Consider the following 56,968-nt stretch of genomic DNA (forward strand, 5'->3'; position numbering starts at 1 on the left):
CTACCGGCTGATCCAGTCGGTGAAGACCCTGGGGCTGCGCCTGGACCGCCAGCAGGAGAACGCCCGGCGGATCGTGGAGTTCCTGCGCGGCCGCGAGGAGGTCGCGCGTGTCCTCGTGCCCGGTTCGTACGACGACGCCGAGGCCCGGATCCAGGAGGGGCAGGCCGACGGCCCCGGGGGCCTCTTCTCCTTCGAGCTCGTCCCCGGCAAGGACGTCCGGGCCTTCCTGGGCCGGTTGCAGATCTTCGGGTTCGCGGTGAGCCTGGGCGGCATCGAGTCGCTGATCTGCCTGCCCACCACCATGACCCACGGGGCATACTCCCCCGAGGACCGGGAGACCGCGCACCTGACCGAGAACCTGCTGCGCGTGGCCGTGGGCATCGAGGACGTCGAGGACCTGCTCGCGGACCTCGCCCAGGCCCTCGACGCCGCCTGAGCACCGGGGACCCGCCGTGGAACTGCAACGACCGAGCCGCCGGGCCGTCCTGGGCGCCACCGGGCTGGCGGGACTGACCGCGCTGCTGGCCGCCTGCACTCCCGACGGCGGGACGCCCGGGACCGGAGCCACGGGCGGCTCCGGGGCCGGCCCCGCGGCGGACCGGCTGCGGACGATCCAGGAGGCCGGTGAGGTGCGCATCGGCATGGAGGGGACGTTCCGGCCCTACGGCTACCACGACGACTCCGGTGCCCTGGTGGGCTTCGAGAAGGAAATCGGGGACCTCATCGCGCGCGACCTGGGGGTCCGCGCCACCTACGTGGAAACCCAGTGGGACTCCCTGATCGCCGGTGTGGACGCGGGGCGCTACGACCTGGTCCTGAACAACATCGCCCCCACCGCGGAGCGCAAGCAGAACTTCGACTTCTCCATCCCCTACGCCGTCTCCCAGGGACGGGTGGGGGTGGCGAAGGACTCCCCCCTGACCTCGGTGAAGCAGGTCTCCGGACACTCCGCCGCCCAGACCGAGACGTCGAACTTCGGTCAGACCATGGCCCAGCAGGGCGCCCAGCTGGTTCCGGTCACCGGCTTCGACGAGGCGGTGATGCTCGTGGCCTTCGGGCGCGTAGACATGACCGGCAACGACTTCGTGACGTTCCAGGCCTTCTTCGACCAGCGCCCCGACGCCGGGATCCGGCTCCTGGAGGGCCCGCTCGGCGATCCCTCGGAGTCGGCGGTCCTCATGGCGCGCAACCAGCCCCGGCTCCGTGCGGCCGTGGACAAGTCCCTGACCACCCACATGGACAACGGAGATCTGAAGAAGATCTACGAGAAGTACGTGTCCACCGACCTCACCCCGGAGCCATGACCGACTTTCTGAGCCTGTGGGCCGATTCCCTTCCCCAGCTGCTGGCGGCCACCGTGAAGGTGACCATTCCGCTGAGCATCATCGCCTTCGTCCTGGCCCTGGTGGTCGCGGTGCTCGCCACCGTCATGCGGCTCAGCCGGATCCGCCCGCTGCAGTGGGTGTCCCGCTTCTACGTGTGGCTGTTCCGCGGCACGCCGATCCTGGTGCAGCTGTTCATCATCTTCTACGGTCTGCCCGCCGCGGGCATCACGCTCTCGGCGTGGACGTCCGCGATCATCGCGTTCACCCTGAACACCGGCGCGTACGCTGCCGAGACCCTGCGGGCCTCCGTGCAGTCCATCCCGCGGGGCCAGCTCGAGGCCGCCCGGACCCTGAACTTCACGGGGTGGCAGACCGTCCGCCACGTGATCGCACCGCAGGCGCTGCGCATCGCGCTCCCCCCGCTGGGCAACGACCTGATCGACCTGGTCAAGGGCACCTCCCTGGTCATGGTGATCACCCTGGCGGACGTGTTCCAGGTGGGCCGCCAGATCGCCGCGACCAACTTCCAGCCCCTGGCCCTCTACGCGGAGGTGGCCGTGGTCTACCTGGCCATCTTCACCGTCCTGTCCTTCCTGCAGTCCCGCCTGGAGCGGGCCTCCAACCGCTACATCAGGAGCCCCCGTGCTTGAGCTGAACGACGTGTCCAAGAGCTTCGGCGGGACCGCGGTCCTGACGCGGGTGTCCCTGGCGCTGAACGACGGGGAGACCACCGTGGTCCTGGGCCCCTCCGGATCCGGCAAGTCCACCCTGCTGCGCACCATGAACCTGCTCGAGATCCCCGAGTCCGGGTGCCTCAGCATCAACGGGGACTCGGTGACCTTCGGCGGCTCGCTCACCCGCAAGCAGGTCTCGGCCATCCGCCGCCGCTCCGCCATGGTCTTCCAGGGGTACAACCTGTTCCCCCACCAGAGCGTGCTGGACAACGTGGCGATGCCCCCGGTGCTCAACGGCAAGGCGGACCGCGCCGCGTCCAGGGCCCGCGCGGTGGAGCTGCTGGGGAAGGTGGGCATGAGTCACCGGCTGGAGGAGTACCCGGACAACCTCTCCGGTGGTCAGCAGCAGCGCGTGGCGATCGCCCGCGCCCTGGCCGTGGAGCCCGACTACCTGCTCTTCGACGAGCCCACCTCCGCCCTGGACCCCGAGCTGGAGGCCGAGGTCATCAGGGTCATGGTGGACCTCGCCCGGGAGCGCCGCTCCCTGGTGGTGGTGACCCACAACATCGGCTTCGCCCGCCGGGTCGCGGACCGCATCGTGTTCCTCGCGGACGGCGGGATCGGTTTCGACGGCACCCCGGAGGACTTCTTCGCGTCCGAGAGCGAGCGGATCCGGCGCTACCTCAACGTCTTCGACGCCGTCTGAACCCGCGCCCGGGACGTCAGCCGGGGTGTCGAACAGGGCCCAGCTGTGGCGCCGGCCGTGGCACGAGCAGCACGCACCGCGGAAGCGTCGTCGATGAGCTGGCGGGTCGCAGGGTGCCTCAGAAGCTCCCGGACGCCCCGCCGCCGCTGAAGCCGCCGCCCCCGCCGAACGAGCTGGACGCGCCCCCGCCGTAGCTGGAGCCGGACGAGCTCGAGGCGTGTGACGCCCCGCTGTAGAGGGACGGGTACATCACGTACAGCGGCAACCAGGACTGGAACGTGGGCGCGTACTGGATCTCGCGCTCCACGCCGTCCTTGTCCTTCGCTTTCCCGGGGGTCGCATTGAGCCCCGGGGCCTCGGGGTTCTGCTGCCGGTAGCGGTGGTAGGCGCGGCGCATGCCCTCGGTGATGCTCTCCTCCGGGTGCTCGCGCTGGAACTGCTCGATCTCCCGGTCCGCCTGCTCGCGGATCTTCTTCGTCCGGCGGCTGCGGCGCCACGCGAGAAAGCCGCCCACCACGGCGCCCAGTCCCACGAGGCCGAAGATCACCCCCATGATCGTGGTGCTCCGGGCCTCCCGCTCCGCCGCGGCCTGGGGGTTGGCCTGGTCGTAGACCTCGGTGAGGGTGTCCGTGAAGGCCTCCGCGTAGTGCTCGTTCTTGAAACCGGGCTGGAGCTCGTCCTTCATGATGGACTCGGCATCGCCGTCGGAGAGCACCTCCCGGGCACCGTCCGCCACTTCGATGCGCAGCTCGCGCTCGCCCATGTCCGCCACCACCAGCACGCCGTTGTTCCGGCCGTCGTCCCCCACGCCCCAGTCCGTGGCGACCTTGCGGGAGTAGTCCTCGATGCTCTCGCCCTGGGTGTCGTTCACGGTGAGCACGGCGGCGCGGATGTACTCGTTGTCCTTGTTCTTCTGCCCGATCAGGCGGTTGAGGTCCGCCTCCTCCTGCGTGCTCAACAGGTCCGCCTGGTCCTGCACCGCTCCCTCGCTGGGCCGGGGTGGAACGTCCAGCGCCTGGGCGGGCAGTGCCGAGCCCGCCACGAGCACGGCACTCAGGGCCCCGGTCAGCAGCAGCCGCGGCAGCAGCGGGCGTGCGGTCTTCTGGTCAGTCACGGGAGCCTCCCGGTCTCGACGTCGGCGCGGCGCGCCGCTTCCTGCCATCCAGGCTACGTGCGTGCGGTGGCATGCAGCACACCCCCGCGTCCCTCGGCGCGGCGTCCGCGCACACGCCGCGGGCCGGTTCCCCGGGAAGGGGGAACCGGCCCGCGGGACGGTGCCGTGCGGCGTCGTCGGCGTCAGCTGCGCCCGGTGGGGACCACCATCACGGGGGACTCCGTGTCCGCGAGCACGGCCTGGGACACCGAGCCCATCAGCAGACCGCGGAAGCCGCCGTAGCCGCGCGTGCCCATGACCATGAGCTCCGCGGTGCGGGAGGCGTCCACCAGTGCGTCGGCGGGGCGGCCGTCCAGCACTCGGGTGATGATCTCCAGCTGCGGGAAGTCACCGCGCAGCTCCTGGGCCACGGTCTCCGTGAGCTCCTTGGCCGGAGCCTTCAGCTGCTCCTGGACCGCGCGCTCCAGCTCGTAGGAGTTCATGGGCAGGTAGCTGGTGGTGGGGACCACGCTCACCACGGCGAGCCGGAGCCCGTGCTCGGTGGCGTAGCGGGCGGCCAGCGGGACCGCCGCGTTCCTGGTGCCGAGCTTGTCCACACCCACGACCACGCACCCGGCGAAGCTCTCGCTCTCCGGCCGGGACTCGCGCTCCTGCGGATTCCAGCCCTCGGGGAGGATCACCACCGGAACGTGCGAGTGGGAGGCCACGGCCGCGGAGACGGAGCCCACCCGGCCCCGCACCCCGTGGTGGCCGCGCTTGCCCATGACCACCAGGGCGGCGTCCTTGGACTCGAACACGACCACACCGGCGGCGTCACCGCGCTCGATGATCCCCTGTGCCTTCACACCGGCGGTCCTCGCCTTCTCCACGGCGTGCTTCGCGAGCCGCTCGGACTCCTCCTGCAACGCCTCCGCGAACGCGCCGTAGAAAGACTGGTCCAGACCGGTCTGACGCCCCGTGGAGAGCACGATCTTCAGCGGGGCCTGCCGTTCCAGCGACTCGGTGATCGCCCAGTCCAGGGCGCGCTCGCTGTGCTCGGAGCCGTCGTACGCCACCACGATGTTCTGTGTCATGTCTGTGCACCTGTTTCGTCTCGGTTGGGAAGGTGTGCTCGGGGAGCGGTCAGCGGCCGCTGGGGACCACCATCACGGGCCCGGCGGCCCCGGCCAGCACGGCCTGGGACACGGAGCCCAGCAGCAGCCCGGTGAAGCCCCCGATGCCGCGGGAACCCACCACCACGAGGTCCGCGGTCCGGGTGGCCTGCACGAGCACCCGCCCGGGGCGGCCCAGGAACGCGTGGTCCGCCACCCGCACCTCGGGCGCCCGCTGCGCGATGCTGCGCGCGAGCTCCGAGAGCTTCTTGAGGGACTCCTCGAAGTAGTAGGTCTGGTTGTACTGGTCCTGGAACCACTCCGGGGTCCCGGACAGCGCACCGTTCACGGACACCAGGCTCAGCCCGAGGCCGTGAGCGGTGGCGTACTCGATGGCCTGGGCCACCGCGGGGTTCTCGTCCCCGGCGGCGTCCACGCCCACCACCACGGTTCCGGAGAAGTCCGTCTCGGAGGCGAGGGCCCGGCGCTCGCCGCTGCCCTGACCGTCCGTGAGCTGGACGTCCTGCGCCTGACGGGCCTCGGTGCGGGCCTGCTCCTGGTCCGCGCCGTCCTGGTGCTCACCGGGCGGGACCACGACCACGGGCACCGGGCTGTGGGCGGCCACGGCGGCGGACACCGAGCCGAGCCGGCCGCGCAGCGCACCGCCCCTGCCGCGCTTGCCCATGACCACCAGGCAGGCATCCCTGGCGGCGCGCAGGACGGCGCGGGCGGCGTCGCCCTCCGCGGTGATCGTGTCGAGCTCCACGTCCGAGGCCGTTTCCCGGGCGTGCTCCACGGCGGCCATGAGGTTGCTCTCGCACTCCTGCGTGACGGCTTCGCGGAAGCGCGCCTCCAGGCCGGGGTCCCCCACGATGGCCACGGGGTAGGCGCTGACCAGGCGCACGGGAACGTTGCGGGCGCGGGCTTCCGCGAGGGCTCGGTCGAGGGCACGGAGGGCGATCTCCGAACCGTCGATGCCGACCAGGACGGGAGCGGTGGACGAGGGGTTCAGAACGTCTTTGTTCATGCCCTAAGAATAGTCCCGCGGACCGGGAACGGCCCGGTTCACCACACGTGTGACCGCACGTTCCGGGCGCCCGGCGGGCATCCGTCACCCGGCGACACCGCCCGGGTCCGGCACGGTCCCCGAACCGGCTGCGGCACGGCGCGGGGCGGTCGGCGCGCGCCCGCGTGCCCCCGGGACCGGCTGGGCATCACGCCATCGCGAACATCCACCGCTGCCCCCGGATGCGCCACCCCAGCGTGGCGGCGCGTGCCCCCGTGTAGCCCGCGGCGTAGGCGAGCCACAGCCACACGGCTCCGGCCGCTCCGGAGCCGCCCCACTGCGCGACCGCCCACAGCAGCGGGAGGTACACCACCAGGTTGACCACCCCGGCCACGGCCAGGTAGCGCGCGTCCCCGGCGCCGATCAGCACGCCGTCCAGCACGAAGACGAACGCGGCAACCGGCTGTCCCACGGCCACCACCAGCAGGGAGATCCCGAACAGCCCCTGGACGTCCTGGGAACCGGTGAAGAGGAAACCCAGCCGCGGTCCCAGCATGCCCACCAGCAGGCCGGTGACCACCCCGAAGCCCAGTCCCCAGCGCAGCAGCCGCCGCATGAGCAGCCGCACCGCGTCCCGGTCCTCCTGCCGGCTCAGGTCCCGGGCGCCCAGCTCCTTGCCGAGCAGTGCCTGCGCGGCAATGGCGAGGGCGTCCAGCGCGAAGGCCAGGAAGTTGAAGATGGTCATGGTCAGCTGGTACGCCGCGAGGTTCTCCGCGCCCTGCGCGGTGGCCACCACCACGGTGAGCAGGATCGCCACGCGCAGGGACAGGGTGCGCAGCATGAGCCACGAGCCCACGGTGAGGTGGGTGCGGATGCCGCCCCACGACGTCGCCGGCCCCACGCCCTGCGCGCGGAACCGGCGCCCCAGCAGCAGCAGATAGGTCAGGGCCATGGCCCACTGCGTGATGCTGGTGCCGATCGCCGCGCCCGCCACTCCCAGGTGCGCGCCGTAGACGAGCGCCACGTTCAGTCCGGCGTTCACCGCGGCGCCCACACCCGCCACCACCAGCGGCGTGGTGGTGTCCTGCAGACCGCGCAGCACGCCCACGGCGGCGAGCACCACCAGCATGGCCACGAGTCCGGGCAGGGACCACAGCGCGTACGACGTCGCGTGGTCCAGGACCTCGCCGTGGGCGCCCATCGCACGCAGCAGGGGGCGCATCACGACCGCCCCCACCGCGGCGAGGACCACGCCCAGGCCCGCGGCGGTCCAGAGCCCGTCCCGGCCCACGCGCAGGGCCTCCGCGAGCCGCCCGGCGCCGAGGTGACGGGCCACCGCCGGGGTGGTGCTGTAGGCCAGGAAGACCATGAGTCCCACCACGGTCTGCACCACGGTGGAGGCGATCCCCACCCCCGCGAGCTGCGCGGTGCCCAGGTGCCCGATGATCGCGGAGTCCGCGAGCAGGAACAGCGGCTCCGCGATCAGCGCCCCGAACGCGGGGACGGCGAGCACCAGGATCTGCCGGTTCAGGCTCGGGCCCCGTGATGGGGGCGGACCGGCGGGGACCGCCGGGCCGTCATCACCGCGGGGGGCGGCTGAGGCATGGGCACCCGATGGGTCGTGGCCGGCGGCGTCGGCCGGATCGGAGCGGTTCGCGTGGGAGGGGGACACGGCTCCAGGGTAGGGGCTGCCATCGGGATGTACGCGTCCGCGGGGCGAGCGGGCGGCGTCGTCCGGGGACGGTTCAGGGCTGCGGGTCGCGGGCGTCGTAGCGCAGGAAGCCCGGGAAGGCGCGCACGAGGACCAGCGTGAGCACCAGGCAGAGGGCCGCCCCGCCCAGGGCCGCCCACCCGGGGCCGAGCAGCTGGCCACCGGTGCCCAGGACGGCGTCGCCCAGGCGGGGTCCGCCGGCGACCACCACGATGAAGATGCCCTGCAGCCGGCTGCGCAGTGCGTCCGGGGTGGCGGCCTGCAGGATGGTGGTGCGGAAGAGCATCGAGACCGAGTCCATGACCCCGGCCGCCACGAGCACGGCGCAGGACACCGTCAGCGGCCACGCGGTACTGGCGGCCCAGCCGTGGGAGGCGAGCAGCACCACCACGCCGAACGCCATGATGCACACGGCCCACCCCGCCACCGCGGCGGCGCAGGCCCGGCCGTGGTGATTGATGCGTATGAATGTTCCTGAGAAGATCCCCGCGAGCACGGAACCGGCGGCCAGCGCCGCCGTGAGCAACCCCACCGTGAGCTGGTCGCCGCCCAGGACCACGGCGCCCAGCACGGGGAACAGCACGCGCGGCATCGCGAAGACCATGGCGGCGAGGTCCAGCAGGAAGGTCATGCGCAGGTTGGGGCGGGTGGCCAGGAAGCGGAAGCCCTCGACCACGGAGCGCAGACCCGCCCTGCTGGTGGTGCCGCCCTCCCCCGGTTGCGGAGGCAGGGGCGGCAGCTTGTACATGGCCCACAGGCTCACGGCGAAGCTCAGCGCATCCAGCGTGTAGGCCCACCGGAAGCCCAGACCCGCCACGGTGAACGCGCCGAGCAGCGGACCCACCATCAGGCACGAGCCCATGGTGAGCTGGAACAGCGCGTTGGCCGCGGGCAGTTGACGGGTGGGCACCACCCGAGGGACGATCGCCCCGCGCACGGGCTGGTTGAGCCCCTGCGCGAACGAGTGCAGGGCCACGATGGCGTACAGCACGCCGATGCTGCGAATGTCCAGCCACGCGTGCGCCGCGAGCGCCACGGTCATGGCGAACAGCCCCACGGTGGTCCACAGCCCGGCCAGTCGGCGGTCGTGGGCGTCCCCGATGGACCCGCCGTAGAGCCCCGCGACGATCAGTGGCACGAGCGCGAAGACCCCCACCAGACCCACCGCGAACGTGGAGTGCGTGAGCTCGAAGACCTCCAGGCTGATGGCGATCACCGTGAACTGGCTGCCCAGCATGGACAGGGTGGAACCCAACCACAGCCGCCGGAAGGCGGGGATCTCGCGCGCGGGGGCGATGTCGAGGAGGAAACGGGCCACGGGTTGATCCTAGGGTGCGCGGTGGGGACGAGAACCCCGGCAACCGACGGCCACTTCCGGGGCCCGTCCGCCCCGGGCACGAACCACCGGCAACGGGGCGGGGGCGGTCACTCCCGGGAGACCCGCTGCACCAGGGAGTCCACCAGGTCCTCCATCCAGGGCCACCGGCCGCGGCCGTCGTCCGTGGCCAGGTGCCCTCCCCGTGACACCACGGTGTGCCGGTCCACGGCCCAGTCGCCCGCCAGCTCCTCGGCCCGGGAGGGACTGAGGAACGGGTCGTCGTCACTGGTGACCAGGTGGGTGGGGTAGGGAAGGGGGCCGTGGGGCAGGGGGCGCTGCTCGGCGATCTCCGGGCGGCGGTCCGGGCGGTCCACGTCCGCGGGGGTGACCAGGACGAAGGCGGCCACCCGCTCGTCCCGCGGGTGCTCGTGCGCCCACTGCGCCAGGGCCACGGAGCCGCAGCTGTGGCCCACCATGATGATGCGCTCGTCCGCGGGAATCGTGTCCAGGGCCCGCTGGACCCCCGCGATCCACTCCTGCCGGTCCACGTGCTCCCAGGACCGCTGCTGGACCCTGACCACGTCCGGCCGGGACGCCTCCAGGACGGACTGCCAGTGCCCCGGCTCGGATCCCGTGTATCCCGGGGACATCACGATGGTGGTCATGGGGCTGCTCTCCCATCGGGTCGGGACCGGCGGCGCCCGGTGCCGGTGGGCCGCGCCGTGGACAGTCAGACTACGCCGCCCCGGGCCAGCAGCCACCGGGACCCCCGCGTGCGTTCCCGCCCGCTCGGGTGCACCGCGGGAACATCCCGGTAGCGGATCCCCACCGCGTCCCCTCCACCGCCTACCCTGAGACCACCCCCACTTCCCCGGGATCCCAGGAGCAGCCATGCGCACACGCGAACAACGCCGGGCCGCGCGGTCCGCCCGCGGCTGGCCGCGGTTGCGCGTGCACGCCGTGCGCAACGGCGCAGGTGCATTGCTGGCGGGCGCGGCTCTGCTGTGGTTCACGCACGGACCCCTGCAGTTCCGCAACTTCCCGGCCGGCGACGTCGCATGGTTCTGGCGCGCGGTCACCCTGGTGATCGCGGTGCTGGTGCCCTTCGTGCTGATCACCATGGGGGCGTACCTCCTCTTCGCCGGGTTCGGCGCCACCCACCGCACCGCACTGGCCGCCGGACGGGCCCGCACCGTTCTCCTCGACCCCGAGCTGCCGGACGAACCCCCCGTGACCGTCCAGAAGATCTCCGAGCACACGCCGCCGGGGGTGAGGATCCGCGCCCACACGCTGCACGGACGCCGCCACGACAGCCGCTACACCCGTGACCTGCTGGGCCTGCTGCCCGTGCAGTCCGCGGTGGCCCTGGCCCCGCCGGCCGTGGGCATCCTGGCGCTGCTCGTGGCCACGGTGTACTACTCCACCGGGTACGCCGAACCCGCCATGGTCCTGCTGCTGGGCGTCGGCTACCTCGCGTGGAAGCTGTTCCGCGGCTGGCGCAGCCACCGGGCGTTCACCACCACCTGGTGGGAAGCCCCCGCGGAGACCGTGGTGGACACCGGTCCCGTCCCCCGGGTCACCCCGCTGTGGAAGGACCGCTTCGAACGCGATGCCGAGCCCCGGGTCTCCCACATCACGGACGACGACGCCGCGGCGCCGGTCCCGCGCGGACGGGAGCGGGCGGCGTCGTCGTACCGGGCGGACTGGGACGAGCCGGAGGACCACTACGAGACCACGGACGAGCTGCCCGTGATCGAGCAGATCCGCGACCGCTACGCGGACCCGCGCGGGCAGAGCAGGGCCCAGCGTCGGCTGGCCGAACGGGCGGAGCGCGAGGCCGTCCGCCGCCGCCTGCCGCGCGTGGTGGCCGCAGAACGCGTGGACACGGACGCCACCGCGCCGATCTCCCTGGTGGAGGCCGCCGAGCAGCGGGACGCCTTCGACGCCGACCCGCAGGCCGAGGCCGCGGAGCAGCACCAGCAGCGGCTCAACCAGAAGCGCTACGAGGACCATCTGCAGCGCCACCGCGACAAGCGCGCGGACCGGCTGCGCAACGCCGAGGCCCGTGAACCGGAGGAAGCCCCCTCCCTGCTGGGGTATGCGATGGACCGGTTGCGGCGCCGCGGGGACGGTTCGTAGCCCGCTCACCGGCCGCGCCGGAGACTCGGCCGCGACGCTGCCGAGAACGGAGAACCCGTGCACCACCGGTGGAGGAGCACCCTCACGTTCGTGCTGGACGGGCCCGCGGGGGCGGCGTTCGTGCCGGTGGCCCTGGACTGGTCTGACGCCCTCGATCGGCACGCGGGCGGCGGGCGGGCTCACACGCTCTCGGTGGGGGCCACCCGCTTGCCCTCACGCTCCGCGGCCTGCAGCGTGCGGATCCGCCGCTCCTCGCCGAATGCGACGACGGCCAGAAGGGTGATGCCGCAGGCCAGGGCCAGGTAGAAGACCGTGAACACGGCGGGCCACCCGTGGAGGGTCATCCCGAACAGGTTCAGCCCCGAGCTCTCCGGGTCCGCGATGGCCGCCAGACCCACCTTGGCCATGGAGTCGCCGAAGAGGTAGGCGAAGGTGCCGGTCATGCCGTTGGCCACGGAGATCGCCCGCTTGGGGACAAAGCCCACCAGGGACACACCGATCAGCAGCTGCGGGCCGAAGATCAGCGCGCCCAGCAGGAAGAGTGCGATGTTGACCATGGGCACGCTCGTGGCGTTCTTGTACATTCCCACCGCAAAGATGATGAGCACCATGCAGCCCAGGGCCACCACCGCGCGGCGCCCCTTGAGCAGGTCGGAAATGTAGCCCCACAGCAGGCTGGCGATCAGCGCGCCGATCTCGAAGTAGAAGATGGTGTTGACGGCGTCCCCGGCGTCGAAGTGCAGCTGCTCGGTCACGTAGAGCGGGGCCCAGTTGTCGATGCCGATCCGCACGATGTAGACGAACACATTGGCCACGCACAGGATCCAGATCCACGGGTTGCGCAGGATGTAGGAGCGGAAGATCTCCCACTGGGTCATGGACTCGGCCTTCGTGTTCTCCTCCTCGATGGCCTCCCCGAAGATCTCCTCGCTGCGGTTCCAGCCGAGCTCCTCGGGGTCGTCCTTGCCGATGAACAGGCCGATGAGCCCGATGGCCAGACCGATCACGGCCGGGAAGAGGAACATGCCCACCACGTTCCCGCCGAAGAACGTGTTGGCGCCCCACAGGGCCACCCCGCCCGCCAGCGCGCCGCCGATGTTGTGGGACGCGTTCCAGAACCCGAGGTAGCGGCCCCGCTTGGCGCGCGGCGCCCACCGGGAGATCGTGGAATAGGAGGCCGGGCCGCCCACCGACTGGAACACGCCGTTGAGCCCCCACAGGACGATGAACACGCCGATCACGGAGCCGAAGGCGCTCAGGAAGATTCCCATGAGCAGCACGGAGAGGGATGCGCACACCATCAGGAAGCTGATGATGCGCTTCGTGTTCTTCCCGTCGATGAAGTACCCCAGAAGGGTCTTGCCCAGGCCGTACGTGATGCTGAACGCCAGGCCGATGTAGCCCAGTTCAAGGGTGCTCAGACCCATCTGCTCCTTGAGCATGGGCTGCGCGGCCTTGAAGTTGTTCCGGATGAGGTACATGGCCATGTACGTCAAGAACACAACAAAGAACGCCTTGAGGAACTGTTTCAGCCAGAGTTTCCGCTGCACGCTCAGCGGAATACCCACATTGGGCTTCCTGTCGAGTGCGAAGAAATTGGCCATGGCGTTCTCACATCCCCCTTGATGCGCAGTTGCTGCGATGACTCGGAATATACTCCGCAATCTCCCAGGAAAGGGCCAATGGGCTCAGGCCACGCCGGGGTATGGCGCGGCGGAGGGCGGGTATGAGCGGGGGTACACCCCGCCAGGTCAGGAGACGGTGGTCCGCCCCAGGTCTGCGGCGTCCACGGCGGCCCGGCTGCCCAGGCGCCAGATCCGGCGCACGGTCCACACCAGCAGCGCCGCCAGCAGCAGGTTCCGGGCGGTCAGCACCGCCGCCATGACCGGGTTGGCGTGGATCAGCGGCGTGTAGAACAGCGGGTAGATCACGAACGTGGTGGCAGCGATCCCCAGGAGCAGCAGCGCGGGGGTGCGCCAGCGGACGCGGTCGTGCAGCAGCCCCACCATGATCACGGGGGCCAGCCAGACCATGAACTGCGGGGAGCCCACCTTGTTGAAGACGATCAGCACGCCGGTCAGCAGCAGGGACCCCGCGTACACCAGCCGCCCGCGGTCGGCACCGCGGCGCAGGGCGCGGACCAGCAGGGCGGCCGAGACCAGCACCGCCACGAGCAGCAGCGGCTGCATGAGGGAGGCCATGACCTCCACTCCGGGCCCGTAGACCTCGGTGGAGTTGATCGCGGTGTTGTCCGCGATCCTCGAGTCGGCGATCCCCAGCACGGCCGCCCACACCCACGGCGTGGAGAACGTGGCCTCCAGCTGCATCCCGCGGGAGCCCTGGTTCAGGGCGAAGTCCGCGATCCTCCCGATTCCGCCCAGCACGAGCACACCGGCGACCACGGCGGCACTCACCACCAGGCCCGTCACCACGATGCGCACCCGCTGCCGCAGGGCGATCACCATGGCCAGGACCGCGGCCGCGGGCCACACCTTGATCCAGGTGGCGGCGCTCAGCAGCGCCGCGCCCACCACGGGGTGGCGCACCGCGTACAGCAGTCCGATGAACACGATGGGCGCGGCCACGCCCTCCACCCGGGCGAAGCTCAGGTACCCCATGAACACGGTGAAGACCACCCACCACCAGCCGGCCACCACGGCGGAGCGCCGGCGGCTCTGCACGGCCGAGCTGCCGTGGGGGTCCGGGGCCCCGGAGGCCCACGCCGCGGCGTCGTCCCGGGGGGCCTCCCCGACCAGCCCCGGCAGCTCGCCCCGCGCGGGACGGTGGGCGCGGTGCAGCAGGAACCACATGGCCACCGCGTCCAGTGCGGTGATCATCAGGGTCCAGGCCAGGAGGTAGAGGTCGTGGCCCGCGATCCGCGGCAGGAAGATGAACACCTGGGCCAGCACGGGGTACACCCACGGGCTCACGGAGCCCTCGGCGGGGGCGTTGTACCCGGCCATGGCCCACTCGCGGTACTGCTCGGTGTCGCTGAACGCCCACCCGTGCAGGAAGAACGAGGCCATCCAGCACAGGAAGTAGACGTGCACCACGGCGAAGCCGCACCACACGGCGGCCGGTCGCATCAGCCGCTCGCGCGCGGGACGGCGCGCGGCGTCGTGACCCCGGGGAGCCGCCGCGCGGGGGCCGGGCGTCGCAGCGGGGCCCGCCGCGGCGTCGTCGTCATGCCTGCGGGGACGCAACCGGCACCTCCTTCGGGGCGGTGCCGAGCCGGTACAGCCCGCGCGCGGACCACCACATCAGCACCACGAGCAGCGCGTTGCGGGCCGTCAGCACCAGCGCCATGACGGGATTGTTGTGGCTCAGCGCGGTGTAGAAGAGCGGGTAGATCAGGAAGGTGGCGATCCCGATCAGCACCGCGAGCGCCGCGGGGGTGCGCCACGCGCGCCGGTCGTGCACCAGGCCCACCGCGATCACGGGGCCGAGCCACACCATGAACTGCGGCGAACCCACCTTGTTGAACACGATGAACGCGGTGACCATGGTGAGCGAACCCGCCAGGAACAGGGCCGTGCGGTCCATCCGGCCGGAGCGCACCCCGCGCCGCAGGCCGCGCACGATGAGCGCCACGACCACCACCGCCGCGACCACGAACAGCGGCTGCATGAGCTTGGACATCACGTCCGAACCGGGGCCGTCCACCTGCATGGAGTTGATGTCCGTGTTCATGTACATGCGGGAGTCGCCGATGTGCAGCACGGACAGCCACAGCCACGGGGTGGTGAAGGTGGCCTCGAGCTGCATCCCACGGTCCCCCTGCTGCGTGAGGAAGTCCGCGATCTTCGCCACGGGGCCCGACGCCGCCGCCACACCCACCGCGCCCAGCGTCACCAGCACACCGGCGAGCAGCACGGCGCCACGGCGCTTCGCGGCGCTGACCAGGGCGATCACCACCGCGGCGGGCCACACCTTCATCCAGGTGGCCACGCTCAGGACCAGGGACGCGATGAACGGGTGGGCCACTCCGTGGACCAGGGCGATCAGCACCAGCGGGGCCGTGAGACCGTCCACGCGCGCGAAGCCCAGCCAGCCCATGAGCAGGATGAACACGAGCCACCACCACCCGGCGGGAACGGCGTCACGGTTGCGGCCCCGGTCCGTGAGCTTGAGCATTGCGAGTGCGTTCAGCACGGAGATCAGCAGCACCCACAGGAAGAAGAACGGGCCGGGACCTGCGATGTACGCGAGCGCCATGGGAATCTGGGCGAGCACCGGGTAGACCCACGGGCTGGGCCCGGAGGAGATATTGGCGTCGTCGAACCCGGCGTCCGCCCACCCGCGGTAGATGTTGGTGTCGCTGAACGCGTTGCCCTGCGCGGACACGATCAGCGCGAAGACCAGGAAGCCCAGGTGCACCACCAGGAACCCCACGAGCAGGCCGCGGGGTGTCATCAGCCGGTCCTGCCACCGCCGGGGGAGCACGGCGTCACGGAACCGTGCGAGGGCCGCGAAGTATCTGTCAGTGGGCACGAAAGGTCCTTGTCCGAATGCGCGCGGGATTCTGTTCTGGCTCGGTGGCCGTGGTTGGTGGTCGGCGGTTCCGGTTCCGGTTTCGGGATCACCGTGACCGGGTGGACGCCGGGGGGGCTGGAACGCGGGCGCGGCGCGCCTGCCGCGTCCCACGGGCGCCGTTGCACCCGTCCGATTCTATGGGGCGGGCCCGCGGCCCGGTGGTCGCGCCCCGCGGGAGCCCCTGGGGATTGCCCGGCCGGGCGGGGGCCGTTCTCGCGAGTCTCACGGCGAGGGACCGTGCGCGGCGACCTGCCCGGCCGGGCGGGGGCCGTTCTCGCGAGTCTCAGGGTGAGGGACCGTGCGCGGCGACCTGCCCGGCCGGGCGGGGGCCGTCCTGTAAGGTCGAGGGGCGGAGCCGCTGAACACCTCGGCTCGCCCACCACTGGTTGGCCGAGGGGGTTGGAGTCCATGACCGCGGCAGATTCCCCCGCCACCGGCCCGCACACCGGGTCCACCGCCACCATCCGGCTGCGGGCGCACGTGGCCGTGATCCAGGGCGTGATCGGCTCGCTCATGATGCTCGCGGGCTCCGTGGGGACCGGGTGGATCGCCAACGGCTCCCCCATGGTGCGGCACCCCCTGGTGATCGAGCTGCGGGTGAACGTGTGGGGCGTCTACACGTGCACCGTGCTGCTGACCCTGGGCGCCATGCTCCTCATCCGCTCCTGGCTCAGGCTGGGGCAGCGGTTGCGTGGCTGGCCGCCGGGATCCCTGCGCACCGTGACGACCGCGGTGGTCGCGTGGTCGCTGCCCCTGCTGTTCGCGGTCCCCATCTACTCGCGGGACGTGTACGCGTACATCGGGCAGGGCCGGCTCATGCTCGCCGGCAAGGACCCGTACGTGGAGGGCATCTCCGCCCTGGACAACTGGTTCATGCTGGGGGCGGACCCGGAGTGGGCGGAGGCCCGCACACCGTACGGTCCCTACTTCCTGTGGCTGGCCGCCGCGGTGGTGCGGCTGACCAATGCGCAGCCGGACATGTCCGTGATGCTGTTCCGTCTGCTGGCGTACGTGGGTGTGGTGCTGTGCCTGGTCTACGTGCCCAGACTCGCGCGGCTGCACAACGTGAACGGCGCCCGTGCCCTGTGGATCGCCGTGGCCAACCCGCTGTTCCTCATCAGCTTCGTGGCCAGCGCCCACAACGACGCCCTCATGGTGGGACTGGCCGTGGCCGGCGTGTACTTCGCGGCCACGAAACATCCTCTGCTGGGGATACTTTTGGTGACCGGGTCCATCGGCATCAAGCCCATCACCATCCTGCTGCTGCCGTTCATCGGTCTGCTGTGGGCCGGCAAGGGGGCCTCGTGGCCGCGGCGGTTCGTCACCTGGGCGGCCACGGCCCTCATCAGCTTCGGTCTGCTGGCCCTGAGCGGTCAGGTGGACGGCCTCGGGCTCGGCTGGGCCTGGGCGCTGCTGGACCCCACCCCCGGGTACACCGGCTACTCCCCCTCCGGGTTCCTGGGACAGCAGGTGGAACGCGCGGGCAACCACTTCCACCTCCACGGGGACCACATGGCCGCGCGGTTCCGGCGCGCCCTGCAGGGCGGGGCCATCCTGCTGGTGATCGCCCTGATGTTCGTGGGTGGGGACCGGAAGGTCGTCCGACGCATGGCCGTGGCCTTCACCGCCGTGGTGCTGCTGTCCCCCATCATCCAGCCCTGGTACATCCTGTGGCTGCTGCCGCTGCTCGCCGCCACCGGCATCAAGGACAACTGGCAGATCCGCAGCATCTACATCGTGATCACGTTCTTCGTGGTCTTCGGCGCCCAGGACCAGCTGTCCGTGTGGCCGTTCATCGACCTCAGTGTGAGCGTGTCCGAGGTGGCCTTCGTGATCGCGGTGGCGTTCACCCTCTACCTCGCACTGCTGGACCCGCGCACCCGCACCCTGCTGACCCACGGCGGATTGAAGGGCTGGTTCGGCCGCGGGCCCGTGCGGGGGCCCACGGACCTCGTGGCCCCGCAGCGCTGACGACGCCGCACGGCGGGCTGGGAGCGACGTCGTCCTCCCTGCCCCTGCCGGCGCACGGTGCGCGCGGGCTGGAGCATCGCTGGATCCGCTCGGGGGCGGTGCGCCGCAGAGCCCTTGCCGAGCCCGGACCGCAGGCTACCGCTCGCCCCACAGCCGTTCCAACTCGCGGCGGTCCCTCTTGGTGGGCCGCCCGGCGCCGCGATCGCGGCGGGCCACGGGCACACTGAGTTCCGCGGGCCGGGGCGGCGAGTGGTCGATGTAGCACTTCACGGCCACCGGGGCTCCCACCCGTTTCACGATCAGGCGCGTGACCTCGAACTCCTGCAACCATCCGGGGCGCTTGACGCTCACCCGGTCACCCACGCGCACCGGCTGTGCGGCCTTCACGGGGGCGCCGTTCAACCGGACGTGGCCGGCGCGGCACCCCTGAGTGGCGGACGAGCGGGTCTTGAACAGCCGGACGGACCACAGCCACACGTCCAGCCGGGCACTGGCGGGATCATGGGAGTCGGTGGGCATGACACCACCGTACTCCCGCCCACATTTCACATTGCCGCGACAATCGGCCGCGCTCCGCTCCGATATCCTGAGTGAGGCACCTCATAATGACGTGAGTCCCGCGTGCGGCATCCGCAGGCGCAGGTGAGAACGGAGGGAAAGCTTCCATGCTCAAGAACTTCATCAACAACTCCTACGTGGCATCCACCTCGAACGACTCTTTCGACCTCGTGAACCCGGCCACCGGGGAGGTCACGGGTCAATCACCCAATTCCACTGCCGACGACGTGACGGCGGCGTACGAGGCGGCGAAAGCGGCGTCGAAGACCTGGGGTCGGATGACACCGAGCGCCCGGCAGATGGCCCTGCTCCGCCTCGCGGACGCCGTCGAGGCCCGCGGGTCGGAGCTCGTGGAAGCCCAGTCCCGCAATACCGGCCAGCCCAAGTACCTCATCCAGAGCGAGGAGGTGGAGGTGGGTGCGGACCAGATTCGATTCTTCGCCGGCGCCGCTCGTCTCATGGAGGGCCTGGCCAGCGGTGAGTACATGGAGGGGCTAAATTCGGTAATCCGCCGAGAGCCCATCGGCGTGGTAGGTCAGGTGACCCCGTGGAACTACCCGCTGATGATGGCCATCTGGAAGGTGGGTCCCGCCCTCGCGGCCGGCAACACCACCGTGCTCAAGCCCTCGGACACCACCCCAGAGTCCACTTTGCTGTTCGCGGAGATCGCCGCCGAGTTCCTTCCCGAGGGGACGTTCAACGTGGTGCTGGGGGATGCGAAGACCGGTGAGCTGGTGGTGTCCGACCCCGCGGCGGGTCTGGTGTCCATCACGGGTTCGGTGCGCGCAGGCCTCGCGGTGGCCGCCTCGGCCGCCAAGAACCTCACCCGAGCCCATCTGGAGCTGGGCGGCAAGGCTCCCTGCGTGGTCTTCGAGGACGCCGATCTCGACGCCGCCGCCAGCACCCTCGCCGAGAGCGGCCTCTTCAACGCGGGCCAGGACTGCACGGCGTCCACCCGCATCCTGGTGGCGGAATCCGTCAAAGAAGAGTTCCTCACGAAGCTCACCGAGGCGGCCAGGAACACGAGCTTCGGCACCCCCGAGAAGGAGGACATCCTCTACGGCCCGCTCAACAACCAGCGGCAGCTGGAGCAGGTGAGCGGCTTCATCGAGCGCCTGCCCGAGCACGCGAGGGTGACCACCGGTGGCAGGAAAGCGGACGGCCCCGGTTTCTTCTTCGAGCCCACGGTCATCGCCGATCTCCACCAGGAGGACGAGGTCATCCAGAACGAGATCTTCGGCCCCGTGCTCACCGTGCAGTCTTTCACCGATGAGGAGCAGGCGGTGGAGATGGCCAACGGTGTGGAATACGGCCTGGCCTCCTCCGTGTGGACCAAGGACCATGGCCGCGCTCTGCGCATGTCCCGGGACCTGGACTACGGCTGCGTGTGGATCAACACCCACATCGCGCTGGTGGCCGAGATGCCGCACGGCGGCTTCAAGCACTCCGGCTACGGCAAGGACCTCTCCAAGTACGCGGTGGAGGAGTACACCCGGGTGAAGCACGTGATGAGTTCGCTGGACTGAAGGCCGCAGCACCCATGGACATCACCGAGCACCGACATGAACGGAGCACATCATGAGTGACATCCGAGATCTCGTTCTCACCGCTGACCGTCAGCTGTTCACCGATCACGACCTCAGCAGTCTGGACCGCCACTTCTCCGCGGACTACGTGGAGCACTCCCCCCTGGTGGAGAACGGCAAGGACGGGTTGCGCCACCTCGTCTCCGGCGCCGGGGAGGGGTTGCGCCACGACGTCGTCCGCGTCCTGGTGGACGAGGCCGCCGGGTTGGTGGCCCTGCACGGTTCCTATCCGGGTCTGGACCCGGAGGAGCTGTACGTGGGGTTCGACATCTACCGCGTGGCGGACGGGAAGATCGTGGAGCACTGGGACGGGCTGGTCACGGAAACAGCCCCGAATGCCTCCGGTCACACGCAGCTGGACGGCCCCACGGAGGTGGACGCCTCCGCGGACACGGAGCAGAACCGCGCCTTCGTCACAAAGGCCTGGGCCACGTTCCTGCAGGGCCAGAACTACGATGCCGCCGGGCAGTTCACCCGTGCGGACGGCCATTTCACCCAGCACTCCGCAGACATCCCCGATGGCGTGGCGAACATGGTGGACTTCCTGAAGCGGCTGAAGCAGGACGGCTCGCCGCTCACGTACGACACCCTGCACCGCACGGTGGCGGACGGGAACTTCGTTCTCACGTTCTCCGAGGGCTCCATCGCGGGCGAACGCCAGTTCTTCTGCGAGCTGTGGCGGATCAAGGACGGCCGGTGGGTGGAGCTGTGGGATGCGATCGGTCAGGTCCCGCAGGACGACCAGCTGGCTCACCCGCACGGGGCGTTCTGCTCCACGCAGGACTGATCCACCGACAGACGCAGACACGGCGACGGCACCCGGGAACCTCCCCGAGCGCCGTCGCCGTGTGCGCGGCGGGACGCGGCCACCACCTCCGGAAAGGCGGCGCCGGACTCAGTGCCCCGCCCCGCCCGGCTTTCCCGTGGTCACGGCGAGGTCCACCACGTGCAGCTTCCTGTTCTCCGTGTCCGTCACGTAGACCTTGTCCCCGGCCACCTCCACGGCCCGGCCGGGCCGGGCTGCTGCCAGTCCGCCTTCTCCTGCCGCGGCTGAACCACGTCGATCTTCGCGGTGACCGCGCCGGTGTCCTGGTCGATGACGTTGAGCGTGCCGTCGTAGGTCAGCACCAGGCCCTCGCCCCGGGGCCCGCGCGCCAGGGAGCGGAACCAGTAGTGGGAGCCCAGCGCAACACCGTGGTGCGGCGCCTGCGCCTTCCGCTTCGCCACCTCCGGTTCGCCCCGTTCTTCAGGGCGTCCGACGCAAACGTCCGAATGGATCCGTCGCCGTCCTCGAACAGGGTGGTCCTCCCCTCGGGCACCACCACGTGACCCGCGTGCGGAGCCCTGAGCGAACGCCCGATCGGCGCGGGGTGGGCTTCGAGACCCCCGCTGCGCGCCAACGGGCGCCCCGCGGGCCACAATGGGCACAGCCGCCAGTCCTCGACACCCCAGGAGCGATCATGTCCACCACCCCTCGAACCGTGGGAGTCATCGGACTCGGCACCATGGGTGCGCCCGTCGCCGGGCACCTCGTCGCCGCCGGCCACGACGTGGTCGTGCTGCAGCACAGCCTGCACAGGGCGGAGGGCGCACGCGCGGTGGACGACCCGCGGCACATGGCGGGCCAGGCGGACGTCGTGGTCCTGCTGGTCCCCGGCGCCCCCGAGATCGACCGGCTGCTGCCCCACCTCGCGGAGGGTGCGGCGCAGCGCGACGGCGAGCGCGGCGACGCCGTGGTCGCGATCAGCTCCACGGTCTCCCCGGACGACGTCGCCCGCTGGCACCGTGAGTACCCGCACCTCGTGCTCGTGGACGCCCCGGTGTCCGGCGGGCAGGCCGGGGCGCAGCGGGGGGACCTGTCGATCATGGTGGGCGGTGCGGATCACGCGGTGGCACCGGTGCTGGACGTGCTCGCCGCGTGCGGGCGGCCGGTCCACCTGGGCCCGCTGGGCGCCGGACAGGTGGCCAAGGCGTGCAACCAGCTGATCTGCGCCGCCCAGATCGTGGCGCTCTCGGAGGCCTCCGTGGTGGCGGAACGGGCCGGGCTGGACCTCGCCGAGCTGCTGGATCTCATGCAGGACGGTTACGCCGGGTCGGTGGTCATGGCGGACAAGACACCCAAGCTCGTGGCCCACGACTACACGGTCTCCGCGCGGGCGGGTTTCCTCCACAAGGACGTCTCCGCCTACCTCGACGCCGCTCGCGCCACCGGCACGGCCTCCGTCCTGGGGGCGCCACTGCGCGACGCCGCACAGCAGCTCGTCGAGGCGGGTCTGGGCGAGCAGGACTCCGCGGTGTTCCAGCAGTGGATCGCGGAACGTGCCCTCGACCGGTAGCCGCGAAGGTCCACAGGGCGCCGAAATCAAGGGCTTCCCAGAAGTCCTGCCAACGGGCTCCGGGCGGACCACCCATGAACGGTTCGTGCACCAAGAATGGCAGTGTCATCCTGCCATGCAGCCACTTGGAAGGGCATAGGGTGAACTCACCCCCCCGGCAACCCCAGCGTGCTGATGGTTGCTCCCTCCCCCATGGAACCGTCCCCCACCCAGATCGAGGTCACGCGTCATGCGCTCCCTTCCCCCCGCCATCCTCTCCGTCCTGTGCGCCTCCGTCCTGCTGGTGGGATGCGGAACCGGGGGCGAGTCCGGGGACGAGGGGGCCTGGAAGGATGCGGGAGCGGCGGCGTCGCAGTCCGAGGGGACGAGCGCGAGCCCTTCGCCCACGCAGCCTGTTGACCTGGTCGGCGGGGGCAGGACCCTGTTCCCCGACCGCCGGTTCGTGGCGCTGTACGGCCACCCGGGCACCCCGGGGCTGGGTGCGCTGGGCGAGCAGGGACCGCAGGAGTCCGTGACCCGGGTCAAGGAGCTGGCCAAGAGCTACGAGCCGTACAGCGAGGAGAAGGTGGTCCCGGCGTTCGAGATCATTGCCACCACCGCCTCCTCCGAACCGGGTCCGGACGGCAACTACTCCACCGAGTCCACGCTCGAGCAGCTGAAGCCGTACGTGGAGGCCGCCGAGAAGAACGACGTGTACGTGGTGCTGGACCTGCAGCCCGGCCAGGCGGACTTCCTCACGCAGGCCAAGCAGTACGAGGAGCTGCTCAAGCACCCGAACGTGGGGCTCGCGCTGGACCCCGAGTGGCGCCTGGCACCGGGGCAGCTGCCCCTGCAGCAGATCGGCTCGGTGGACGCCGCGGAGATCAACAAGACCACCGAGTGGCTGGCCGCGCTCACCCGGGACAGCCAGCTGCCCCAGAAGACGCTGCTGCTGCACCAGTTCTCCATGGCCATGATCCAGAACCGCGAGGCGATCAACACCGAGCACCCCGAGCTGGGATTCGTCCTGCACGCGGACGGCCACGGCACACCGGACCTGAAGACGGGCACGTGGAACCGGCTGCAGGAGGGGCTGCCCAAGGGGATCCGCATGGCGTGGAAGAACTTCTACGACGAGGACACCCCCATGTACACGCCCCAGCAGACCTTCGGGATCACCCCCAAGCCGTGGTTCGTCTCCTACCAGTGAGCGCCACCGGCTCGGCAGCGGGTTCCCGGGAACACGTCAGGTCCATGTCTTCCCATCCGGTCCGGTCTGCGACTACATTGTGAGCATCTGTTCGACCCACGGAAGGAATGCTTATGGGACTCGGTGACAAGATCAGCAATGCTGCGGAGAAGGCTTCCGGTTCCGCCAAGGAGAAGCTCGGCGACGCCACTGACAACAAGGACCTGCAGGCTGAGGGCACCGCGGACAAGATGTCCGGCGGCGCCAAGCAGTCCGTGGAGAACGTCAAGGACGCCGGCAAGAACCTGAAGGACGGGCTGGGCTGAACTCCGCACCCGCAACCTTTCGACCGGAGGGCCCCCGTGGTGAGAACCGCGGGGGCCTTTCGCATGCCCGGGGCCGGAGAGCCGGTCGGCGCCGGGGGCGGGTCGGGAGCCGCGGGAGCTCAGCGCACCGCGTACCGGCGCCGCGCAACCAGCAGGCACACCAGGGACAGCAGCGCCACCGCGGCGTAGTAGATGCTCGGTGCGGTGAGGGAACCCGTGGCGGACACGAGCCACGCGAGGGCCAGCGGTGCGAACCCTCCGAACACCGTGACTCCCAGGTTGTACGCCACGGACATGCCGGTGGTGCGGATCTCCGTGGGGAACATCTCGGTCAGCAGCGCGGGCATGGGTCCGAAGTACAGGGCCATGATCGCGCCCAGCACCGCCTGCATGGCCGTCAGGGTGGCCACGGTGGGGGCGCTCACAAGCCAGAGGAACAGTGGGTAGACGGCCAGCACGCCCACCCCGGCCGCGACCAGCATGACCTTGCCGGGACCCACGCGGTCCGCCAGGTGTCCCACGAGCGGTGAGCCCACCAGGGTCACGAGCCCGGCAACCACACCGCCCAGGTAGGCGGCCCACGAGGGCAGGTCCAGGTTCTGGATGGAGAACGTGGGCATGAACAGGATCGTGTACACGGACATCGAGGCCAGCCCCACCACGCCGGAGGCCGTGAGCCACCGCCCCGCGGAGTGCACGAGAGTCTGGGCGAGGGGGCTGCGCCACAGGGCGGGGCGCGGCGTCGTCGTTCCCGCGGCTGCATCCCCGCCCCGGGCACCGGGAGACGACGCCGCCCGCTCGCGTTCGCCCTGCAGCGCCTCGAAGTCCGGGGTCTCGTCCATGCGCAGGCGGATGAACAGGCCCACGGGGCCGATGAGCAGCCCGAAGAGGTAGGGGATGCGCCAGCCCCACGAGTAGAGGGCGTCGTGGCTGAGCAGGGTGTTCAGGGCGAAGCCGAACCCCGAGGCCAGGAAGATGGCGATGCCCTGCGTGGCCACCTGCCAGGAGCCGTAGTAGGCGCGCTTGTCCGGGGCGTTCTCGATGAGGAACGCGGTGGCCGTGCCGAACTCGCCACCCGCGGAGAAGCCCTGAACCAGACGCGCGAGCAGGATCACCAGCGCCGCCGAGGGGCCGATGAGCGCGGAGGTGGGGGCCACGAGCATGATGAGTGTGCCCAGCATCATCAGCGCGATGGTGATGGTGAGCGCGGGGCGGCGGCCGTGGCGGTCCGCGTAGGAACCCAGGACCAGCGCACCCACCGGGCGGATCAGGTAGGACACCGCGAAGGTGCCGAACGTCAGCAGCGTGCCGGTGACCTGCCCCACGCCCTCGGACTCGAAGAACAGGTGGGAGATCACCACGGCCAGGGACGAGTAGACGATGATGTCGAACCACTCGAGCGCGTTGCCGATCGAGGACGCCACCACGGCGCGACGCGCGGTGCGGCGCTGCTCGGGGGTCACGGGATCCTGGATCGCTGGGCTGCTCATGTCTGCACGCTAGCCCACGGTCCGCACGCGCCCGGCGACCCGTGACGCCGCATGACACCGGGGGCGGTCCTATGCTGGACCGGGACAACGCACCCTTCGAGACACGCAGCACCAGGAGCAGAGAATGATCTTCATCGTGGTCAAGTTCGAGGCCAAGGACGAGTACGCGCAGCGCTGGCCGGAGCTCGTCGCGGAGTTCACCGAGGCCACCCGCCGGGAGCCCGGGAACAAGTGGTTCGAGTGGTCCCGCAGCCTGGAGACCCCCAACGAGTTCGTGCTGGTGGAGGCCTTCGAGGAGGACGCCGCGGAGGCCCACGTGAACTCCGCCCACTTCACCAAGATGACCGAGGAGTTCCCCCGGTATTTGGTGCGGACCCCGCGCATCATCTCCCGCCAGATCGAGGGTGACGGCTGGGAGGAGATGGGCGAGGTCCAGGTCTCGGAGTAGTCACCGCGTGGGCACGGAACTGGTGGGCCTGGACATCGGCGGCTCGCACACGCGAGGGGTGCTCTTCCGCGGTGGCGAACCCGTCCGTGAGGCCCGCTCGGGCAGCGCGAACGTCCAGAACGTGAGCGCGTCCGAGGCCACCCGCTCGTTGCGCTCCGTGCTCTCGGAGCTCGCCGCGCCGCCCGGCACCCCGGTGCTCGCGGGAGCCGGGGGCGTGGACACCCCGCACGACGCCGCCGCGCTGGCGGATCTCATCCGTTCCGCCGGGCACCTGGACGCGTCCACGCCCGTGCGCGCCGTGCACGACACCCGCCTGATCCTCGCGGCGGGCGGTCACACCGCGGGCATCGCGCTGATCGCCGGCACGGGCTCCGTGGCGTGGGGTGTGGACGCCTCCGGCCGTGAGGCCCGCGCCGGTGGGTGGGGATACCTGCTGGGGGACGAGGGCAGCGGGTACTGGATCGGCCGGGAAGCCGTGCGGCGGGTGCTGCGGCTGTCCCAGCAGTTGCCCACCGCCCGCGAGGGGGAAGCACTCACCCGGGCCGTGCTGGAGCACGCCGGGGTGGCCGAGCCCACTGATTTGATCGGCGCCTTCCACGACCGGCCGGACCGGACCCACTGGGCCGGGTTGGCGCGGGCCGTGTGCGAGTTCGCGTCCTCCGGGGACGCCGCGGCGTCCGAACTGGTCGCGGCGGCCGCGGAACACCTCGCGGAGCTCGTGCTCACCGTGGCACGCGCCCTGGACGAGCCCCTGCCCGTGGTCGTGGGAGGAGGGCTCACCGGGTCCGTGGTGGGGGCGGAACTCGCAGCCCTGCTGCGGCAGCGCGGTCTGACCGTGTCACTCCTGGACCGCGAACCGGTGCTCGGGGCGCCGCTGCTGGCGCGCTCCCCCCGGACTGACCCGGCCCGGGAGGCGCCAGGCCCGGCGCCGGGAACGGGCGGCCCGGCGTCGTCGTCCCGAAAAAATCATGCGTACGCATGAAAAACCGGGTGCCCCCACCGTGCGGGGAGCACCCGGTTCAGCACGCGCTGACTCAGCGGAACGCGGAGGTGCCCGTGAGCTGCTGACCCAGGATCAGGGAGTGGACCTCGTCCGTGCCCTCGTAGGTGCGCACGGACTCAAGGTTGTTGGCGTGGCGCAGCGGCGAGTAGTCCAGAGTGACGCCGTTGCCGCCCAGGACCGTGCGGGCCTCGCGGGCAATCTTGATGGCCTCGCGGCAGTTGTTGAGCTTGCCCACCGAGATCTGGTGGTTCTGCAGCTTGCCGGCGTCCTTGAGCCGCCCGAGCTGCAGGGCCAGCAGGAAGCCCTTGTCGATCTCCAGGGCCATGTTCACGAGCTTCTGCTGCGTGAGCTGGTACCCGGACAGGGGACGGTCGAACTGCATGCGCTGCTGGGAGTACGCGAGCGCGGCCTCGAAGGAGTCACGGGCGGCACCCATGACACCCCACACGATGCCGTAGCGGGCCTCGTTCAGGCAGGAGAACGGACCGCGCAGGCCCTTGGCCTCGGGCAGCATGGCGGAGCCCGGCAGGCGGACATCCGTGAGCTCGATGTCGCACTGGATGGACGCGCGCATGGAGAGCTTGGCCGTGATGGGCGTGGCCTGGAAGCCCGGGGTGTCCGTGGGGACCACGAAACCGCGGATCCCCTCGTCCGTCTGCGCCCAGATCACGGCCACCTTGGCCACGCTGGCCAGACCGATCCAGCGCTTGGCACCGTTGAGGACCCAGTCGTCCCCGTCCTTGCGGGCGAAGGTCTTCATGGAGGAGGGGTCGGAACCGGCGGTGGGCTCGGTCAGACCGAAGCAGCCGATGGCCTCACCGGCGGCCATCTGCGGCAGCCACTCCTGCTTCTGCTCCTCGGAACCCCACTTGTAGATGGCGCTCATGGCCAGCGAGCCCTGCACGGACACGAACGTGCGCAGACCCGAGTCACCGGCCTCCAGCTCCGCGCCTGCCAGACCGTACTCCACGGCGGAGCGGCCCGCGCAGCCGTAGCCCTTCAGGTGCATGCCCAGCAGGCCCAGCTTGGCCATCTCCGGGACGATCTCGAGGGGGAAGACGGCCTTGTCGTACCACTCGGCAATGTTCGGCTTGATCGCGGTGTCCACGAACTCCCGCACGGAGGATCGCAGCTCGACCTCTTCATCGGTGAGCATGGAGTCGAAGCTCACCAGGTCCAGAACGTCTACGGTTTCTTTTTCAGTCATGGGACCACTCTATGACTGCGGGCACATCCGGTGCAGTGGGCGCGAGCGACAACCTTGTCACATCCGCTCACTCACGGGGTCCCCGCAGCCACGCGGTCACGGCTTCCGTGTCCTCCCCCAGCTGCGGCGGGGCCACCGTGGGGGACGGCAGCGGCGGGGTCCACTGCGCCGGGTGGCGGAACTGGCGTCCCACCGTCTCGCCCGAACGATCCTGGACGTCCACGGTGGGCTCCAGGCCCAGGTCCTCGGCCAGGGCCACCCCCTCGTCGATTCCGGCGACCTTGCCCGCCGGGACTCCCGCCTCGGTCAGGGCCTGCTGCCACTCGGCCGCGGACTTCGCGGCCAGGGCCTCTTCCAGCAGCGCGGTCAGGGCCTCGCGGTGCGCCACGCGCGCGGAATTGGTGGCGTAGTCCTCGTCCTCCGCGACCTCCGGGATGCCGAGGGCGGCGGTGAACTTCCGGAACTGGGCGTCGTTGCCCACCGTCACCGCCAGGGGCGCGTCGGCGCACTGCAGCAGCTGGTAGGGCACGATCGAGGGGTGGTCGTTGCCCATCCGCTGCGGCACCTTCCCGGCGCCCAGGTACGCCTGGCCCTGGTTCACCAGCGCGCCCTGCAGGCTGGAGAGCAGACTGACGTCGATGTGCGCGCCGCGGCCCGTGCGGCGTCGTCGTTCGAGGGCGGCGAGTGCGCCGATCGTGGCGTCCTTGGCGGTCAGGACGTCCACGAGTGCGACCCCCGCCTTGGTGGGCTCGCCGTCCGCGGAGCCCGTGATGCTCATGAGCCCGCCCACCGCCTGGACCAGGAAGTCGTAGCCGGGCATGTGCGCGCCGCCGGCGGTGCCGAAGCCCGAGATGGACACGAACACCACCCCCGGGTTCTCCGCCGAGATTTCCTCGTAGCCGAGCCCCAGCTTGGCCATGCCGCCGGGCTTGAAGTTCTCCACCACCACGTCCGCGCGCAGGGCCAGTTCACGCGCGAGCTCGCGGCCCTCGTCCTCGCGCAGGTCCAGGCACACGGACTCCTTGTTGCGGTTCACGGACTCGTAGTAGGTGGGCCCGGTCTCGGAGAACGGCGGACCCCAGTGCCGGGTGTCGTCCCCGCTGCCGGGGCGCTCCACCTTGATCACGCGCGCGCCCAGGTCCGCGAGCGTCATGGTGCACAGCGGCCCGGCGAGCACGCGCGAGAAATCGGCGACGAGCACGCCGTCCAGGGGCAGGGTGTCGGTCACGGGGTCCTCCTCGGGTCGGGGTCCCTCCCCACTCTATGACCGGGGACACACTCAGCGGGCACCCGCCCGGAATTGCGGGGACGACGACGCCGCACGCACCCGCTTCGCCCCGGCCATGTCGTCCTGCACTGAGGTTCAGCCCAGCTCCCCCTGTGCCACCCGGCGCAGCGTGGCGGTGAGCATGTCCAGGCCCGCGAGCATGTCCTCGTCCGAAGTGAACTCGAACTCGTTGTGCGTGATGCCCTTGTGCGAGGGCACGAACAGCATCACGGTGGGCAGCACGTCCTTCACGTTGGTGGAGTCGTGGCCCGCGAGCGTCATGATCCGGGTGTGCGGCAGGTCCAGCTCCGTCACGACCTCCTGAGCGAGCGCCAAACCCTCCGGGGCGTACTCCAGCACGTCCCACGCGTGGCGGTTCACGGTCTGGATCTCCACGTTCGCGGCACGGGCGGCCTCCTCGACCTCCCGGGCGAAGTGCTCGTCCGCGGCGGTCAGTCGCTCGGCGTCCAGGCTGCGGAGGTCGATCACCAGGCGCGCCTCACGGGCGACCGCCACCGGTGAGTTGGGCTCGATCAGCAGCTCTCCACACGAGGTGATGACGTCGTGCTCCAACGCGATCCGCCGGGCCGCCGTGATCAGCAGCGACGCCCCGAGCAGCGCGTCCCTGCGGTCCTCGATGAGCGTGGATCCGGTGTGCGCCTGCTCCCCGAGCACCTGGAACTCGTACTTGCGCACACCCCACGTGGCCTCCACCAGCCCGATGGTGTAGCCGTCCTCCTCCATGGACTTGCCCTGCTGGATGTGCAGCTCCACGTACGCGGTGGCCTCGGGGATGACGTCCCCACCGCGCTGGCCCAGGGCGTCGAGGGCCTCGCGCACGCTCACGCCAGCGGTGTCCCGGATGGCGAGGGTCTCCTGCAAGTCCCGCTTGCCGGTGTACACCGAGCTGCCCATCATGGAGGGCTTGAACCGGCAGCCCTCCTCGTTGAACCAGTTCACCACGCACAGGTTCCGGCTCAGCTCCACCTCCCCCGATGACGCCGCACGGAACAGCTCCGCGCACGCGTGCGCCCCGGCGAGGACGCCGTACGCGCCGTCGAACCGCCCGGCCCGCGGCTGCGAGTCCATGTGCGAGCCCACCAGCACGTAGGGCGCGCCGGGGGTGTGCTCGAACAGGCCGAACTGGTTGCCAATGGCGTCGTAGTGCACCGTGGCGCCCCGCGCCGTGAGCCAGCCCGCGAACCACTGCCGGTTCAGCCCGTCCGCCTCCGTGGCGGCCTGCCGCTCCACGCCGCCGGACTCCAGCCCGCCGTTGCGGGACATCTGCGCGAACGCGTCCAGGAAGTCGGAGCCGTGCTGCTGGGTCATGAGGGTGCCTCCCGGGGCGCGTCGGAGCAGGGCGGGGCCCGCCGGTGATCGTGAGGCCATGCTACGTGCCGGGTGTGACGCGCATCTCGGCAACCATGCACCGCAGACGACGCCGCCCTATTCCTTGCGCGGACCCCGCACCGCTTTCTCCACGCCGCTGGCCACGAGCAGCGCGCACGTGAGCCAGATGGCACCACCCGGACCGAACGGGGCGGCCACCGCACCGGCGGCCACGGGGAGGATCACCTGACCCACCCGGTTGCCCATGAGCCGCACGGCCAGGGCCGAGCCGCGCCACGTCCCGGGCACCGAGGTGGAGATGAGGGTCATGGTCAGCGGCTGCCCGAGCCCCAGGAAGAATCCGCCCACCGCCAGGAACAGTGCGGCCCACCAGAAGCTGTCCAGGAACAGCGGCGGGACGATCAGCGCCGCCCCGGACGCCAGCAGGCTCGCGATCAGCAGCGCCCGGCGTGAGAACCTCCCAGAGAGCAGCGGCAGCAGCAGGCGCGAGGCGATCGACGCCAGGCCGCGGGCCCCGAGCAGCATGCCCACCACGGACGGCGCCACCCCCGCCTCCTCCCCCACCAGGGGCAGGAACGCGGTGAGGATGTCGATCATGGCCAGCAGGGACAGCGAGGCCACCATGTTGGACATCACCCCGGGGACCCGGAGGATCCGCAGCACGTTCGGGCGCTCGTCCGCGCGGGGAGCGCCGTCGGCGGCGTCGTCCGCGGGACGCTGTGCCGCGGGGGTGGGCGCGGCGGCGCGGCGCGAGGCCGGACCGAGGCGGAAGGCCAGCAGCGGGGCGGCGGCCACCGTGATGAGCACACCGATCCACAGGCTCTCGTTCACGGCGGCGAGCCGTTCGGGGGAGGCCATGTCCGAGCCGTGGCCCACGATCCACCCGCCGAGCGCCGGGCCGATCATCTGACCTGCGGAGAACGCGGCGGTGAACCACCCGAAGCCTTTGTCCAGGTCCTGGTCCGCCGCGTAGCGGGCGATCGCGGTCTGCCCGCCGATCGTGAAGCACAGGTGACCCATACCCAGGACCGCGCTGGCGGTGAAGATCAGCCACACGGAGTCCGCGAGCGCCAGGCCCACACCGGCGAGGCCCAGCAGCCCCACGCCGGCGAGGATCAGCAGCCGCAGCTGGGGGATCCGGTCCGACATGCGCCCCAGCCACACGGCGCTGACCAGGGGTAGGAGGGCGTAGGCGGCGGTGGTGAGACCGATGACCACGGGGTCCGCGCCGAGGCCCAGCAGCTTGTACGAGGTGATGGGACGGAACAGGTTCAGCCCGGACTGGGTGAGCACCGCACACCCCACCAGGATCCACAGCCACGTGCTGCTGCGGGGTGATCGGGTGGGTGCGGCCATGTGCTCCACACTAGATGGACTGACCGGAAGCGTTGATCGACCTCCCCGGTCAGGACACCTGGAGGAGGTCGTCCGTAGTGGTAGCTGTCTCCAACGCGTGAAGAGAGACGTATCGCTGACGCTGGGTGAAAGCCGAGCCTCTGCCGCTCGTGCGATGGGGCAGAGCCCGGGCGAGCTCTCGATGATCGCGGTCTCCGGGGCGGGTCAGGAGGAAGACCTGGTAGACACCTTCCGTCCACTGCCGGCTCCGCGAAGCACGGATCACCGCGGCGATCTTACGGTCCTCCCTGTCGCCAGCAGCCAGCTCCGCCGCATGCTCCTCAGTCCACGCGACATTGTCCCGGCGGTGGCGGATCAAAGGCACATCCGCTTTGATCTCCTGGTCCGTGTAGAAAGCGAGACGAGTCACCGGCCGGAACCACCGCCCCGCCTGGCACACATAGGCCCGTTCCTGCTCGTACAGGGGCCATGCGTGCCTGGCGGCAACCACCACCGTGTCGATCGTCGCCACCGGGCGCTCTCGATACACGTCGGCTGTGCGGTCCACTGATCGCAGCCATGCGGCCGGTTCGGCCCCCAAGAGCTCCGCCAGTGCGTGGACGCGCTGCACCTCGAAGGGAATGTCCAGCCCGAGAACCGAGTCGTGGTGGGCCAGGCGGTTGCGAAACTTGCGGATGCCCTCGGCGAGGATTGCTGCTTCCTTGCGTGTCCCGTTGCCGCCGGGGAAAGCGTGGCGAAGCGACAGCCGCCACTCCTCATTCGTACCTGGGGCCAAGCATGCCGGCCCAGAAGCCGAACGACAGGCCGGCAACGATCTGGTGCCGTGACTCCCGGTGCTGGTCGCGCAGGCGATCGCGAACGTCTGTCACGCGTCGCATTGCCTCTACTTTGAGAGGCGGCTCACGCAAGAGCCAGGGGATGCCACACGTCTCGTCCCGGTATCCCTGCGAGAGGGCACGGTCGATGGCGTTGCGCATGAACACCTCGACATGAGCAATCAGTTCGTACGCAGCGGATGTCATGCGGGTGCTCCACTTGTACAGCTCAAGGGCCGCTGTCTCGTCGCCTTTCGCCTCACGCAGATACGGCGCGAACCTGGGCTCGGAGATGGCCTGCCGCATTGCGGGGAGGGTGTAGCCGTGGGTCACGCCGCAATGCTAACCTGACTACGAACGCCCCGGTGCCGCCTCTGCCCTACATGCGCCCGGGGCTTTTTACGTGCCCACGCTCCGCGCACCCCCCAAATAGGCGCGTACCGGCTCTGCAGTGAACATGTCCGGTCAGTACCACTGGGGGTACTGCGGGGCGCCCCGGTCAGGCGCCCGTGAGCACGTACCGGCCCATGTCGGTGTGCAACGCCCCTCCGGAACGCCCCCGCCCCAGCTCGGAGGCCACCAGGCGGATCTCACTCACGGTCCACTCGGGGCCGTCGTACACGGACAGCGCGTGCACCACGTGGGCAAGCTCCGGGCCGGTGTGCGCGCGGACTCGGGAGCCGCGACGTCGTTCCTTCGCCTGGCGCGTGCGCTCGGTGCGCGAGGTGCGGGCCACGGTGAGGTGGGCGCGCTGCCGTGCTCGCTCGTCGGGGTCCAGGGAGCAGGCGCGCATGAGCTCCGCGAGGTCGGCGGTCTCTCCGCCCACCCCCATCCAGAGGGTGGTGCCGGAGAACGATCCGGCGCCGTGCAGACTCACCCGCAGCGGCGGGAACCCGCGGGCGACCTCCCCCAGGTGCTCGGAGAGGTCGGGGACGGCGCCCTCCGGCTGGTCCCCGTAGAAGGCGAGGGTCACGTGCCACTGCTCGGGGTCACCCCAGCGCAGGGCGGTACCGGTCAGGGCGCGGACCTCGGTCATCGCGCGGACCAGGTGCTCGCGGGCGGCCCGCGGCGGGTGGGCGGCGGCGAAGAGCCTCATGGCACCACTGTAGGCGGCGATCCGGCAGCCCCCCACGGCGCTCACGCGATCGGCACACGGTGCCGGCGGAGCACCGCACTGGCTAGGGTGGACCCACCGCACACGAGAGGACGCCACCATGACATCGGAGATGAAGTTCTCGGTCACCCTCACCGCCGTGGGCCTGCTGGGCTTCCTGGCCAGCTACGGCTGGCTGCTGTGGGACGCGCGCGATCCGGTGGGCGGGGCGAACATCGGCGCGGCCATGATGTGCATGCTCACGGCGGGTCTCGCCGTGGCCGGACTGCTGTGCATGCTGGCCGTGTACCTGTCCCGGTTCATCGTGGGCAGGGACGACTGAGACTCGAACGCCCAGGCCCTCACCGCCGCGGCAGCTCCACCAGTTCCACCCCCGTGAGCGCACCCGCGTCCGCCGTGACCCGCATGTAGCTGCAGTGCGGTTGCCGCCTGCGGTCCGTGGGGGAGCCGGGGTTCAGCAGCCGCATCCCGGACGGCGCCACGGTGTCCCACGGGATGTGGCTGTGGCCGAACACCAGCACGTCCGTGTCCGGGAACGCGGCATCCATGCGCTTCTCGCGGCCCTGCTTGGCGCCGGTCTCGTGCGTCATGGCCCAGCGCAGCCCTTCCAGCTCCCAGCGCGCGGTCTCGGGCATCTCGGCGCGCAGCTCGGGGCCGTCGTTGTTGCCCCACACGCAGATCAGCCGGCGGGAGCGCTCGCGCAGCGCCTCGAACGTGGCCAGGTCCACCCAGTCACCGGCGTGCACGACGACGTCCGCGACGCTCACCTCGTCCCACACCTGCGCGGGCAGGTCCTTGGCGCGCTTGGGCAGGTGGGTGTCCGCGAGCAGCAGCAGCGATGTGGTCATGGGGTCGTCCTCCTCAGCGGGTGGGAACGGTGGGGTCGCCCCGGAACAGCCGGGGGCCCAGCCACACCGAGACGTAGACCAGCGCCACGAGCACCGGAACCTCGATCAGCGGACCCACCACGCCCGCGAGCGCCTGGCCCGAGGTGACCCCGAACGTGCCGATGGCCACCGCGATGGCCAGCTCGAAGTTGTTGCCCGCCGCAGTGAACGCCACGGTGGTGGACCGGGCGTAGTCCAGCCCTGCGGCCCGGGAGCCGAGCATCCCCAGGGCGAACATGACGGCGAAGTAGCACAGCAGGGGCAGCGCGATCCGGGCGACGTCCCACGGCTGGGAGGTGATGGCGTCCCCCTGCAGGGCGAAGAGCACCACGATGGTGAACAGCAGCCCGTACAGCGCCCACGGGCCGATCTTGGGCAGGAAACGCTCCTCGTACCACTGCCGCCCCTTGGCCCGCTCCCCCAGAACGCGGGTGAGGAACCCGGCAAGCAGTGGGATGCCCAGGAACACGAGCACGGAGACCACGATGGCCCCCACGGAGAACTCCGCGGACGTGGTGGGCAGGCCCAGCCACGCGGGCAGCACCTGCAGGTAGAACCAGCCCAGCAGGCCGAACGCGAGCACCTGGAACACGGAGTTGACGGCCACCAGCACGGCGGCGGCCTCGCGGTCACCGCACGCGAGGTCGTTCCAGATCAGCACCATGGCGATGCAGCGGGCCAGGCCCACGATGATCAGCCCTGTGCGGTACTCGGGCAGGTCCGGCAGCAGCAGCCACCCCAGGGTGAACATCACCGCGGGGCCCACCACCCAGTTCAGCAGCAGGGAGAGGGCCATCAGCCGCCGGTCCCCGGTCACGCGAGCCGTCTCGTCATAGCGGACCTTCGCGAGCACCGGGTACATCATCACCAGCAGGCCCACCGCGATGGGCAGGGACACCTGGCCGATCGTCACGGACTCCAGTGCCGCCCCCAGGGCGGGGACGAAGCGCCCGAGCAGCAGCCCGGCGGCCATCGCCACCAGGATCCACACGGGCAGCCAGCGGTCGAGGAAGGACATCTCCCGCAGCACCGGTCTCGTCTCGGCAGGTCGGGTGGAGGGGGCTGCGGTCATGGCTGAGGGGTCTTTCTGGTGATGGGGTGTGCGGGGGCTCAGCACTCGATGACGTTCACGGCCAGGCCGCCGCGAGAGGTCTCCTTGTACTTGATCTTCATGTCCGCACCGGTCTCCCGCATGGTCTTGACCACCTGGTCCAGGGAGACCTTGTGGATGCCGTCCCCCTGCATGGACAGCCGCGCGGAGTTGATGGCCTTGACGCTGGCGATCGCGTTGCGCTCGATGCACGGGATCTGCACGAGCCCGCCCACGGGGTCGCACGTGAGCCCCAGGTTGTGCTCGATGCCCATCTCCGCGGCGCACTCCACCTGGCGGGCGCTGCCGCCCAGCACGGCGCACAGTCCGGCCGCGGCCATGGAGCACGCGGAGCCCACCTCACCCTGGCAGCCCACCTCGGCGCCGGAGATGGACGCGTTCTCCTTGATCACGATGCCGATGGCCGCCGCAGTAAGTAAGAAGTCCACGATCTTGTCGTCGCACGCGTCCTCCATGAAGCGCGTGTAGAAGTGCAGCACCGCGGGGATGATCCCGGCCGCACCGTTGGTGGGGGCGGTGACGATCCGACCGCCGGACGCGTTCTCCTCGTTCACGGCGAGCGCGTAGAGGTTCACCCAGTCCATGCCGTACAGGGGGTCGTTGCCGGGCTCCTTGGCCAGCAGCCGCTTGCGCATCTCGGGCGCACGACGCCGCACCTTCAGTCCCCCGGGCAGGGTCTTCTCCTTGCGGGCGCAGCCGTTCTCCACGCACTCCTGCATCACGGACCAGATGTGCAGCAGCTGGTCCCGGGTTTCCTGCGCGGGGCGCCACGAGAGCTCGTTGGCGGCCATCACCTGCGCGGTGGTCAGGTTCTCGGACTCGCAGATGGCCAGCAGCTCGTCACCCGTGCTGAACGGGTACTTGACGGGGGTGGTGTCCTCCACGATCTTGTCCGCGCTGCTCTTGGAGTCATCCACCACGAACCCGCCGCCCACGGAGTAGTAGATGCTGTCGCGGACCACCTCGCCGGCGGCGTCGTAGGCCGTGAAGCTCATGCCGTTGGGGTGGGTGGGCAGGGACTTGCGGCGGTGCATGATCACGTCACGCGCGCGGTCGAAGGCGATGGCGTGGGTCCCGTTCAGCTTCAGCTGCCCGGCCTCACCGGCGAGCGCCACCATCTCGTCCGCGAGGTCCGTGTCCACGGTCTCCGGGTCCTCGCCCATGAGTCCCAGGATCACGGCCTTGTCCGAGCCGTGGCCCCAGCCGGTGGCCCCGAGGGAGCCGAAGAGCTGGGAGTGGACACGGGTGACGGAGTCCAGCAGGGCGTCGTCGGCGAGACCCGCCACGAATAGCCGGGCGGCTCGCATGGGACCCACGGTGTGGGAGGACGACGGTCCGATTCCCACGGAGAACAAATCCAGAGCACTGAGTGCCACGTTCACATCTCCCCACTGTCGGACATCATCGGCGGCGCGGATGGGCCGCCGGAAGTCGAGCGACCGCGCGACACGGAGGAGCCGCGCGGAACGAATCCACGGTACGTGGGTCCCATGGGGCGGGCAACCTCCGCAGGGGTGAGCCGACGGCGGGTGGGGCACCTCTTGGCTCGGCGGTCCACAGTGCGGGTTCCAGCGCAGCTCGACACGGACACCCGCGGTTCATCTCGCGGCGCCACGAAAACCACACAACCACGGCCCTGCTGCTTCCGCGACCCTTACATTGGGTGAACCCGGTGTCGTCGAAGGAGCCCCCGCCATGTCCGAACCGTTCGATGCTCAGAGCGTGGGCTCCCGCCTTCTGCAAGGCCACCGAGTGCGGTTTCGTGAACTGCGGGATGAAGACCTCCCCGTCCTCGTGCGCTGGTGGCAGAACCCGGACACAGTGCTGTTCCAGAACCTCACCGTGGCACCCCGGCCTGAAGAGACCATCGCTGAAATGTTCCGCAGCTGGTCCACCAACGCCTCGTCCGGCAACGTGGGATTCAGCGTGGTGGACCGGCACACCGATGAGCTGCTGGGCCACGTGGTGCTCTACGGCGCGGCACTTCCAGTTCGCGCGGGAACATTCGCCGTGATGATTGGTGCTGACCACGTGAATCGCGGGTACGGCACCGACGCCGTGCGCCTGATGACGGACTTCGGCTTCCGGGAACTGGGTCTGAACCGGATAGAACTGCGGGTCTTCGCCTACAACGAGCGGGCGCATGCCGTCTACCGCAAGATCGGGTACCGGGAGGAAGGTGTCCGGCGCGAAGTCGCCTTCCATGCTGGTGTGTTCCACGACGAGGTCGTCATGTCCCTCCTGGCCCGCGAATGGTTCACGGCCGAGCACTGAAGACACGGCCCCCACACGCCCTCCCGCATGAAATTGCTTTTGTAAAACAATAGGGGAATGTGACACATGATACATGTGCGGGGCGTTCAAAAGTCTGGCCATTTGGCCATTGTTTCCCGGATAACGATTACATTACGGTTGGCATCACATTGGCCGACTAGCCTCTGACCTGCGTAAACGTGGGGCGGTGGTGCGCGGTCACCACCATGATTCTGCCGGTTCCGTTCACCCCCTTCGGGCCCGGCACATGATTGCCGTTCCGACAGCCCTCGGGGACTTCCCGCGGGTTCTCAGCTGATCACTGATCGAAGGATCCCCTCATGAGCAAGAAGAACACGATTCTCGCCACCGCCGCAGCGGCGGCAGTCGTCCTGGGCACGGTGTCCCCCTCCGTGGCCGCCCCGGCGCAGGCGCCGGCGCCGTCGAACAATACCACCAACCAGCAGGCCAAGGTCCTGGACGTCTCCGGCGGTGACTACGTGGTCATGCTGGAGCTGCCCGCCACGGCCTCGAACGCCCCCAAGAGCGCGGCCGCCAAGTCTGCCGTGGCCAGCACCACCCAGAGGCAGGCGGACAAGTGGCAGGCCAAGGGTGTGAAGGTCAAGCAGAAGTTCAAGACCATCGGCGGTTTCACCGCGGACCTGACCCCCGCGCAGGTGAAGGCCCTGAGCGCGGACCCGGGCGTCGCGGTCGTGGAGAAGAACAAGACCGTCAAGGCCACCGCCACCCAGAACAACGCCACGTGGGGCCTGGACCGCGCCGACCAGCAGGACCTGCCCCTGAACGGCTCCTACAACTACAACGCCACGGGCGCGGGCGTCACGGCATACATCATCGACACCGGTGTGCGTGCCACCCACTCGCAGTTCCGCGGTCGCGTGGCCCCGGGTGTGACCGCGATCGACGACGACTGGGGCAGCAACGACTGCGCCGGTCACGGAACGCACGTGGCGGGCACGGTGGCCGGGTCCACCTACGGCGTGGCCAAGGCCGCGACCATCATGCCCGTGCGCGTCCTGGGCTGCGACGGCACGGGTTCCACCGCGGGCATCGTGGCGGGCATGGACTGGGTCTCCTCCAACGCGAACGGGCCGTCCGTGGCCAACATGAGCCTGGGTGGCGGGATCTCCTCCGCGATGGACAGCGCCATCAGCCGGATGACCCGCGCCGGCGTGATCTCCCTGGTGGCCGCGGGCAACGACTACGACAACGCCTGCAACTACTCCCCGGCCCGCGCGTCCTCCGCCATCACGGTGGGTTCCACGGACCGCCGGGACCAGCTCTCGGAGTTCTCGAACTGGGGTTCCTGCGTGGACATCCTGGCCCCGGGCACGGACATCACCTCGTCCTGGCCCTCGAGTGACAACGCCACCAACACGATCTCCGGCACGTCCATGGCCACCCCGCACGTGGCGGGCGCCGCCGCCCTGTACCTGCAGCAGCACCCCAGCGCATCGGTGACCGAGGTGGAGCGCGCCCTCAAGAACTCCGCCACCCGCAACACCATCGACTACGTGAACGGTTCCCCGAACCTGATGCTGAACACCACGACCCTCACCGGGGGTCGCTGACCCTCACACCGGGCACGTGAACCGCACCGGTTCCACGTACCGCCCCATGCACCACCCTCACGGCCGCCCGGTCTCAGAATGCCGGGCGGCCGTGAGTGCGTCCACGGCACGGATGAGCCCCAGGTGACTGAATGCCTGGGGGAAGTTGCCCGCGAGCCGCCCTCGTGCGACGTCGTACTGCTCGGAGAACAGCCCGAGGTCCGAGGCGAAGCCCGCGGTGGTGCGCAGCAGCTCGGCGGCGTCGTCCAGCCGACCCGAGCGCGCGTACTGCTCCACGAGCCAGAAGGTGCAGATCACGAACGGGTACTCGTCCCCGGAGAGCCCGTCCATGGACTGCTCGCCCCCTGCGGTGCGGTACCGGCGCAACTGGCCGTGCTCCTCCTGCAGGTCCCGTTCGATGCGCTCCACCGTGCGCAGCATCGCGGGGTGGTCCGGGGCGATGAACCCGGTCTGGGGCAGCTGCAGCAGGGAGGCGTCCACCTCGCGGTTGTCGTAGGTCTGGGTGAAGATCCCCAGTTCCTCGTCGTAGCCCTTCTCCCAGATCTCCCGGTGGAGCTCGTCCCGCAGCCGGGTCCAGCGCTCCACGTCCCCCGCCAGTCCGTGCTCCCGCACGGCACGCAGGCCCTCGTTGAACGCCGTCCACATCATCACGCGCCCGTGGGTGAAGAAGTGCGGCTCCCCGCGCATCTCCCAGATCCCGTTGTCCGGGGTGTCCATGTGCAGCTCGCAGAAGGACATGAGGTTGCACTGCAGCCCCCAGGAGTAGTCGTTCTCCTCCTGGCCCGCGTCCCGCAGGGTGGCCAGGGCCATCATCACCTCACCTGCCACGTCCGCCTGGTACTGGTCCTCCGCGCCGTTGCCGATCCGCACCGGACGCGAGTCCTCGTAGCCGCTCAGGTGGTCCAGCTCGGACTCGATGATGTTGCGGCGCCCGTCCACCCCGTAGAGGATCTTCAGCTGGTCCGGGTTGCCGGCGACGGCGCGCAGCAGCCAGTCCCGCCACAGCAGCGCGCCGTGCTCGTGGCCGCGCTGCACGAGCGTGGTGATGGTCAGGGCCGCGTCACGCAGCCACGTGTAGCGGTAGTCCCAGTTGCGGGCGCCACCGAAGTCCTCGGGCAGGCTCGCCGTGGGTGCGGCCACGATCCCCCCGGTCTCCGAGTGGGTCAGCGCGCGCAGCACCAGCAGTGAGCGCTTGACGACCTCGTGGTACTCGCCGTCGCAGTCCACCGCCGAGGCCCAGTCCGTCCAGAAGGCGTGCGTTGCCCGCTGCGCCCGCTCCGGGTCCGCGGGCACCAGCAGCTCGCGGTAGGACTCGCTCCACGTGAGCACCCAGTCGAGCTGCTCCCCGGCGTCCAGGCGGAAGGTGCCGCGGTGGCCGCGACGCAGCCCCTCCAGAACGCGGATGTCCGCGCCGGGGCCGTGCGCCTCGCCGTGCTCCACCTCCACGTCCTCGCCGTCACGGCCCAGCTGGTAGGGCTCCAGCTGCGGGCCCGTCAGCAGCAGGGCGTCGGGGCCGGCCACCGCGAGCAGACCCTTCCCGTCGGTCTCCCCTGAGCGGGCCTCGTGCGCGGCGTGGCGCACGCGCTGGCGGAAGTTGCGGTACCAGTGCGACGTGCGGCCCTCCGCCGCCGTCCCACCGTCCTGGGTGCCGTCCCCAGCTTCCCCGCCGGACGACGTCGTCTCCCCCGCGCCGTCCCCGTCGTGCGGAACGTGCCGGGTTCCCACCGGGTGCGGTTCGGACGGGGAATCCCCCATGTGGGCGCAGTCGTCCCCGTTGGAGTGGCTGCCCAGGTCCACGCGACGCACCCACGGGGTGATGCGCCCGTAGTCGAAGCGGATCCGCAGGTCGTGCTCGATCTCCACGGTGCCCTCGAGGCACTCCACGCGGCGCACAAGATCCGCGTGGTCGTCACTGGGCGGCAGGAAGTCCGTGACGAGCACCCGGCCCGTGGGGGTCTTCCACTCCGTCTCCAGGATGAACGTGTCCGGGACGTACCTGCGGGAGACCACCTCGCCGTCCACGGCGCTGAGCTTCCAGCGGCCGTTGTCCTCGTCCCCCAGCAGGGCGCAGAACACCGCCGGGGAGTCGAAGCGCGGGAAGCACAGCCAGTCGATGCTGCCCTCCCGGGATACCAGCGGTCCCGTGTGCAGATCGGCCAGCAGGGCGTAGTCCTCCAAGGGGGTGCTCACGGGGGTTATTCAAGCACTGCGGCCCGACGGCGCGGCCCTCGGAGCTTGGCGCAGGGCGCGTCCGGTCTCGCGGACACGGCGTGCCGGCAACCTCGTACCCCACAACACCTGGAAATTTCTCCCAAGAGCCAAAAGCATGAACTGAGTCACGGACATTTTTGCGTTGCCCTCGACGGGCCACGAGATGGCGCACAACTCATCAATGTCGGGTAGTGGTGCACAGCGTGGTTGTGCACCAGGTTTCGCTACATACTGGACGGTCAGAACCGGCCCCAGGGTGGGGCGCGGGGAGTGGCGCAAAAATGACCGTTTTCACTCACCCTGTAGTATTGTTGTGTACTCGTGTTCTGTAGTACACTTAAAGCATGAGCAACGTTTAGTTCACCGCCTCGGCCGCCCGCCACGAAATCACCCGCGAGGACGCGATGCACGCGATCCGTGCTTCCGTGGTCCAGGTTTCCGTCCCGGGTCGCGACGGACACGGGGACGCCATGTTGTTCATCGGCCACCCGCATCCGCAGGCGGACCGCTGGTTGGAGGTCATCGCGGAGATTCGTCCCCCGCGCGGGGTGCTGATCTTTCACGCAATGGAGCTGACCGACAAGTTCCGCCACTACCTCCAGGAGAACTGAACATGGACTACTACGAGAAACTTTCCCGCGACATCGAGGCCGGCACCGTCGTCCCCGACGCCAGTCGCCTGACCCGCAACCTAAAGGCCGGTGAGCGCATCCTGCTCGACGCCGCCGGGGTGGAGGCCTGGGAGGAGTTCGAACGTGTGGAGATGGGCCGCCCGCGCGTGGGCCAGAATCGCGGACCCTCCCCGGTGATCCAGACCCGCATCCCCCACGCACTGAAAGAACAGCTGGACACCTACGCCACCGACCACGGCCAGAAGGCCAGCGAAGTCGTGCGCGAGGCCCTGACCCGCTTCCTGCGCGCCGCCTGAGCACACGGCGGCACGCTCCCAGGGTTGCCGTCACGGACCTCTCCCCGCACCCTCTGCGGCGACACAGGGCTTGCCCATGGGCTAAGGCGTCGTTGAGGCGCACGGAGGTAGCGAAGATGGGAGGCATAATTGTTACCAAAACGTGACAGTATGATTCGCCCCCACTGATCGACTTCATAGTATAGCGTGAGAAAAATCACATAAGTGATGTGAATAAGATTTTTCGAGGAGTAGCTAAACAGGAAGCTCGGAGGAAGTTATGCGTATCAAACGAAATCTCATCACCGCTGGCGTTGCCGTGTCGTTACTGTTTGGAGGTTCGTCTGCGGCTTTCGCAGCAACCCAGTACCCCGCGGAGGGCGGGACCTGGCAATACGGTCTTGATACGTGGACGCCTACCGCTTCGTCCAGCTACCAAGTGGGCCGCTGTCACGGTTCCACTGCCAAGACCAGCTACGGGGAAGTGCGTTCCGTAAACACGGCAGCAAATTCATGGTCCCGAGCCTCCAAAGCGGCCAATTACTGGGGTAATTCGTATTACTATCGCGTATGCTAGTAATTCTTGCCGCTGAGGGGCGGCGTCGCTGACAGCGACGCCGCCCCTGTAATTTTCGAAGGGATCAGAATGATCAGATTCGCCGTCAGGATTGCCGCTCTGCTGACCCTGGTCGTGCTGATGTGTGTGACAGACGCCTACATCAGGCAACAGGAGGATGTTCTGCCCCAGGGGGCGGAGGGCGCTGTTCTGCTGGATCTGAGTGATTCGACGATCTCGAAGCAGCGGGCGGTCGAGGATTTAGACGCCCTGTCCGATCAGAACGATCTTCATCTGGCGAAGGTCGTGGCGGACAAGCAGGACTTTCTCCACGGCAAGAACCTCTACGCGTTCGGGAAAAGCACCGGAGCCACCCCTGTTCAGCTTGCATGGTACGAGAAGTCCACCCATGGTGTGCTGGAAAGCTCCTCGCGTCTGGGGGATGCGGATCTGAACGGCATGTATGTGTTTCGGGGCGACGGTGCAGAGGTGATTGGTGGATGGGCGCGGCAGAACCACGTGACCGTGACCGTGCTGGACACCCGGGCTCAGAGCATTGCGAAGTTCACGCTCGTCAGCTCCGGGTACGGGGTGGCGTTGATCTGCAGCCTCATTCTACTGCTGGTGTCCTCGATGGGCTGGTCGGTGCTTTCAGCTCACAGCAAGGCATTGCGTGTCGTGGCGGGTCAGTCCCGGGCCGCCATCATCGCCGCGGACATCCGCTCGTATCTCACGGTGGCGGGACCAGTTCTGGTGGGCGGGTACGTTCTGGGTGTGATCGCGGTGGCGCTGTTGCGGGCAGACCACGCCGTCTCGAGATTTCTCTGGACCTCGGTGCCTTTCCTGCTGGCCTTTCTCTTGCTGCTGGTCGTAACGTTTGCGGCGATGACGCTGATTGCTGCTCCCACTGCTGAGGTCATTGCCCAGCGCAGGTCCGGCATTCTGGCCTACCGTTCCCTCAGCGAGGCCTTGAAACTGGTGGCCATTGCTCTCACCGCCGTCTCGTTGCCGATATTCACCTCGGCGGCCATGACGAGCCTGGGCAGTTCCACAAATGCGTCGTACTGGAAGGTCTTCGGCGACGACGTCTCCCTGCGGATCCTCACAGCCTCGGAGGATAGCTACCAGGCGACGGAACCCCGTTTGGCGCAGCTGGTGGGACGGGCCGAGTCTTCCCATGAGGCACTGTTGAACTACCGGCTCAGCCCGGAGTCCTCTCCCGCCTCGGACTTCGACGGGGTGGTGCTGACGAACACCGCCTACCTGGATCAGGTGCGCGAATCGCTGGGTGCGGACCTCGAATCTGTTGCGGGGGATTCGGCCGCCGATGCCGCTGTGGCGGGACTGTCGGAGAACCTTTCGATGTGGTGCGCACGGGCCTGCTCTGCGAGTGACTTCGAGCTGTTCACCACTGCACCTGACGCGGTGTTCCCCGCCCTGGACGGGGCAGGGGACGCGGAGTTGGCGTTGCTGCATCATCCCCTGGTGCTCAACACGGACCGCATCGCCGGCGTTTACCGGCCGGACTTCATCGGCCCGTTGCTGACCAGTGGGAACATCGTGTTCTCCTCCGGATCCAGCGTGTCCCGGTCGGTGGATGAGCTGGGGCTGGGAAACGTGGTGCTGAGCATCGACCGGGTTGCTGACACGGGTCTTCAGCAGGGCCAGAGTGACTACGAGCGGGCCGGCGCCCAGATCGTGGGGATCGCCTTGGTGCTCATGGCTCTGGTGCTCTCCAGCGCCATCGCCGCCCAGGTCTACATCGCCACCATCGCCCGCCGGGTGTTCGTGTGCCGGTGTGCGGGGATGTCCTGGCCGCGTGTCCTCGAGCGACGGCTGGTCTACGAGGCCGCGGCGGTGTGCGTGTGCGCCGCGCTGGCGTTCATCTACGGCACGGTTCAAGGGGTCCAGTACTCGTGGACGGTGTTCGTGGCCCCAGTGCTCTACCTGCTGATCTCCTATCCGGCCCACGTGGTGGCTGGGCAGACCATGTTTGATCGAAGCGTGCTGCGGAAGGTGTGAACCATGATCGAAGCGGAAAACCTGGAGGTAGAGAAGGGCGGTTCCCTGGTTCTGTCGGTTGCCTCCTTCACCGCGGAGGTTGGGGCGGTGACAGGGCTGATCGGACCCAGCGGGTGCGGCAAGTCGACCATGCTGAACTGTCTCGGGCTGCTGGAGCGAGTGGATCGGGGAACCCTGCGCATCGACGGGATGGACCTCACCCGCCCGTCCAACGCCCAACGGGGGAAGTTCTGGAAGGACCGCGCGGCCTTCGTGTTCCAGGACTACGGGATCATCGAGGACTGGACCGCGCAGGAGAACATTCTCCTGCGCAAAACGGGCCGATTTTCCCGCACCCGCGGGAAGAGCTCGGTGTACGAGGCCCTGGATTTCGTGGGTCTCACCGGTCGCGGGAATGAGACCGCCTCTTACCTCAGCGGCGGGGAGAAGCAACGGTTGAGCATCGCCCGGACGCTGCACAAGAAGGCGAGCTACATTTTCGCCGATGAACCCACCGCCAGCCTGGATACGGAGAACCGGCGACGGGTGATCGACCTGCTCACCGCCTGCGCGGCCAGCGGGGCCACCGTCATTGTGGCCACGCACGACGAGGACATGATGCGCGCGTGCGACACCACCTACGACCTGAGGCAATGACGAGGGAAGGTCTTGTAGCTAGAACTAGCTCTTAGCTCGCGGCTTTCACTCGCTACGTGTAGGGAGCATGACGTCGTCGACGCGGGTGGGGGTGCGTGAGGCCGGTGGTAACCGAAGTGGTTCACCACACTAATGATCTCAGAGGGGTTTTGGGGCTCTTCAGAGTTGAGTGTGGGCGCGCCGGTGGTGCGGGGTAGCTGGGGATAGACGTCGAGGTCCTCGATGATGAGCGGACTCTTACCTCTGCTCGCACCAAGGACCTCGACAATGCTTAACCATAGTTGCGTATGCCCTGACGCGCTCGATCGCTGCGACCGATGCGATCTCCTCCTCGACTTCCCCGGCCTCCACCTGGTCTCGGTCACGCAGGCTCCCTCGGGCCTGGTGCTCGAGGTGGAGTCCTGCGTTCCGGTCCAAGGCTGTCCCGGCTGCGGAGTCATCGCTACTGGTCACGGCCGTGTGGTGGTCGAGGTGATTGATGCGCCCTGGGCGGGTCGGCCGGTGCGGGTCCGATGGCGCAAGCGCCGCTGGATCTGTCACGAGGACGTTTGCGCGGTGGTCTCGTTCGTCGAGCAGGACCCGGAGGTCTGTGCGCCGCGCGGTCTGCTGAGCACCCGCGCGATCCGGTGGTCCATCGGTCAGCTCCGGGCCGAGGGAGCGACGATCCAGGGCCTGGCCCGGCAGCTCGGCACGACCTGGAACACCCTCTGGACTCAGGTCCGCCCCGTCCTGGCCACGGCCGCTGACGACCCGGTCCGGTTCGAGAACGTGCAGGTCCTGGGCGTGGACGAACACATCTGGCATCACCGCGACCCCCGCCGGCGCGGTCCGAAAGAGCTCACCGGGATGGTCGACCTGACCCGCGGACCCCACCCCACCGCCAGGCTCCTCGACCTCGTCCCCGGCCGATCCGGCAAGGCCTACCGCGACTGGCTGGACGAGCGGGGCGAAGGGTTCCGGAAGCGGGTCGAGATCGCGACGTTGGACCCGTTCCAGGGATACAAGAACGCGATCGATGACCAACTCGAGGACGCCACCTGCGTGCTGGATGCGTTCCACATCGTCAAGCTCGCCGGCGCGGCAGTCGATGACGTCCGCCGCCGGATCCAACAGGAGACCCTCGGCCACCGAGGCCGCAAGGGCGACCCTCTCTACGGCATCCGCCATGTTCTCCGCGCCGGGCGAGAACGCCTCACGTCTCGCCAGCAGACTCGCCTGGAAGCTGCGTTCACGGCCCATCCCGATCACATCGCGGTCGAAGTCGCCTATCGCTGCGCTCAGGACCTTCGGGACGTGTTCCACCAGCCCACGCCTGCACGAGGACGCCAGCTTGCCGAAAAACTCATCGCCTCGCTGCCGACCTGCCCGATTCCCGAGATCGCCAGGCTCGGAAAGACCCTGAGACGCTGGAAGACCGCGTTCCTTGCCTACTTCGACACCGACGGCGCGAGCAACGGTGGTACCGAGGCCATCAACGGGATCATCGAACTCGGCCGCCGCATCGCCGGCGGCTTCCGCAACTTCGAGCACTACCGCCTCCGCATGCTCCTCATCACCGGTGGACTCGACGCCTCACCCCACACTCAACTCTGAAGAGCCGCTAATCCCCACCGTTAGTCGAAGAGTTGTCCGACGGCGTGGGCGCTGGAGTGGGTCAGGCGTTTCCGGGAGTGGTCGTAGCGGCGTGTGGTGCGGGGGTCTGCGTGGCCGAGGGAGTCTTGGAGGTGGTGTAGGGGCACCCCGAGGTCCAGGGCGAGGGTGGCGTGGGTGTGGCGCAGCACGTGCGAGGACATGGGCTTGGTGATCCCCGCGCGGGTGGCCAAGCGGGTGAGAGTGGTGTGGGCGTTGGTCCTGGCCCAGGGGGCCCCGGTGCGGGTGGTGAAGATCAACCGGTCCGCCTCGTGCCCGGTGGCCACCTCGGTGCCCATGATCCCGACGAGTCCGTAGAACGCGGTGGCGGTGTGTTCGGGCAGGGCCACGACGGCTTTCTTCCCGCCTTTGCGGCGGATGATCAGCCGGTCCCGGAACAGCCCGGCCTCCGTAGCCGTGAGCGCCTCAGTGATCCGCACCCCGGTCGAGAGCAGCAGGTCGACCAGGGCGTGGGATCGGGGGGAGTCGGCTACTGCGGCGTCGAGCAGGCGCATGGCTTCTCGGCGGCTCAGTGCTGCGGTGGTGGTGTGGTCCTGGTCCACCGCCGGGCGTGCCACGTACTGGGCGGGGTTTATGGTCACCGCGTCCACGGTGATCGCGTAGGTGTAGAACGCGGAGACCGCGGCCAGCCGGCGGGCCACGGTGGTGTCCGCGTCTCCAGTTGCCGTGCGAGCCCGGGCGAAGACATCGAGGTGCGCGCGGGTGGCGGCCAGCAGGTCGATGCCGCCGGCGTCGAGGAACTCACAGAACAGGTGGGCGTCGCGGGTGTAGGAGGCCCGGGTGTTCGGTGAGGGGTAGGAGGCCACCCACGCGCCGAGCAGCCCCGCATGCACCCGAGCATTGGTGACCTGCGGGTCGCGGACGGTGATCTGGGTGGTCTCAGACATGCCGACCACCCTACCGGCTCACCCATGACATAACGGATATTATGTCATGTTTGAAGGTATTTCGGCGTCTTCGAGACGAACCACCCCTCACCGGCCCCTTGGAAGCACGTCCCCAGATCGCTCGGCACTTGGCGTGCGCCAAGCGCACGGCCTGGGCGAAAGCCAGGCGGGTCCTCTACCGGGTCAGGCGCACATAGGAGTCGAAGAGCAATTCCTGCCGCTCCAGTGCGGTGCGGCATCGGCGGGGCGCGCCGATGATTTTGTCCATGATGGTGTCGAGCTGGTCATGGGCGCGCACCAGTTCGGGCGTCATGCCCAGCGCCGCGTAATGCCCATCCAATGGCCGGTCGGGATGCTGAGCCCGAGCATCGAGAATTTTGGTACCAGCAGAGGCCAACGCCGCGCGTTGCTCGTCGGTCAGCGCGGGCATGGGGAAGTTGTTCCAGGTGATCGTGCTGGAAAACGACGGGTCAGACTTCATCCGACCGCCCACAGTCTTCATCCAGGTCCAGAACATGGACGAGGAGGCTACGGCGAAAGCAATGCCGTGCGGGTCCACGGCCCCGTAGACCTTGTTCGAGATGATGACCTCGGGCTCGAAATGGGAGACCGGCAAGTAGTGGCGGTTTTCGCTGCTGACCTCGGGGATGCCCACGAAGGGGACGTCGGAAACCAGCCCGAGCTGGCGGAACAGGTGCGGGAACCGGGCCCAGTCCTGCGTGGAAGCAGCCTTGGAGGCCTCACGCATTGCGGCCACGGCCTGAAGGCGGCGTTTGAGCTCGGGAGAGCGCGCGGGGTCTCCAGGGTTCATATCCCGCAGCCACAAGCACCAGCGCTTGCGGTTGCTCAGCAGCTCCTTGGACCCGACGTAGGGCCGCACATACGGGGCCATCACAGGATCGGCCATCACCGCGTCGTACTCAGCCGGAGTGATGATGAGGTTTCCACCGTCGGCCGGTTTCGACCCGTAATCGACCATCGGCAAGTCTGGAGCCAACGGGGTGGTGCGTTTGCCGACCAGGACTTCGGGCCCATCGACGAGATAGGCGTTGATGGTCTTGACCCCGGAGACCTCGGCCGGGGCGGATCGTACCGTGGCGTAGTCCCACAACCGACGCTTCGTGGCGCGGTCACGGGTGAAGCCGATGATGACGCAGTGCACAGCAGCTTTCCCGGGAGCTTCGGAGTCCCACTGGAAGGTGCGGTGGGCGAACTTGATGCGCCATCCGGCCTCGTAGATCGGCTCGAACAACCGGGCTGTCTGGTCGCCTTGAGTGCTGGAGTTGGTGGTCACGAACGCCCACTCCCCGTAGCGGTTCTCCAGCAGCCGCAACGTCATTGCGTGCCAACTGGTGACGAAGTCCAACCGAGAGAGCTGCTTGGTGCCACCCCAGGCTTGTTGCATCAACGACAGCTGCGCTGCGGTGCGGGTGTGGTCACCCAAAAACGGTGGGTTGCCGAAGACGTAGGTCTGCCCGGTTGGTTCGGGCAGGGTCTGGGCCCAGTCCAAGGTCAAGGCGTCGTGATGGACGATGTGAGCGGTGATGCGGATCGGCAGGCGGTTCGGTGCCGCACCGCGGGCTTTGGCCAGGACGAGGTTGGCCTGGTGGTCCACGAGGAACATCGCAGTCTCAGCAATTTTCGCCGGCCACCAGTTGATCTCGAACCCCCAGAACCGGTCGATGGTCAGCTTCTGCTCGAAGCTCACGTCATACGTCAGGTCCATCGTGCCCCACCGCTTAGTGCGGGCGACGATCAAATCCGTCTCAATCTCACGCAACCGTGCATAGGCGACGTTCAAGAAGTTCCCCGCCCCACAGGCGGGGTCAAGGTAGAGGTTCGCTGCCATCTCGTCCTGGAGCTCATTGAACTCCCGGCGGGTGGCGGACTTCTTGGCGATCAACCGGTCCGCGCGGGTCCGGTACTCGTCCAAGAACAGCGGGCCGATGGTTTTGAGGATGTTCGCCTCAGAGGTGTAGTGCTCACCGTCCCCACGGCGGGCCTGCTTGGACTTCACCAACTGGAACAGGGCACCGAAGACCGCGGGGGAGATGTGCGTCCACCTAAACCGGCAAGCCTCAATCAGGGCTTAGCGCATCTCGGCAGTGAGGTACGGCACCGGGGACGAGCCGTCGAAGATGCCGCCGTTGACGTAGGGGAACTTCGCCAAGGTAGCCGGCACCCGTCGGCGCTGAGACTCGGGAGTGTTCAACAGGTTGAACAGCCCTTGGAGCTGCGGGCCGAGGTTGTCCGCGGTGGTGTCGGACTCCACCCAGCGGCGGAACAGATCGTCTTCCCACAGCCCGGCGTCATCGCCGTAGAGCAGGAACAGCAGCCGGGTTAACAGCACCGAAGCCTCCTGAGCCAAGGCGTCCTCGTCCTCAGGATTAGTCGGGGCTTCATCGCCGACACCCTGATCGGCCTCGTCCCCGACCACTGCCTGCCACAGCGCAGCCATGCGCGCCGCCGCGTCCAGGGACGCGGCCTTCTCCTCAGCCTTGGTGACGGTCTCCTGTCCGGCCAAGAACATCAGCTGATCGACATGGGCCGGGGCATCGGCCAAATCGAACTCGACCGTCCAGGGATCATCACCCATCCGCTCCACCCGCAGGTGCGCGAAATCGGTGACCAGCACAAATCTCGGCCATTCGAAGGAGTTGATCGACCCGCCCGAGAGGTAGTCCAAAGCCTGGCGGTGGGCCTTGCCCAGGTCCTCACCCAGGGACTTGGCTTCACCGATGGCCACACCCGACCAGAAAAAGTCGATGTACCCGGTGCCCCCGGTGGAAGCCCGGGTGGCGTCTCGTTCGAACAAGTCCATCCGCTCCGGGATCACCCCGAAACAGCGCAGCAGGGCAGACCAGAACTGCTGCGCGTAGGACCTCTCGGTGTGCGTCTGCCCGTTCGCCCGCCACCCCTCGATACGCTCCGTCCACTCCCGAGCGAACTTCGTTAGGGCGTCACGTGCGGTTCCACGGTCCATTTGCGTCTGCATAGATCAAGGCTAATAGCTGCTTCCAGTGCAGACGTGCACCCGCATGAGCGTGGAGCGCGCCCGGGCATGGGGTCAAGAAGGGGGCATCCATCGAAGCTAAGCGCCGTTCAGCGCGCGGCCGCGTTGCGGTGGTGCACGACCGACCAATCACGCTCCACCGACTGGGCCTCACCTTTTAGTTATGAATAGCCTTAGCCTTGATCCACCGATGAGCATGCTGGGCTTGGGCCGCAATTAAAGACGGGATGCCCGTCTGACCGGGAAGAATGGGACTTGTTCAGGGTTCCGTTCCACCGCGATGAGAGGGCATCTCGCAGATGCAAGTTTCCCACACGCCTGCTGCCGTGTCAGTTTCCTTCGACGAGCCGAACCTCATCGGGTCCGCCGGGCTGGTGCCGGTGATGGAACTGGCCGCCGAGGCCGGCCTGCACCAGCTGGCCGGAGGTCGGTTGAGCGTGCCGACCGACAAGGGCGCCAACGCCGGGGCGAAGGTCGCGGCCCTGGTGGCCGGCATGTGCACGGGGGCGGACTCGATCGATGACATGGCCGTACTGCGCCACGGGGCGATGAAACGGGTGTTCGGCGGCTGCTATGCGCCCTCGACCCTGGGCTCGTTCCTGCGTGAGTTCACCTGCGTGAGTTCACCTGCGGGCACGTGCGCCAACTCGACGCGGTCGCCTCCCGGTTCCTGGTGAACCTGGCCGGCCGGGCCCCGATGCTGGGACGCACCGGCGCTGCCGGTGCGGATCCGGGGTTCGTTTATGTTGATGTGGACGACACGATCATCGAGGTCCACGGCTACCAGAAGCAGGGTTCCGGGTACGGGTACTCCGGGGTCCGTGGGCTCAACGCCCTGTTGGCCACCGCCAGCACCGAGACCGCGGCCCCGGTGATCCTGGGTCAGCGGCTGCGCCGCGGTTCGGTCGGCTCCCCGCGCGGGGCCTCGAGGCTGGTCGGGGATTCGCTGGCCATCCTCAAGCGATTGGTGCCGGCGGCCGGCGCCCGGGTGCTGGTCCGGGCCGAATCCGCTTTCTATGGGCATGCCACCGTGGCCGCCGCGCTCACCGCCGGGGCGGAGGTGACGGTGACCGTGAAGATGGACAAGGCCGTCAAGGCCGCCATCGTCGGCATCGACGAGAAAGCGTGGACCGGCATCAGGTACCCGCAGGCGATCTTCGACGAGGACACCGGCACGTGGATCTCCAAGGCGGAGGTGGCCGAGGTCCCCTTCACCGCGTTCACCTCAAGGAAGAAAACCGAACGGGTCCCCGGTCGACTGGTGGTGCGCCGAATCCCCGAGCTGAACCCCCAGGACACGGACCAGCCGACACTGTTCGACACCCACCGGTTCCACGCCTTCTTCACCACCACCGACCCGGAGGTGCTGGACACGGTGACCGCGGACCAGACCCACCGGGGCCACGCGGTCATCGAGCAGGTCAACGCCGATTTGAAGGACAGCGCCCTGGCCCACCTGCCCTCCGGCCGTTTCGGGGCCAACGGCGCCTGGTTGGTCTGCGCGGTGATGGCCTACAACCTCACCCGCACCGCCGGGATCCTCGCTGCCGGACCGTTCGCCCGGGCCCGGACCGGGACCATCCGGGCCAGGCTCGTGAATCTGCCAGCCCGGATCGCCTCCAGCGCCCGCAGGATCCGCATCCGCCTGCCCCAGGCATGGCCCTGGCAACAGGGATTCGAGCGGCTCTTCACCGCCGTCCACCCGCCACCGCAACCGGCATAACCAACCGACCACCCGCCGGGCATCGGCACAACCGAAAGAACATCAGTGGAACACCACCGGTAGCGAGGCCGGCCACCACGTCACGCCAAAAAACGGCTCAGTGCCGATCCGGGATATCGGCCGCCGGCCCTAACCTGAGTCGGTGGATCGAGGTTAAGAGTGAGACTCTTGAGTCGGCCGCTGACGGAGGCCTACGGTGGAGGGCAGGGCGGGCTAGCTCCGGCTAGTTCGTCTTCTCGATTGGATCGCCGACGGAGGAAGCCGTGACCCATCATGTGAGCTCGATGCTGGAGACCTACCCGAAGGAGCTGGGGAACATCGACCGGCAGAAGCTGGTCGAGTGCATTGAAGCCTGTTTCGAGTGTGCCCAGACGTGTACGGCCTGCGCGGATGCCTGCCTGGCCGAGGACATGGTGGCCGAGCTGCGGCAGTGCATCGGTCTGAACGTGGATTGCGCAGACGTCTGCGTGGTCACCGGGGCGGTGCTGTCCCGGCAGACTGGTACCAATGTGGAGACCACCCGGGCCTTGCTGGAGGCCTGCCGGGTGGCCTGCAAGGCGTGCGGCGATGAGTGCGCTTCCCATGCGGAGATGCATGAGCACTGCAAGGTGTGCGCGCAGGCGTGCCGGCGGTGCGAGCAGGCCTGCGCCGACCTGCTGGCCTCCGTGGGCTGAGTGTTGGCCGGTCTGTCCTGACGAGGCGGGCTCGCTGCAGGAGGGTCTGAGCGGTTGTCTCCGGCACGGGGGCCTGCCCGACCTTCATGAGGAAGGCAGGGCAGGTCCCCGTGTGCTGTGTCCCGGCCCAGTCCGGTGGGGTCCGCTGGTCCGAGACCGGGCAGCATCAGCACTATCCGGGCAGGGCCAGCCGGGTAGCATCACTGGGCGGGCTGGATCTCGCTCTCGACGACCCACTTGTGGTTGGTCATCTCCATGCCGTCGATCACGATATCGACCATGTAGACGGTCTCATCGGTCGAGTCCTCGATCGTCGCCTCGGCCCCCTGCATTCCGGCCATGTGATCGGCTTCCAGGACGACCTGGGTGCCTTCCTGCAGGGGCGGCTGACCGGGGTCCTGAAGTTCTTCGTGCACGACCCACCTATGGTCGGTGACGGGCTCACCACCGGTGGTCGGGGTGTAGGTCACCGAGTAGGTCGTGGTGTCGAAGGCACCGGTGATCGTCGCTTCGGCCCCCTGCATCCCGGGCATATGGTCTGCGGTCAGGGTCACCGTGGTGCCGACCGGATAGGTGGGGTCGGTGGCAGGCTCGATCCCCTCCGGCGCCGGGCCGCCGTGGGAATCGTGCTGGTGGCCCATGCCGCCCATGCCCTCGGAGTGGCTGGGGGTGGTGTCGGTGGGCGAGGCATCTGAAGTCGCGGTGGTCGGTGTCGAGGCGGTGGCGGGCGGCGTGGAGGTGTTATCCGCGTCTGTGCCGCCGCAGGCGGTCAATGCCAGGGTGGAGGCCAGGGCCAGGCTGGCCAGGGTGGTGGTGCGTTTCATGGTAGTGGTTCTCCTTCTCGTATCGGGGTCAGAGTCAGTGGGTGGCTGCCGGGGCGGCCGACCGTGCTGCCGCGTTCCGGTCTTCGGCGGTGGTGGTGGCCAGGTGGGCCGGGTCCAGGTCGGTGCGGCGCAGCAGCTGGGCGTTCAGGGCCACGATGATCGTGGACAGTGACATCAAGATTGCGCCGACGGCCGGGGAGAGCACGAACCCGATCGGGGCGAGCACGCCAGCGGCCAGCGGGACGGCTGCGATGTTGTACCCGGCGGCCCAGACCAAGTTCTGGATCATCTTGCGGTAGCTGGCGTGGGACAGCTCGATTATCGACAGCACCGCGCGGGGGTCGTTGTCGGCCAGCACGACGCCGGCCGATTCCATGGCCACGTCGGTGCCGGCGCCGATGGCAATGCCGACCTCGGCCCGGGCCAGGGCGGGGGCGTCGTTGACGCCGTCGCCGACCATGGCCACGCTCAGCCCGCGCTGTTGGAGCTCGGTGACCTTGGTGTCCTTGTCCTGGGGCAGCACCTCGGCGAAGACCTCGTTGATACCCAGGTCCACGCCTACGGCCTGGGCGACCTGGCGGGCGTCGCCGGTGATCATGGCGACCTTGACCCCGTGGTGCTGCAGGGCGCGTACGGCGGCCCGGGATTCCGGGCGGACCCGGTCCTCTACGGCCACCGCGCCGATGATCTGCCCGTCTTGGACCACGTGCAGCACGCCGGCGCCGCGGTCGGCCCAGGCCTCGGTGGTCTCGGTGATCTCCGTCGGGGTGGCCAAGTCGAACTCGCGCAGCATGTTCGGCCCACCCACCAGCACCTCGGTCCCGTCCACGGTGGCTTGCACGCCACGACCGGAGGCTGCTCTGAAGCCTGTGCCACGCAGGGGCTGGGCCGAGGCCTCGGGGTGCTCGGTGGCGGCGGTGACGATGGCCCGGGCCACCGAGTGTTCACTGTCGGCCTCGGCGGCGGCGGCCACCGCCAGCAGCCGACCCTCGGTCACGCCCGGTACCGGGGCGGTGCCGGCGACGGCGTGGGCACCCTCAGTCAGGGTGCCGGTCTTGTCGAACAGGACCACATCGATGCTGCGCATCTTTTCCAGCGCCAACCGGTCCTTGATCAGCACCCCGGCCTTCGCGGCACGTTCGGTGGAGATCGCGATGACCAGCGGGATGGCCAGGCCCAGGGCATGCGGGCAGGCGATGACCAGCACGGTGACGGTCCGGGTCACCGCGTCATCCGGGCTGCCGATAAGCGTCCAGACGATCGCGGTGATGATCCCGGCAGCCAGGGCGAACCAGAACAACAGGGCCGCGGCCCGGTCGGCCAGGGCCTGGGCGCGGGAGGAGGAGTCTTGCGCGTCGGCGACCATCCGCTGGATCCCGGCCAGGGTGGTGTCCTCACCGGTGGCCTCGATTCGGACCCGGACGGTGTTGTCGGTGGCCACGGTCCCGGCGACCACGGTGTCCCCGGGACCGCGGTCCACGGGCTGGGACTCGCCGGTGATCATCGACTCGTCGAACTCGGCCGCGCCGTCCACGATTTGCCCGTCGGCCGGGACCCGGGCCCCGGAGCGCACCAGCACGGTGTCACCAACCGTCAGCTCGGCGATGGGCACCGCGACGGGGGCCCCGCCGTGGTCGGGGATTTTCTCGGCCGTATCGGGCAGCAGCTCGGCCAGGGCGTCCAGCGCGGAGGACGCCGCCCCGAGGGCGCGCATCTCCATCCAGTGCCCCAGCAACATGATGGTCACCAGCAGGGCCAGCTCCCACCAGAAGTCCAGGTCTAACCCACCGACACCCAAGGTGGTGACCCAGGAGGCGAGGAAGGCCACGGTGATGGCCATCGCGATCAACAGCATCATCCCCGGCTGACGGGACCGGATCTCCTGGAGCCCGCCTTTGAGGAACGGGGTACCGCCATAGACGAAGATGATCGTGCCCAGCACCGGGGCGATCCAGTTCGAACCGGGAAACTCGGGGACGTGGTAGCCCAGCAGGTGGGCGACCATGGGGCTGAAGATCACCACCGGGACGCTCAGAATCAACGACCACCAGAACCGGTTCTTGAACATCGCCGTGCTGTGCCCGGCGTGCTCGCCATGGGAGTGGACGTGGTGTTCTTCGTCCACCGCCGAGTTCACGTGCCCACCCGGCATTGCCTGGCCGTGGGTGGCCGCATTGGCGTGGTCACCGTGGCCTTGGTGGTGGTCTCGGTGGCCGGCGTGTGGGCCCGCCGGCGGGGCCGGGTGGCCGTGGGGGTGCTCATGTTGCGGGTTGCTCATGCTGTCCTTCCCGCTGGAGTGGGTGGTTGATGGTGCGGGCGTGCTGAACCGTTAGGACGGGGCGAGGCTATAGCCGGCGTCTTCGACGGCCGCCCGGACGCTGTCGAAGGGCACAGGTCGGTCACTGGTGAC

Annotated in this window: 53 protein-coding genes and 1 pseudogene (2 of these 54 running past the window's edge); 25 read left to right on the plus strand and 29 right to left on the minus strand. The window is 69.1% G+C overall.

What is annotated here, in order from left to right:
- The 4 genes in view from C1C97_RS07445 to C1C97_RS07460 are tightly spaced (at most 16 nt apart) and all read left to right on the plus strand, a layout consistent with a single transcriptional unit that may run on beyond the window.
- On the plus strand, positions 1-436 hold the end of the coding sequence (locus C1C97_RS07445; RefSeq protein ID WP_121030957.1) for a trans-sulfuration enzyme family protein. Its footprint begins 698 nt before the window's first position; only the last 436 of its 1,134 coding nucleotides appear in the window; its start codon lies beyond the left edge, outside the window; it ends in the stop codon at positions 434-436.
- A gap of 16 nt (positions 437-452) precedes the next feature.
- Positions 453-1,304, plus strand: a complete 852-nt coding sequence (locus C1C97_RS07450; protein WP_110920822.1) for an amino acid ABC transporter substrate-binding protein — start codon at positions 453-455, stop codon at positions 1,302-1,304.
- On the plus strand, positions 1,301-1,975 hold the full coding sequence (locus C1C97_RS07455) for an amino acid ABC transporter permease (protein ID WP_121030959.1): 675 nt from the start codon (positions 1,301-1,303) through the stop codon (positions 1,973-1,975). The genes C1C97_RS07450 and C1C97_RS07455 overlap by 4 nt, the downstream gene beginning before the upstream one ends.
- Entirely contained in the window at positions 1,968-2,705 is a 738-nt protein-coding gene (locus C1C97_RS07460; RefSeq protein ID WP_121030961.1) for an amino acid ABC transporter ATP-binding protein, read from the plus strand. Before C1C97_RS07455 ends, C1C97_RS07460 begins: the two co-directional genes overlap by 8 nt.
- Positions 2,706-2,823: 118 nt before the next feature.
- On the opposite strand, the gene C1C97_RS07465 is transcribed toward C1C97_RS07460, so the two are convergent.
- From C1C97_RS07465 to C1C97_RS07490, 6 genes are all read right to left on the minus strand, one after another.
- Positions 2,824-3,819 (minus strand): TPM domain-containing protein, encoded by a 996-nt coding sequence (locus tag C1C97_RS07465; RefSeq protein ID WP_233542806.1) that lies wholly within the window; start codon positions 3,817-3,819, stop codon positions 2,824-2,826.
- A 182-nt stretch (positions 3,820-4,001) separates the two neighbouring features.
- Entirely contained in the window at positions 4,002-4,892 is an 891-nt protein-coding gene (locus C1C97_RS07470; protein WP_121030965.1) for a universal stress protein, read from the minus strand.
- Positions 4,893-4,941: 49 nt separating this feature from the next.
- Positions 4,942-5,937: a universal stress protein gene (locus tag C1C97_RS07475; protein ID WP_121030967.1), complete on the minus strand. Its 996-nt coding sequence runs from the start codon at positions 5,935-5,937 to the stop codon at positions 4,942-4,944.
- A gap of 187 nt (positions 5,938-6,124) precedes the next feature.
- The gene (locus C1C97_RS07480) at positions 6,125-7,447 is read right to left on the minus strand and encodes an MATE family efflux transporter (protein WP_110920789.1); all 1,323 of its coding nucleotides are present in this window, start codon (positions 7,445-7,447) and stop codon (positions 6,125-6,127) included.
- A gap of 214 nt (positions 7,448-7,661) precedes the next feature.
- The gene (locus C1C97_RS07485) at positions 7,662-8,945 is read right to left on the minus strand and encodes an MFS transporter (protein ID WP_121030969.1); all 1,284 of its coding nucleotides are present in this window, start codon (positions 8,943-8,945) and stop codon (positions 7,662-7,664) included.
- A gap of 107 nt (positions 8,946-9,052) precedes the next feature.
- A complete protein-coding gene (locus C1C97_RS07490) occupies positions 9,053-9,610 on the minus strand; it encodes an RBBP9/YdeN family alpha/beta hydrolase (protein WP_158591138.1) in 558 nt (185 codons plus the stop codon).
- A gap of 226 nt (positions 9,611-9,836) precedes the next feature.
- Here C1C97_RS07490 and C1C97_RS07495 point away from each other — a divergent pair, with 226 nt between their 5' ends.
- Positions 9,837-11,084: a hypothetical protein gene (locus C1C97_RS07495; RefSeq protein WP_121030973.1), complete on the plus strand. Its 1,248-nt coding sequence runs from the start codon at positions 9,837-9,839 to the stop codon at positions 11,082-11,084.
- Positions 11,085-11,263: 179 nt separating this feature from the next.
- On the opposite strand, the gene uhpT is transcribed toward C1C97_RS07495, so the two are convergent.
- From uhpT to C1C97_RS07510, 3 genes are all read right to left on the minus strand, one after another.
- Complete coding sequence (uhpT, locus tag C1C97_RS07500) at positions 11,264-12,688, minus strand: hexose-6-phosphate:phosphate antiporter (protein ID WP_121030975.1); 1,425 nt, start codon at positions 12,686-12,688, stop codon at positions 11,264-11,266.
- A gap of 147 nt (positions 12,689-12,835) precedes the next feature.
- The gene (locus C1C97_RS07505) at positions 12,836-14,170 is read right to left on the minus strand and encodes a glycosyltransferase 87 family protein (protein ID WP_121031446.1); all 1,335 of its coding nucleotides are present in this window, start codon (positions 14,168-14,170) and stop codon (positions 12,836-12,838) included.
- A 97-nt stretch (positions 14,171-14,267) separates the two neighbouring features.
- Positions 14,268-15,575 carry a glycosyltransferase family 87 protein gene (locus C1C97_RS07510; protein ID WP_121030977.1) on the minus strand — a complete coding sequence of 436 codons (1,308 nt, stop codon included), beginning with the start codon at positions 15,573-15,575 and terminating at the stop codon, positions 14,268-14,270.
- A 450-nt stretch (positions 15,576-16,025) separates the two neighbouring features.
- On the opposite strand from C1C97_RS07510, the gene mptB reads away from it, so the two are divergent.
- Complete coding sequence (gene mptB / locus C1C97_RS07515; protein WP_121030979.1) at positions 16,026-17,588, plus strand: polyprenol phosphomannose-dependent alpha 1,6 mannosyltransferase MptB; 1,563 nt, start codon at positions 16,026-16,028, stop codon at positions 17,586-17,588.
- Between the two features lie 135 nt (positions 17,589-17,723).
- Here mptB and C1C97_RS07520 read toward each other — a convergent pair whose 3' ends face one another.
- Positions 17,724-18,107 (minus strand): RNA-binding S4 domain-containing protein, encoded by a 384-nt coding sequence (locus C1C97_RS07520; protein ID WP_121030981.1) that lies wholly within the window; start codon positions 18,105-18,107, stop codon positions 17,724-17,726.
- A 146-nt stretch (positions 18,108-18,253) separates the two neighbouring features.
- Between C1C97_RS07520 and C1C97_RS07525 the strand changes: the two genes are divergently transcribed.
- Together C1C97_RS07525 and C1C97_RS07530 are read left to right on the plus strand one after the other, a co-directional pair.
- Complete coding sequence (locus tag C1C97_RS07525) at positions 18,254-19,672, plus strand: gamma-aminobutyraldehyde dehydrogenase (RefSeq protein WP_110920290.1); 1,419 nt, start codon at positions 18,254-18,256, stop codon at positions 19,670-19,672.
- A 52-nt stretch (positions 19,673-19,724) separates the two neighbouring features.
- Positions 19,725-20,519 carry a nuclear transport factor 2 family protein gene (locus C1C97_RS07530; RefSeq protein WP_121030982.1) on the plus strand — a complete coding sequence of 265 codons (795 nt, stop codon included), beginning with the start codon at positions 19,725-19,727 and terminating at the stop codon, positions 20,517-20,519.
- A 185-nt stretch (positions 20,520-20,704) separates the two neighbouring features.
- Here the strand turns inward: C1C97_RS07530 and C1C97_RS12520 are convergent, their stop codons facing one another.
- Positions 20,705-20,959, minus strand: a complete 255-nt coding sequence (locus C1C97_RS12520; RefSeq protein ID WP_233542807.1) for a hypothetical protein — start codon at positions 20,957-20,959, stop codon at positions 20,705-20,707.
- 233 nt (positions 20,960-21,192) lie between these two features.
- Between C1C97_RS12520 and C1C97_RS07540 the strand changes: the two genes are divergently transcribed.
- The 3 genes from C1C97_RS07540 (at position 21,193) to C1C97_RS07550 (ending at position 23,562) form a co-directional block, all read left to right on the plus strand.
- A complete protein-coding gene (locus C1C97_RS07540) occupies positions 21,193-22,068 on the plus strand; it encodes an NAD(P)-dependent oxidoreductase (protein ID WP_121030984.1) in 876 nt (291 codons plus the stop codon).
- A gap of 229 nt (positions 22,069-22,297) precedes the next feature.
- The gene (locus C1C97_RS07545; protein WP_121030986.1) at positions 22,298-23,257 is read left to right on the plus strand and encodes a hypothetical protein; all 960 of its coding nucleotides are present in this window, start codon (positions 22,298-22,300) and stop codon (positions 23,255-23,257) included.
- 113 nt (positions 23,258-23,370) lie between these two features.
- Positions 23,371-23,562: a CsbD family protein gene (locus C1C97_RS07550; protein ID WP_110920286.1), complete on the plus strand. Its 192-nt coding sequence runs from the start codon at positions 23,371-23,373 to the stop codon at positions 23,560-23,562.
- A 119-nt stretch (positions 23,563-23,681) separates the two neighbouring features.
- Here C1C97_RS07550 and C1C97_RS07555 read toward each other — a convergent pair whose 3' ends face one another.
- Positions 23,682-25,052, minus strand: a complete 1,371-nt coding sequence (locus C1C97_RS07555) for an MFS transporter (protein ID WP_121030988.1) — start codon at positions 25,050-25,052, stop codon at positions 23,682-23,684.
- Positions 25,053-25,176: 124 nt separating this feature from the next.
- Here C1C97_RS07555 and C1C97_RS07560 point away from each other — a divergent pair, with 124 nt between their 5' ends.
- Both C1C97_RS07560 and C1C97_RS07565 read left to right on the plus strand, forming a co-directional pair.
- Complete coding sequence (locus C1C97_RS07560; protein WP_121030990.1) at positions 25,177-25,500, plus strand: putative quinol monooxygenase; 324 nt, start codon at positions 25,177-25,179, stop codon at positions 25,498-25,500.
- 7 nt (positions 25,501-25,507) lie between these two features.
- Entirely contained in the window at positions 25,508-26,482 is a 975-nt protein-coding gene (locus C1C97_RS07565; RefSeq protein ID WP_233542808.1) for an N-acetylglucosamine kinase, read from the plus strand.
- Between the two features lie 52 nt (positions 26,483-26,534).
- Here C1C97_RS07565 and C1C97_RS07570 read toward each other — a convergent pair whose 3' ends face one another.
- The 7 genes from C1C97_RS07570 to thpR form a co-directional block, all read right to left on the minus strand.
- Positions 26,535-27,710: an acyl-CoA dehydrogenase family protein gene (locus tag C1C97_RS07570; protein ID WP_121030992.1), complete on the minus strand. Its 1,176-nt coding sequence runs from the start codon at positions 27,708-27,710 to the stop codon at positions 26,535-26,537.
- Between the two features lie 67 nt (positions 27,711-27,777).
- Positions 27,778-28,938, minus strand: a complete 1,161-nt coding sequence (locus C1C97_RS07575) for a CaiB/BaiF CoA transferase family protein (protein ID WP_121030994.1) — start codon at positions 28,936-28,938, stop codon at positions 27,778-27,780.
- Between the two features lie 135 nt (positions 28,939-29,073).
- The gene (locus tag C1C97_RS07580; RefSeq protein WP_121030996.1) at positions 29,074-30,306 is read right to left on the minus strand and encodes a M20 family metallo-hydrolase; all 1,233 of its coding nucleotides are present in this window, start codon (positions 30,304-30,306) and stop codon (positions 29,074-29,076) included.
- A 117-nt stretch (positions 30,307-30,423) separates the two neighbouring features.
- Positions 30,424-31,683, minus strand: coding sequence for an MFS transporter (locus tag C1C97_RS07585; protein ID WP_121030998.1), 1,260 nt, complete (start codon positions 31,681-31,683; stop codon positions 30,424-30,426).
- A 49-nt stretch (positions 31,684-31,732) separates the two neighbouring features.
- Positions 31,733-32,458 carry a hypothetical protein gene (locus C1C97_RS07590; protein ID WP_233542809.1) on the minus strand — a complete coding sequence of 242 codons (726 nt, stop codon included), beginning with the start codon at positions 32,456-32,458 and terminating at the stop codon, positions 31,733-31,735.
- Entirely contained in the window at positions 32,439-32,831 is a 393-nt protein-coding gene (locus C1C97_RS12525) for a hypothetical protein (RefSeq protein WP_233542810.1), read from the minus strand. The genes C1C97_RS07590 and C1C97_RS12525 overlap by 20 nt, the downstream gene beginning before the upstream one ends.
- Positions 32,832-32,997: 166 nt before the next feature.
- The gene (gene thpR, locus C1C97_RS07595) at positions 32,998-33,594 is read right to left on the minus strand and encodes an RNA 2',3'-cyclic phosphodiesterase (protein ID WP_121031000.1); all 597 of its coding nucleotides are present in this window, start codon (positions 33,592-33,594) and stop codon (positions 32,998-33,000) included.
- Positions 33,595-33,712: 118 nt separating this feature from the next.
- On the opposite strand from thpR, the gene C1C97_RS07600 reads away from it, so the two are divergent.
- A complete protein-coding gene (locus C1C97_RS07600) occupies positions 33,713-33,934 on the plus strand; it encodes a hypothetical protein (protein ID WP_121031003.1) in 222 nt (73 codons plus the stop codon).
- A 19-nt stretch (positions 33,935-33,953) separates the two neighbouring features.
- On the opposite strand, the gene C1C97_RS07605 is transcribed toward C1C97_RS07600, so the two are convergent.
- The 3 genes from C1C97_RS07605 to C1C97_RS07615 are packed head-to-tail and all read right to left on the minus strand — an operon-like array spanning position 33,954 to position 36,986.
- Positions 33,954-34,460 (minus strand): metallophosphoesterase family protein, encoded by a 507-nt coding sequence (locus tag C1C97_RS07605; protein WP_110920927.1) that lies wholly within the window; start codon positions 34,458-34,460, stop codon positions 33,954-33,956.
- Between the two features lie 13 nt (positions 34,461-34,473).
- Positions 34,474-35,571, minus strand: coding sequence for an ACR3 family arsenite efflux transporter (gene arsB, locus C1C97_RS07610; protein ID WP_121031005.1), 1,098 nt, complete (start codon positions 35,569-35,571; stop codon positions 34,474-34,476).
- A 38-nt stretch (positions 35,572-35,609) separates the two neighbouring features.
- Positions 35,610-36,986 carry an L-serine ammonia-lyase gene (locus C1C97_RS07615; protein WP_121031450.1) on the minus strand — a complete coding sequence of 459 codons (1,377 nt, stop codon included), beginning with the start codon at positions 36,984-36,986 and terminating at the stop codon, positions 35,610-35,612.
- Between the two features lie 319 nt (positions 36,987-37,305).
- Between C1C97_RS07615 and C1C97_RS07620 the strand changes: the two genes are divergently transcribed.
- Complete coding sequence (locus tag C1C97_RS07620; RefSeq protein ID WP_110920859.1) at positions 37,306-37,884, plus strand: GNAT family N-acetyltransferase; 579 nt, start codon at positions 37,306-37,308, stop codon at positions 37,882-37,884.
- A 320-nt stretch (positions 37,885-38,204) separates the two neighbouring features.
- Positions 38,205-39,455: a S8 family peptidase gene (locus tag C1C97_RS07625; RefSeq protein WP_110920860.1), complete on the plus strand. Its 1,251-nt coding sequence runs from the start codon at positions 38,205-38,207 to the stop codon at positions 39,453-39,455.
- Positions 39,456-39,512: 57 nt separating this feature from the next.
- Here C1C97_RS07625 and C1C97_RS07630 read toward each other — a convergent pair whose 3' ends face one another.
- Positions 39,513-41,645 (minus strand): glycoside hydrolase family 15 protein, encoded by a 2,133-nt coding sequence (locus tag C1C97_RS07630; RefSeq protein ID WP_233542811.1) that lies wholly within the window; start codon positions 41,643-41,645, stop codon positions 39,513-39,515.
- A 491-nt stretch (positions 41,646-42,136) separates the two neighbouring features.
- Between C1C97_RS07630 and C1C97_RS12415 the strand changes: the two genes are divergently transcribed.
- The 6 genes from C1C97_RS12415 to C1C97_RS07660 all read left to right on the plus strand — a co-directional run bounded on the left by C1C97_RS12415 (position 42,137) and on the right by C1C97_RS07660 (position 47,380).
- Positions 42,137-42,277, plus strand: coding sequence for a hypothetical protein (locus C1C97_RS12415; RefSeq protein WP_199712213.1), 141 nt, complete (start codon positions 42,137-42,139; stop codon positions 42,275-42,277).
- 2 nt (positions 42,278-42,279) lie between these two features.
- A complete protein-coding gene (locus tag C1C97_RS07640; RefSeq protein WP_121031009.1) occupies positions 42,280-42,594 on the plus strand; it encodes a hypothetical protein in 315 nt (104 codons plus the stop codon).
- A gap of 259 nt (positions 42,595-42,853) precedes the next feature.
- Positions 42,854-43,150, plus strand: a complete 297-nt coding sequence (locus tag C1C97_RS12765; RefSeq protein ID WP_121031011.1) for a lactococcin 972 family bacteriocin — start codon at positions 42,854-42,856, stop codon at positions 43,148-43,150.
- Positions 43,151-43,219: 69 nt separating this feature from the next.
- Positions 43,220-45,151: a hypothetical protein gene (locus C1C97_RS07650; protein WP_121031013.1), complete on the plus strand. Its 1,932-nt coding sequence runs from the start codon at positions 43,220-43,222 to the stop codon at positions 45,149-45,151.
- 3 nt (positions 45,152-45,154) lie between these two features.
- A complete protein-coding gene (locus tag C1C97_RS07655; RefSeq protein WP_121031015.1) occupies positions 45,155-45,787 on the plus strand; it encodes an ABC transporter ATP-binding protein in 633 nt (210 codons plus the stop codon).
- A 267-nt stretch (positions 45,788-46,054) separates the two neighbouring features.
- On the plus strand, positions 46,055-47,380 hold the full coding sequence (locus tag C1C97_RS07660; RefSeq protein ID WP_121031017.1) for an ISL3 family transposase: 1,326 nt from the start codon (positions 46,055-46,057) through the stop codon (positions 47,378-47,380).
- 20 nt (positions 47,381-47,400) lie between these two features.
- Here C1C97_RS07660 and C1C97_RS07665 read toward each other — a convergent pair whose 3' ends face one another.
- The 3 genes from C1C97_RS07665 to C1C97_RS12530 all read right to left on the minus strand — a co-directional run bounded on the left by C1C97_RS07665 (position 47,401) and on the right by C1C97_RS12530 (position 51,319).
- Positions 47,401-48,324, minus strand: coding sequence for a tyrosine-type recombinase/integrase (locus C1C97_RS07665; RefSeq protein ID WP_147406062.1), 924 nt, complete (start codon positions 48,322-48,324; stop codon positions 47,401-47,403).
- Between the two features lie 175 nt (positions 48,325-48,499).
- Entirely contained in the window at positions 48,500-50,341 is a 1,842-nt protein-coding gene (locus C1C97_RS07670) for a DNA methyltransferase (RefSeq protein ID WP_325048973.1), read from the minus strand.
- A 72-nt stretch (positions 50,342-50,413) separates the two neighbouring features.
- On the minus strand, positions 50,414-51,319 hold the full coding sequence (locus C1C97_RS12530; protein ID WP_233542813.1) for a type IIL restriction-modification enzyme MmeI: 906 nt from the start codon (positions 51,317-51,319) through the stop codon (positions 50,414-50,416).
- Positions 51,320-51,636: 317 nt separating this feature from the next.
- Here C1C97_RS12530 and C1C97_RS07675 point away from each other — a divergent pair.
- Together C1C97_RS07675 and C1C97_RS07680 are read left to right on the plus strand one after the other, a co-directional pair.
- Positions 51,637-53,060 (plus strand): annotated as a pseudogene (locus tag C1C97_RS07675) (IS1380 family transposase).
- 263 nt (positions 53,061-53,323) lie between these two features.
- Entirely contained in the window at positions 53,324-53,734 is a 411-nt protein-coding gene (locus C1C97_RS07680; RefSeq protein ID WP_121031021.1) for a four-helix bundle copper-binding protein, read from the plus strand.
- A gap of 200 nt (positions 53,735-53,934) precedes the next feature.
- On the opposite strand, the gene C1C97_RS07685 is transcribed toward C1C97_RS07680, so the two are convergent.
- Both C1C97_RS07685 and C1C97_RS07690 read right to left on the minus strand, forming a co-directional pair.
- Positions 53,935-54,558, minus strand: a complete 624-nt coding sequence (locus C1C97_RS07685) for a YdhK family protein (RefSeq protein WP_121031023.1) — start codon at positions 54,556-54,558, stop codon at positions 53,935-53,937.
- Positions 54,559-54,592: 34 nt separating this feature from the next.
- Positions 54,593-56,626 carry a copper-translocating P-type ATPase gene (locus C1C97_RS07690; protein ID WP_233542814.1) on the minus strand — a complete coding sequence of 678 codons (2,034 nt, stop codon included), beginning with the start codon at positions 56,624-56,626 and terminating at the stop codon, positions 54,593-54,595.
- An 18-nt stretch (positions 56,627-56,644) separates the two neighbouring features.
- On the opposite strand from C1C97_RS07690, the gene C1C97_RS12535 reads away from it, so the two are divergent.
- A complete protein-coding gene (locus tag C1C97_RS12535) occupies positions 56,645-56,866 on the plus strand; it encodes a hypothetical protein (protein WP_233542815.1) in 222 nt (73 codons plus the stop codon).
- 21 nt (positions 56,867-56,887) lie between these two features.
- On the opposite strand, the gene C1C97_RS12685 is transcribed toward C1C97_RS12535, so the two are convergent.
- Positions 56,888-56,968 carry the final stretch of a heavy-metal-associated domain-containing protein gene (locus C1C97_RS12685; protein WP_121031027.1) on the minus strand. 279 nt of this gene lie beyond the right edge of the window, so the window shows 81 of its 360 coding nt (coding positions 280-360); its start codon lies off the right edge, out of view; its stop codon occupies positions 56,888-56,890.

Origin of the sequence: Kocuria tytonis, from assembly GCF_003226895.2 — a bacterium.
GTDB classification, from domain to species: Bacteria; Actinomycetota; Actinomycetes; order Actinomycetales; family Micrococcaceae; genus Kocuria; species Kocuria tytonis.

Coding starts and splice junctions, on each gene's coding strand:
- C1C97_RS07520 (WP_121030981.1), bottom strand. CDS start 18,107: ATGCCCACCGACTCCCATGATCCCGCCAGTGCCCGGCTGGACGTGTGG.
- C1C97_RS07545 (WP_121030986.1), top strand. CDS start 22,298: ATGCGCTCCCTTCCCCCCGCCATCCTCTCCGTCCTGTGCGCCTCCGTC.
- mptB (WP_121030979.1), top strand. CDS start 16,026: ATGACCGCGGCAGATTCCCCCGCCACCGGCCCGCACACCGGGTCCACC.
- C1C97_RS07490 (WP_158591138.1), bottom strand. CDS start 9,610: ATGACCACCATCGTGATGTCCCCGGGATACACGGGATCCGAGCCGGGG.
- C1C97_RS12415 (WP_199712213.1), top strand. CDS start 42,137: ATGTTGTTCATCGGCCACCCGCATCCGCAGGCGGACCGCTGGTTGGAG.
- C1C97_RS07455 (WP_121030959.1), top strand. CDS start 1,301: ATGACCGACTTTCTGAGCCTGTGGGCCGATTCCCTTCCCCAGCTGCTG.
- C1C97_RS07525 (WP_110920290.1), top strand. CDS start 18,254: ATGCTCAAGAACTTCATCAACAACTCCTACGTGGCATCCACCTCGAAC.
- C1C97_RS07505 (WP_121031446.1), bottom strand. CDS start 14,170: ATGCGACCGGCCGCCGTGTGGTGCGGCTTCGCCGTGGTGCACGTCTAC.
- C1C97_RS07530 (WP_121030982.1), top strand. CDS start 19,725: ATGAGTGACATCCGAGATCTCGTTCTCACCGCTGACCGTCAGCTGTTC.
- C1C97_RS07555 (WP_121030988.1), bottom strand. CDS start 25,052: ATGAGCAGCCCAGCGATCCAGGATCCCGTGACCCCCGAGCAGCGCCGC.
- C1C97_RS12530 (WP_233542813.1), bottom strand. CDS start 51,319: ATGCAGACGCAAATGGACCGTGGAACCGCACGTGACGCCCTAACGAAG.
- C1C97_RS07495 (WP_121030973.1), top strand. CDS start 9,837: ATGCGCACACGCGAACAACGCCGGGCCGCGCGGTCCGCCCGCGGCTGG.
- C1C97_RS07540 (WP_121030984.1), top strand. CDS start 21,193: ATGTCCACCACCCCTCGAACCGTGGGAGTCATCGGACTCGGCACCATG.
- C1C97_RS07690 (WP_233542814.1), bottom strand. CDS start 56,626: ATGTTCAAGAACCGGTTCTGGTGGTCGTTGATTCTGAGCGTCCCGGTG.
- uhpT (WP_121030975.1), bottom strand. CDS start 12,688: ATGGCCAATTTCTTCGCACTCGACAGGAAGCCCAATGTGGGTATTCCG.
- arsB (WP_121031005.1), bottom strand. CDS start 35,571: ATGACCGCAGCCCCCTCCACCCGACCTGCCGAGACGAGACCGGTGCTG.
- C1C97_RS07560 (WP_121030990.1), top strand. CDS start 25,177: ATGATCTTCATCGTGGTCAAGTTCGAGGCCAAGGACGAGTACGCGCAG.
- C1C97_RS07550 (WP_110920286.1), top strand. CDS start 23,371: ATGGGACTCGGTGACAAGATCAGCAATGCTGCGGAGAAGGCTTCCGGT.
- C1C97_RS07660 (WP_121031017.1), top strand. CDS start 46,055: ATGCTTAACCATAGTTGCGTATGCCCTGACGCGCTCGATCGCTGCGAC.
- C1C97_RS07585 (WP_121030998.1), bottom strand. CDS start 31,683: ATGGCCGCACCCACCCGATCACCCCGCAGCAGCACGTGGCTGTGGATC.
- C1C97_RS07580 (WP_121030996.1), bottom strand. CDS start 30,306: ATGACCCAGCAGCACGGCTCCGACTTCCTGGACGCGTTCGCGCAGATG.
- C1C97_RS12765 (WP_121031011.1), top strand. CDS start 42,854: ATGCGTATCAAACGAAATCTCATCACCGCTGGCGTTGCCGTGTCGTTA.
- C1C97_RS07685 (WP_121031023.1), bottom strand. CDS start 54,558: ATGAAACGCACCACCACCCTGGCCAGCCTGGCCCTGGCCTCCACCCTG.
- thpR (WP_121031000.1), bottom strand. CDS start 33,594: ATGAGGCTCTTCGCCGCCGCCCACCCGCCGCGGGCCGCCCGCGAGCAC.
- C1C97_RS07600 (WP_121031003.1), top strand. CDS start 33,713: ATGACATCGGAGATGAAGTTCTCGGTCACCCTCACCGCCGTGGGCCTG.
- C1C97_RS07640 (WP_121031009.1), top strand. CDS start 42,280: ATGGACTACTACGAGAAACTTTCCCGCGACATCGAGGCCGGCACCGTC.
- C1C97_RS07625 (WP_110920860.1), top strand. CDS start 38,205: ATGAGCAAGAAGAACACGATTCTCGCCACCGCCGCAGCGGCGGCAGTC.
- C1C97_RS07665 (WP_147406062.1), bottom strand. CDS start 48,324: ATGTCTGAGACCACCCAGATCACCGTCCGCGACCCGCAGGTCACCAAT.
- C1C97_RS07470 (WP_121030965.1), bottom strand. CDS start 4,892: ATGACACAGAACATCGTGGTGGCGTACGACGGCTCCGAGCACAGCGAG.
- C1C97_RS07650 (WP_121031013.1), top strand. CDS start 43,220: ATGATCAGATTCGCCGTCAGGATTGCCGCTCTGCTGACCCTGGTCGTG.
- C1C97_RS07475 (WP_121030967.1), bottom strand. CDS start 5,937: ATGAACAAAGACGTTCTGAACCCCTCGTCCACCGCTCCCGTCCTGGTC.
- C1C97_RS07605 (WP_110920927.1), bottom strand. CDS start 34,460: ATGACCACATCGCTGCTGCTGCTCGCGGACACCCACCTGCCCAAGCGC.
- C1C97_RS07655 (WP_121031015.1), top strand. CDS start 45,155: ATGATCGAAGCGGAAAACCTGGAGGTAGAGAAGGGCGGTTCCCTGGTT.
- C1C97_RS07570 (WP_121030992.1), bottom strand. CDS start 27,710: ATGACTGAAAAAGAAACCGTAGACGTTCTGGACCTGGTGAGCTTCGAC.
- C1C97_RS07620 (WP_110920859.1), top strand. CDS start 37,306: ATGTCCGAACCGTTCGATGCTCAGAGCGTGGGCTCCCGCCTTCTGCAA.